Source organism: Azohydromonas lata (genome assembly GCF_034427735.1).
In the GTDB taxonomy this organism is placed as follows: domain Bacteria; phylum Pseudomonadota; class Gammaproteobacteria; order Burkholderiales; family Burkholderiaceae_C; genus Azohydromonas; species Azohydromonas lata.
Map to the genome: position 1 here is coordinate 53,670 of NZ_JAXOJX010000012.1, position 56,101 is coordinate 109,770.

General features: G+C 66.7%; 55 protein-coding genes and 2 pseudogenes (2 of these 57 only partly in view). 26 read left to right on the forward strand and 31 right to left on the reverse strand.

The features are described from left to right. Nucleotides 1–74 (reverse strand): annotated as a pseudogene (locus SM757_RS35555) (ImcF-related family protein) (its annotated part extends 142 nt beyond the left edge of the window); the annotation flags it as partial. 45 nt (nucleotides 75–119) lie between these two features. Here SM757_RS35555 and SM757_RS09775 point away from each other — a divergent pair. Next, complete coding sequence (locus SM757_RS09775) at nucleotides 120–377, forward strand: hypothetical protein (protein WP_322465295.1); 258 nt, start codon at nucleotides 120–122, stop codon at nucleotides 375–377. A 15-nt stretch (nucleotides 378–392) separates the two neighbouring features. Beyond that, the gene (locus tag SM757_RS09780) at nucleotides 393–803 is read left to right on the forward strand and encodes a DUF6931 family protein (protein WP_322465296.1); all 411 of its coding nucleotides are present in this window, start codon (nucleotides 393–395) and stop codon (nucleotides 801–803) included. A 126-nt stretch (nucleotides 804–929) separates the two neighbouring features. Here the strand turns inward: SM757_RS09780 and SM757_RS09785 are convergent, their stop codons facing one another. Beyond that, nucleotides 930–2,216 (reverse strand): PxKF domain-containing protein, encoded by a 1,287-nt coding sequence (locus SM757_RS09785; RefSeq protein ID WP_322465297.1) that lies wholly within the window; start codon nucleotides 2,214–2,216, stop codon nucleotides 930–932. Nucleotides 2,217–2,572: 356 nt separating this feature from the next. Here SM757_RS09785 and otnK point away from each other — a divergent pair, with 356 nt between their 5' ends. The 6 genes from otnK to SM757_RS09815 all read left to right on the forward strand — a co-directional run bounded on the left by otnK (nucleotide 2,573) and on the right by SM757_RS09815 (nucleotide 8,480). After that, a complete protein-coding gene (gene otnK / locus SM757_RS09790; protein WP_322465298.1) occupies nucleotides 2,573–3,859 on the forward strand; it encodes a 3-oxo-tetronate kinase in 1,287 nt (428 codons plus the stop codon). Beyond that, nucleotides 3,856–4,509 carry a class II aldolase/adducin family protein gene (locus tag SM757_RS09795; protein ID WP_322465299.1) on the forward strand — a complete coding sequence of 218 codons (654 nt, stop codon included), beginning with the start codon at nucleotides 3,856–3,858 and terminating at the stop codon, nucleotides 4,507–4,509. Before otnK ends, SM757_RS09795 begins: the two co-directional genes overlap by 4 nt. Nucleotides 4,510–4,538: 29 nt before the next feature. Next, nucleotides 4,539–5,324, forward strand: a complete 786-nt coding sequence (locus tag SM757_RS09800; protein WP_322465300.1) for a hydroxypyruvate isomerase family protein — start codon at nucleotides 4,539–4,541, stop codon at nucleotides 5,322–5,324. A gap of 102 nt (nucleotides 5,325–5,426) precedes the next feature. Continuing rightward, on the forward strand, nucleotides 5,427–6,461 hold the full coding sequence (locus SM757_RS09805) for a TRAP transporter substrate-binding protein (protein ID WP_322465301.1): 1,035 nt from the start codon (nucleotides 5,427–5,429) through the stop codon (nucleotides 6,459–6,461). A gap of 60 nt (nucleotides 6,462–6,521) precedes the next feature. After that, the gene (gene denD / locus SM757_RS09810) at nucleotides 6,522–7,490 is read left to right on the forward strand and encodes a D-erythronate dehydrogenase (protein WP_322465302.1); all 969 of its coding nucleotides are present in this window, start codon (nucleotides 6,522–6,524) and stop codon (nucleotides 7,488–7,490) included. 213 nt (nucleotides 7,491–7,703) lie between these two features. Continuing rightward, on the forward strand, nucleotides 7,704–8,480 hold the full coding sequence (locus SM757_RS09815; RefSeq protein WP_322465303.1) for a FadR/GntR family transcriptional regulator: 777 nt from the start codon (nucleotides 7,704–7,706) through the stop codon (nucleotides 8,478–8,480). A gap of 233 nt (nucleotides 8,481–8,713) precedes the next feature. Here the strand turns inward: SM757_RS09815 and SM757_RS09820 are convergent, their stop codons facing one another. The 3 genes from SM757_RS09820 to SM757_RS09830 all read right to left on the reverse strand — a co-directional run bounded on the left by SM757_RS09820 (nucleotide 8,714) and on the right by SM757_RS09830 (nucleotide 11,971). Further along, a complete protein-coding gene (locus tag SM757_RS09820) occupies nucleotides 8,714–9,817 on the reverse strand; it encodes a porin (RefSeq protein WP_322465304.1) in 1,104 nt (367 codons plus the stop codon). Nucleotides 9,818–9,978: 161 nt separating this feature from the next. Continuing rightward, a complete protein-coding gene (locus SM757_RS09825; RefSeq protein WP_322465305.1) occupies nucleotides 9,979–10,401 on the reverse strand; it encodes an AAA-type ATPase lid domain-containing protein in 423 nt (140 codons plus the stop codon). Continuing rightward, nucleotides 10,364–11,971, reverse strand: a complete 1,608-nt coding sequence (locus SM757_RS09830) for a sigma-54-dependent Fis family transcriptional regulator (RefSeq protein ID WP_322465306.1) — start codon at nucleotides 11,969–11,971, stop codon at nucleotides 10,364–10,366. Before SM757_RS09830 ends, SM757_RS09825 begins: the two co-directional genes overlap by 38 nt. A gap of 527 nt (nucleotides 11,972–12,498) precedes the next feature. Between SM757_RS09830 and SM757_RS09835 the strand changes: the two genes are divergently transcribed. Next, a complete protein-coding gene (locus tag SM757_RS09835) occupies nucleotides 12,499–13,521 on the forward strand; it encodes an NAD(+)/NADH kinase (RefSeq protein ID WP_322465307.1) in 1,023 nt (340 codons plus the stop codon). A 58-nt stretch (nucleotides 13,522–13,579) separates the two neighbouring features. Here SM757_RS09835 and SM757_RS09840 read toward each other — a convergent pair whose 3' ends face one another. The 9 genes from SM757_RS09840 to SM757_RS09880 all read right to left on the reverse strand — a co-directional run bounded on the left by SM757_RS09840 (nucleotide 13,580) and on the right by SM757_RS09880 (nucleotide 22,011). After that, the gene (locus tag SM757_RS09840; RefSeq protein ID WP_456062119.1) at nucleotides 13,580–14,326 is read right to left on the reverse strand and encodes an alpha/beta fold hydrolase; all 747 of its coding nucleotides are present in this window, start codon (nucleotides 14,324–14,326) and stop codon (nucleotides 13,580–13,582) included. Between the two features lie 49 nt (nucleotides 14,327–14,375). Continuing rightward, nucleotides 14,376–15,815, reverse strand: coding sequence for a dihydrolipoyl dehydrogenase (gene lpdA, locus SM757_RS09845; RefSeq protein WP_322465309.1), 1,440 nt, complete (start codon nucleotides 15,813–15,815; stop codon nucleotides 14,376–14,378). Between the two features lie 138 nt (nucleotides 15,816–15,953). Further along, on the reverse strand, nucleotides 15,954–17,528 hold the full coding sequence (locus SM757_RS09850; RefSeq protein ID WP_322465310.1) for a GMC family oxidoreductase: 1,575 nt from the start codon (nucleotides 17,526–17,528) through the stop codon (nucleotides 15,954–15,956). 21 nt (nucleotides 17,529–17,549) lie between these two features. Beyond that, the gene (locus SM757_RS09855) at nucleotides 17,550–18,152 is read right to left on the reverse strand and encodes a gluconate 2-dehydrogenase subunit 3 family protein (protein ID WP_322465311.1); all 603 of its coding nucleotides are present in this window, start codon (nucleotides 18,150–18,152) and stop codon (nucleotides 17,550–17,552) included. A 79-nt stretch (nucleotides 18,153–18,231) separates the two neighbouring features. After that, nucleotides 18,232–18,999 carry a lipoyl protein ligase domain-containing protein gene (locus SM757_RS09860; protein WP_322465312.1) on the reverse strand — a complete coding sequence of 256 codons (768 nt, stop codon included), beginning with the start codon at nucleotides 18,997–18,999 and terminating at the stop codon, nucleotides 18,232–18,234. Next, nucleotides 18,996–19,685, reverse strand: a complete 690-nt coding sequence (locus SM757_RS09865) for a 2-oxo acid dehydrogenase subunit E2 (protein WP_322465313.1) — start codon at nucleotides 19,683–19,685, stop codon at nucleotides 18,996–18,998. Before SM757_RS09865 ends, SM757_RS09860 begins: the two co-directional genes overlap by 4 nt. Next, nucleotides 19,682–19,936 carry a lipoyl domain-containing protein gene (locus SM757_RS09870; protein ID WP_322465314.1) on the reverse strand — a complete coding sequence of 85 codons (255 nt, stop codon included), beginning with the start codon at nucleotides 19,934–19,936 and terminating at the stop codon, nucleotides 19,682–19,684. The genes SM757_RS09865 and SM757_RS09870 overlap by 4 nt, the downstream gene beginning before the upstream one ends. Continuing rightward, entirely contained in the window at nucleotides 19,933–20,973 is a 1,041-nt protein-coding gene (locus SM757_RS09875; protein WP_322465315.1) for an alpha-ketoacid dehydrogenase subunit beta, read from the reverse strand. Before SM757_RS09875 ends, SM757_RS09870 begins: the two co-directional genes overlap by 4 nt. A 30-nt stretch (nucleotides 20,974–21,003) precedes the next feature. Then, nucleotides 21,004–22,011, reverse strand: a complete 1,008-nt coding sequence (locus SM757_RS09880) for a thiamine pyrophosphate-dependent dehydrogenase E1 component subunit alpha (RefSeq protein WP_322465316.1) — start codon at nucleotides 22,009–22,011, stop codon at nucleotides 21,004–21,006. 351 nt (nucleotides 22,012–22,362) lie between these two features. Here SM757_RS09880 and lipA point away from each other — a divergent pair. From lipA to SM757_RS09910, 6 genes and pseudogenes are all read left to right on the forward strand, one after another. Beyond that, nucleotides 22,363–23,316 (forward strand): annotated as a pseudogene (lipA, locus tag SM757_RS09885) (lipoyl synthase); the annotation flags it as partial. 205 nt (nucleotides 23,317–23,521) lie between these two features. Next, nucleotides 23,522–25,237: a methyl-accepting chemotaxis protein gene (locus SM757_RS09890; RefSeq protein ID WP_322465317.1), complete on the forward strand. Its 1,716-nt coding sequence runs from the start codon at nucleotides 23,522–23,524 to the stop codon at nucleotides 25,235–25,237. Beyond that, on the forward strand, nucleotides 25,234–26,589 hold the full coding sequence (locus SM757_RS09895) for a chemotaxis protein CheW (RefSeq protein WP_322465318.1): 1,356 nt from the start codon (nucleotides 25,234–25,236) through the stop codon (nucleotides 26,587–26,589). The genes SM757_RS09890 and SM757_RS09895 overlap by 4 nt, the downstream gene beginning before the upstream one ends. 23 nt (nucleotides 26,590–26,612) lie before the next feature. Further along, complete coding sequence (locus tag SM757_RS09900; protein WP_322465361.1) at nucleotides 26,613–27,110, forward strand: GAF domain-containing protein; 498 nt, start codon at nucleotides 26,613–26,615, stop codon at nucleotides 27,108–27,110. After that, on the forward strand, nucleotides 27,107–27,445 hold the full coding sequence (locus SM757_RS09905) for an ANTAR domain-containing protein (RefSeq protein ID WP_322465319.1): 339 nt from the start codon (nucleotides 27,107–27,109) through the stop codon (nucleotides 27,443–27,445). The genes SM757_RS09900 and SM757_RS09905 overlap by 4 nt, the downstream gene beginning before the upstream one ends. A gap of 239 nt (nucleotides 27,446–27,684) precedes the next feature. Continuing rightward, complete coding sequence (locus tag SM757_RS09910; RefSeq protein ID WP_322465320.1) at nucleotides 27,685–27,849, forward strand: hypothetical protein; 165 nt, start codon at nucleotides 27,685–27,687, stop codon at nucleotides 27,847–27,849. 16 nt (nucleotides 27,850–27,865) lie between these two features. Here the strand turns inward: SM757_RS09910 and SM757_RS09915 are convergent, their stop codons facing one another. After that, nucleotides 27,866–29,581: a hybrid sensor histidine kinase/response regulator gene (locus tag SM757_RS09915; RefSeq protein ID WP_322465321.1), complete on the reverse strand. Its 1,716-nt coding sequence runs from the start codon at nucleotides 29,579–29,581 to the stop codon at nucleotides 27,866–27,868. Continuing rightward, nucleotides 29,550–30,191, reverse strand: coding sequence for an MEDS domain-containing protein (locus SM757_RS09920; protein WP_322465322.1), 642 nt, complete (start codon nucleotides 30,189–30,191; stop codon nucleotides 29,550–29,552). Before SM757_RS09920 ends, SM757_RS09915 begins: the two co-directional genes overlap by 32 nt. Nucleotides 30,192–30,252: 61 nt before the next feature. On the opposite strand from SM757_RS09920, the gene SM757_RS09925 reads away from it, so the two are divergent. After that, on the forward strand, nucleotides 30,253–30,504 hold the full coding sequence (locus SM757_RS09925; RefSeq protein ID WP_322465323.1) for a hypothetical protein: 252 nt from the start codon (nucleotides 30,253–30,255) through the stop codon (nucleotides 30,502–30,504). Between the two features lie 191 nt (nucleotides 30,505–30,695). Here the strand turns inward: SM757_RS09925 and SM757_RS09930 are convergent, their stop codons facing one another. The 15 genes from SM757_RS09930 to SM757_RS10000 form a co-directional block, all read right to left on the reverse strand. After that, nucleotides 30,696–31,277, reverse strand: a complete 582-nt coding sequence (locus SM757_RS09930; RefSeq protein WP_322465324.1) for a YcjF family protein — start codon at nucleotides 31,275–31,277, stop codon at nucleotides 30,696–30,698. Nucleotides 31,278–31,462: 185 nt separating this feature from the next. After that, nucleotides 31,463–31,681 (reverse strand): hypothetical protein, encoded by a 219-nt coding sequence (locus SM757_RS09935; protein WP_322465325.1) that lies wholly within the window; start codon nucleotides 31,679–31,681, stop codon nucleotides 31,463–31,465. Nucleotides 31,682–31,702: 21 nt separating this feature from the next. Further along, nucleotides 31,703–33,613 (reverse strand): ABC transporter substrate-binding protein, encoded by a 1,911-nt coding sequence (locus SM757_RS09940; RefSeq protein ID WP_322465326.1) that lies wholly within the window; start codon nucleotides 33,611–33,613, stop codon nucleotides 31,703–31,705. Continuing rightward, nucleotides 33,610–34,521, reverse strand: a complete 912-nt coding sequence (locus SM757_RS09945) for a prohibitin family protein (RefSeq protein ID WP_322465327.1) — start codon at nucleotides 34,519–34,521, stop codon at nucleotides 33,610–33,612. The genes SM757_RS09940 and SM757_RS09945 overlap by 4 nt, the downstream gene beginning before the upstream one ends. Before the next feature lie 24 nt (nucleotides 34,522–34,545). After that, entirely contained in the window at nucleotides 34,546–36,174 is a 1,629-nt protein-coding gene (locus SM757_RS09950; RefSeq protein WP_322465328.1) for a cyclic peptide export ABC transporter, read from the reverse strand. Next, entirely contained in the window at nucleotides 36,171–37,838 is a 1,668-nt protein-coding gene (locus SM757_RS09955) for a cyclic peptide export ABC transporter (RefSeq protein WP_322465329.1), read from the reverse strand. Before SM757_RS09955 ends, SM757_RS09950 begins: the two co-directional genes overlap by 4 nt. A 111-nt stretch (nucleotides 37,839–37,949) precedes the next feature. Then, nucleotides 37,950–38,630, reverse strand: a complete 681-nt coding sequence (locus SM757_RS09960; RefSeq protein ID WP_322465330.1) for a 2OG-Fe dioxygenase family protein — start codon at nucleotides 38,628–38,630, stop codon at nucleotides 37,950–37,952. A 57-nt stretch (nucleotides 38,631–38,687) separates the two neighbouring features. After that, a complete protein-coding gene (locus tag SM757_RS09965; RefSeq protein WP_322465331.1) occupies nucleotides 38,688–39,671 on the reverse strand; it encodes a hypothetical protein in 984 nt (327 codons plus the stop codon). Continuing rightward, entirely contained in the window at nucleotides 39,668–40,585 is a 918-nt protein-coding gene (locus tag SM757_RS09970) for a TRM11 family methyltransferase (protein ID WP_322465332.1), read from the reverse strand. Before SM757_RS09970 ends, SM757_RS09965 begins: the two co-directional genes overlap by 4 nt. A gap of 65 nt (nucleotides 40,586–40,650) precedes the next feature. Further along, on the reverse strand, nucleotides 40,651–41,676 hold the full coding sequence (locus tag SM757_RS09975) for a radical SAM protein (RefSeq protein WP_322465333.1): 1,026 nt from the start codon (nucleotides 41,674–41,676) through the stop codon (nucleotides 40,651–40,653). A gap of 14 nt (nucleotides 41,677–41,690) precedes the next feature. Continuing rightward, nucleotides 41,691–42,725, reverse strand: coding sequence for a radical SAM protein (locus SM757_RS09980; protein ID WP_322465334.1), 1,035 nt, complete (start codon nucleotides 42,723–42,725; stop codon nucleotides 41,691–41,693). 125 nt (nucleotides 42,726–42,850) lie between these two features. Beyond that, the gene (locus SM757_RS09985) at nucleotides 42,851–43,972 is read right to left on the reverse strand and encodes a DegT/DnrJ/EryC1/StrS aminotransferase family protein (RefSeq protein WP_322465335.1); all 1,122 of its coding nucleotides are present in this window, start codon (nucleotides 43,970–43,972) and stop codon (nucleotides 42,851–42,853) included. 22 nt (nucleotides 43,973–43,994) lie between these two features. Further along, entirely contained in the window at nucleotides 43,995–45,146 is a 1,152-nt protein-coding gene (locus tag SM757_RS09990; protein WP_322465336.1) for a hypothetical protein, read from the reverse strand. A gap of 132 nt (nucleotides 45,147–45,278) precedes the next feature. Beyond that, nucleotides 45,279–45,884, reverse strand: coding sequence for a phosphoribosyltransferase family protein (locus SM757_RS09995; protein WP_322465337.1), 606 nt, complete (start codon nucleotides 45,882–45,884; stop codon nucleotides 45,279–45,281). Next, nucleotides 45,877–46,731, reverse strand: a complete 855-nt coding sequence (locus SM757_RS10000; protein WP_322465338.1) for a hypothetical protein — start codon at nucleotides 46,729–46,731, stop codon at nucleotides 45,877–45,879. Before SM757_RS10000 ends, SM757_RS09995 begins: the two co-directional genes overlap by 8 nt. A gap of 572 nt (nucleotides 46,732–47,303) precedes the next feature. Between SM757_RS10000 and SM757_RS10005 the strand changes: the two genes are divergently transcribed. The 10 genes from SM757_RS10005 to SM757_RS10050 form a co-directional block, all read left to right on the forward strand. Beyond that, complete coding sequence (locus tag SM757_RS10005; RefSeq protein WP_322465339.1) at nucleotides 47,304–47,675, forward strand: hypothetical protein; 372 nt, start codon at nucleotides 47,304–47,306, stop codon at nucleotides 47,673–47,675. 249 nt (nucleotides 47,676–47,924) lie between these two features. Further along, complete coding sequence (locus SM757_RS10010) at nucleotides 47,925–48,902, forward strand: 2Fe-2S iron-sulfur cluster-binding protein (RefSeq protein WP_322465340.1); 978 nt, start codon at nucleotides 47,925–47,927, stop codon at nucleotides 48,900–48,902. A gap of 44 nt (nucleotides 48,903–48,946) precedes the next feature. Next, complete coding sequence (gtdA, locus tag SM757_RS10015; RefSeq protein ID WP_322465341.1) at nucleotides 48,947–49,999, forward strand: gentisate 1,2-dioxygenase; 1,053 nt, start codon at nucleotides 48,947–48,949, stop codon at nucleotides 49,997–49,999. A gap of 44 nt (nucleotides 50,000–50,043) precedes the next feature. Then, complete coding sequence (locus SM757_RS10020) at nucleotides 50,044–50,739, forward strand: fumarylacetoacetate hydrolase family protein (RefSeq protein WP_322465342.1); 696 nt, start codon at nucleotides 50,044–50,046, stop codon at nucleotides 50,737–50,739. Between the two features lie 39 nt (nucleotides 50,740–50,778). Next, entirely contained in the window at nucleotides 50,779–52,101 is a 1,323-nt protein-coding gene (locus SM757_RS10025; RefSeq protein WP_322465343.1) for an aromatic ring-hydroxylating dioxygenase subunit alpha, read from the forward strand. Between the two features lie 19 nt (nucleotides 52,102–52,120). Beyond that, nucleotides 52,121–52,591 (forward strand): aromatic-ring-hydroxylating dioxygenase subunit beta, encoded by a 471-nt coding sequence (locus SM757_RS10030; protein ID WP_322465344.1) that lies wholly within the window; start codon nucleotides 52,121–52,123, stop codon nucleotides 52,589–52,591. 8 nt (nucleotides 52,592–52,599) lie between these two features. Further along, nucleotides 52,600–52,911: a non-heme iron oxygenase ferredoxin subunit gene (locus SM757_RS10035; protein ID WP_322465345.1), complete on the forward strand. Its 312-nt coding sequence runs from the start codon at nucleotides 52,600–52,602 to the stop codon at nucleotides 52,909–52,911. A gap of 89 nt (nucleotides 52,912–53,000) precedes the next feature. Then, a complete protein-coding gene (locus SM757_RS10040; protein ID WP_322465346.1) occupies nucleotides 53,001–54,167 on the forward strand; it encodes an ABC transporter substrate-binding protein in 1,167 nt (388 codons plus the stop codon). A gap of 4 nt (nucleotides 54,168–54,171) precedes the next feature. Next, on the forward strand, nucleotides 54,172–55,092 hold the full coding sequence (locus tag SM757_RS10045; RefSeq protein ID WP_322465347.1) for a branched-chain amino acid ABC transporter permease: 921 nt from the start codon (nucleotides 54,172–54,174) through the stop codon (nucleotides 55,090–55,092). A 1-nt stretch (nucleotide 55,093) separates the two neighbouring features. Beyond that, nucleotides 55,094–56,101, forward strand: partial view of a branched-chain amino acid ABC transporter permease gene (locus SM757_RS10050; RefSeq protein ID WP_322465348.1) — the 5' portion only. 18 nt of this gene lie beyond the right edge of the window; the window shows 1,008 of its 1,026 coding nt (coding positions 1–1,008); its start codon is at nucleotides 55,094–55,096; its stop codon lies beyond the right edge, outside the window.

Genomic DNA, 56,101 nt, shown 5'->3' on the forward strand with positions numbered 1-56,101 from the left:
AAGGCCGCCGCGCCCGGGCCCAGTGCCGCGCGTGGGGTGAAGTGTGGAAGGACCGCGAGGTGCGGGTGTGCCATGGCGATGACCGGCTGCACGTGGAGTAGGGCAACAGCGAGATCAAGGTGGCGGCCGGCACACACACCATCGAGGCCGCGGTGGCCATCGTGCTGCGGGTGGGCAACAACAGCATCACCATCGAGCGCCAGGGCATCCGGCTCGAAAGCCTGCAGATCGCTGCCGGCGGCAAGCTGGGCGTGGAGGTCGAGGGGCGGCAGGTGCAGGTGCAGTCGCAGACCACGCTGCACCTCAAGGGCTTGTGCACCACGGTCGATGCCCAGGCGCTAACGGCGCTCAAGGGCGCGCTGGTGCTCATCAACTGAAGCGGGAGGCCGGCCATGGACGGCACGGGCATGGGCGCGCCACAGGCTCTCCAGGGAGTGTGTTCGCTGCCGGGCTTGGCGGCGTGTCGGCCGCGGTCGGTGTGCGAGCGGGTGGAACTGTCCGTGGCCGGGCGCGCGGCCCTGGCGGCCGACCCGGCACCGAAGGGCTTCTTGGCCGCCTTGCTCGAAGCCGGCTGTCTCGACGATGCGCTGCAGTTTCTGGCACATGCGCTGCCGCGTGCGCGCGCCGTGGCCTGGGCCTGTGTCTGCGTTCGCATCTCGATGGATGTGCAACCCATCCCAGCGGCCGAGGGCTGGGCTCGCGTACCGGGCGAGCGGGTTTCACAGGAGACGCCATGGCTGCGCAGGCTGCGGCCCGCCAGGGGGCCCCAAGCGGCACGCGTCGCGGCGCTGGGTGCCGCCTGAAGCGGAGACAGCCTCACCCCACCGCAGCAGCCGCGCGTTGCGCCGGAGCCGTCCCTGGGTGCCGCCACGGTGGCAGCCGCCGTGCGCTTGGCCGCTGCCGGTGACCCGGCGCGGGCACGCACCGAGCTACCTGAAATGGAACTGTGCGGTGTGCTCGATGCCATCGGCAAAGCGCAGGACCAGCCGGCGGCACTGCCCGGCCCAGGACAGCTCGGTTTTCCAGACGTAGGTGTAGACGTCGGTGCCGCCGTCGTAGCTCAGCCGGCTGCGGTCTGCCTGCACGGTGCGCTCGACCTCGTCGGTGCGGGCACCGGGATCGCACGCCACCATGCGCGAGAGTGGATAGCCGCTGGCGAAGATGGCCAGGCCCTGGTTGCCGCCCAGGCGGAACCTCACCGGCACGCCCGCGCCGGCGCGCAGCGTGTTGACGACCGGCGGCGCGTTCACGGGCGCGAGGAAGCCGCCAAAGCGGTAGCTGCTGCGCACCGCCAGGGAGGTGAAGTGCCCGGCGCCGATGGCCATCACGTCACGCAGCCCGGCGGGGATGTCCAGCTGGCCGGCGACATCGACGCCCCAGGCCACCACGCTGCCGTCGCGCTTGAGCGCCAGCGTGTGCCCGCTGCCGGCAGCGATGGCGCGGACGTTGTTCAGCTTGGGCGCAGCGTCGCTCAGTCCGGCGACGTTGTCGTCGCCCCAGACGACTACCGTGCCGTCGCTCCTGAGTGCCACCGTGTGCGCGTAGCCGGCGGCGATGGCCACGACGCCGTGCAACCCGGCCGGCACGCTGCACTGGCCGCCCTCGTTGTTGCCCCACGCCACCACCGTGCCGTCGGTCTTGAGCGCCACGGAGTGAGCGTAGCCGCCGGCCACTGCCCTGACGTCACGCAGTCCGGCCGGCACGTTGGTCTGGCCGAACTCGTTGTAGCCCCAGGCCACCACGCTGCCGTCGCTCTTGACGGCCAAGGTGTGGAACGCCCCGGCGCCGACGGCCCTGGCGCCGCTCAAGCCCGCGGGCACATCCGTCTGGCCGTCGAAACCGGAGCCCCAGGCCACGACCGTACCGTCGCGCCCGAGCGCCACGGTGTGGCTTTCGCCTGTGGCCACCGCCACGACATCGTGCAATTCCGCTGGAACATTCGTCTGGCCGAACTGGTCGTCCCCCCAGGCCACCACCGTGCCGTCGCGCTTGATCGCCACCGTGTGACGGGAACCCCCGGCGACGGCCACGACGTCGTGCAGCCCACTCGGTGCACTGCTTTGGCCCCAGTCGTTGGCGCCCCAGCCCACGACCGTGCCGCTCACGGCGGCATGTGCTGTGCCGGTCGTCACGGCGGCCAACGGGGCGGCAATGCACGCTGCAAGCAACGCCACGCCGTGCAGCCGAGCGCGCGCATGTTTCATTGAAATGGCCATGGCTCTACTCCTTTTGTGCATAGGCGGTAGGGCAGCCGAGTCGCTTCGCGTCACAAGCGAAGGGGCGGCCCAGGGCGACACTTGCCACTGCGCGGCCTCGGTCGGACTGACAGCCGTCAATTGCGACGCCGGCCATTGAGGGGTGGTTGCACTTGAGACCGCCGGATGCCCTTCCGGTTGCGCAGTGCCGTGTCACCGAGGATTTCGCGATGAAGCGCATCCATTTCCTGGCGAAGCACGACAGCCCGGGTTAGCCCCAGGTGAAGTCATCATACGAATTTGTATGATGACTTCACCGTTTCACCACGCAGCGATGCTGTTCCTGCCCTTGCAAGGCGGGCTGCGCTGCCGACTCCATGAAGCTCGCTTGCATCGCCGACGATTTCACCGGGGCCACCGACCTGGCCAACAACCTCGTGCGTGCGGGCATGCGCGTGGTGCAGACCATTGGCGTCCCCGCCGACGCGGCGCCCGTGGACGCGGACGCGGTGGTTGTGGCGCTGAAGTCGCGCACCATCGCCGCGACCGAAGCGGTGGCCGAGTCGCTCGCGGCCCTGCGCTGGCTGCTGAGCCTGGCACCCGGGGACGCTGCGCCCCAGGTCTACTTCAAGTACTGCTCCACCTTCGACAGCACCGCCCAAGGCAACATCGGTCCGGTGAGCGAGGCCTTGATGGACGCGCTGGGGTGCGCGCTGACCATTGCCACACCCGCGTTCCCCGACAACGGCCGCTCGGTGTTCAAGGGCCATCTCTTCGTCGGCGACGTGCTGCTGAGCGAGTCGGGCATGCAGCACCACCCGCTCACGCCCATGACGGACCCCAATCTCGTGCGGGTACTGCAGTCGCAGTGCACGCGGCCGGTGGGCCTGGTGGAGTACCGCACGGTGCTGGCCGGCGCCCAGGCCATCCGCCAGCGGCTCGATGCGCTGCGTGCCGCGGGCACCGGCCTGGCCATCGTCGATGCCGTGACCAACGAGGACCTGATGCGCATCGGCGAGGCCGTGGCCGAACTGCCGCTGGTCACCGCGGGATCGGGTCTGGCGACGGGACTGCCGCCTCGTTGGGGCTTCGCGCCCAATGAGCAAGCGGCGCGGCTGCCCGCGGTGCGCGGCCGGCAAGCCATCGTCGCGGGCAGCTGCTCGGTGATGACCAATTGCCAGGTGCGCGCCTTCATCGACGCCGGCGGCGCGGCGCTGGCCATCGACCCGTTGCGCCAGGCCGATGGCGCAGACGTCGTGGGCGAGGCCCTGGCCTGGGCTCGCGAGCATCTGGCGCACGCGCCGGTGCTGATCTACTCCACCGCGGAAGCGGGCGCCGTGAAGGCGGTGCAGCAGCGGCTGGGCGCACAGCACGCCGGCGAGTTGGTCGAGCGCTGCCTGGCCGATGTGGCTTGCGGCCTGGTCGAGCTCGGCGTGGGCCAGCTCGTCGTGGCCGGTGGTGAAACCTCCGGCGCCTGTGTCCAGGCCCTGGGCATCGAGTCGCTGCAGATCGGCCCGCAAATCGACCCCGGCGTGCCGTGGTGCCATGCGCACAGCACGGTGGCGCGGGGCGGCCTGCATGTGGCGCTCAAGTCCGGCAACTTCGGTGGCGCCGACTTCTTCTCCAGGGCCTTCGGGGTGCTCGCCGCCTCGCCCGCGCGATGAACGCGCCGGACCTGCGCGACGAGGTCTGCGCCGTCGGCCGCTCGCTGTTCGAGCGCGGCTACGTGCACGGCACGGCCGGCAACATCAGCGTGCGGCTGGAGGACGGCAGCTTCCTCATCACGCCGACCGACGCCTGCCTTGGACGGCTGCAGCCGCAGCGCCTGGCCCATGTCGGCCCGGATGGGCAGCCGCTTGGCGGTGACCGCGCGAGCAAGACGCTGGCGCTGCACCGGCGCATCTACGCCGCGGACGGCCAGGCGCGCTGCGTCATCCACACCCACTCCACGCACCTCGTGGCCCTGACGCTCAAGGGCGTGTGGAGCCGCTCGGACGTCGTGCCGCCCATCACGCCGTACTACGTGATGAAGGTCGGCCATGTGCCCTTGATCCCGTACCACCGGCCCGGTGACCCCGCGGTGGCCGACCTGGTGGCGCAGGCCATCGAGGCCGGGCACGCGGCGGGCGCGCCGCTGCGCGCGGTGATGCTCGATCGGCTGGGCCCCAATGTCTGGCACGACTCGCCCGCGGCGGCCATGGCCGTGCTCGAGGAGCTTGAAGAGACGGCCCGGCTGTGGCTCATGACCGCCACGGCGCCGCTGGCGCCTGTGCAGATCGAGGAGCTTGTCCGGGCGTTCGGCGCCCGCTGGTAGCCGTCCCTTCCACCCATGCCCCGTCCACCATGCTGAAGTTCTCCGCCAACCTCTCGATCCTGTTCACCGAGCTGCCGTTTCTGGAGCGCTTCGCCGCCGCACGGCGCGCGGGCTTCTCGGCCGTCGAATGCTGGTTCCCCTACGAGCACGCCGCGGCGACGCTGCGGCAGGTCCTGGACGACAACGCGCTGACGTTGGTGGGCATCAATACCGCCGCCGGCGAAGCCGGCCAGTGGGGCCTGGCGGCGCTGCCCGGCCACGAGGCGGCCTTCGACCGCTCGGTGCGGCAGGCGCTGGACTATGCGCAGGCGCTGGGCCAGCCCTCGGTGCACGTGATGGCCGGCCTGGCGGGCCACGTGCCGGCCGCCGACGCCCAGCGCAGCTACCACGCCGGCCTGGAAAGGGCGGTGCGCCTGGCCGAGGGCAGCGGCGTGCGGCTGCTCATCGAGCCGCTCAACGGCCGCGACCGTCCGGGTTATTTCCTCAGCAGCGTCGATCAGGCCGCGGAGGTGATCGAGCGCACCGGCCTCACGAGCCTGCGCATCATGTTCGACTGCTACCACGTGCAGGTGCAGCAGGGCGACCTCATCGCGCGGCTGCGGCGTCACTTTGCCAAGGTCGGCCATATCCAGATCGCCGGCGCGCCCGCCCGCGGTGAGCCCGACCGTGGCGAAATCAACTACCCCGAGGTGCTGCGCGAGGCGGACCGGCTCGGCTGGAGCGGCTGGATCGGCGCGGAATACCGGCCCAGCGGGCCGACGGCGGAGAGCTTCGGCTGGCTCCACGAGCTGCGCCGCCTCGGCATCGCCGCATAGCGCCTGCGTTCCCTTCAGCAGCTTCTCGATTCCACCTTTGGATGTGCCCCGCACCGGGGCACGCCGTTCCCACGCCCAGCACAACCCGCACGGAGACATCCCATGAGCAGCAAGCCTTCGTTCCACCACACCCGCCGCATCCTGCTGGGGGCGATCGCCGCATGCGTGGCCGCCGGCAGCGCCCTGGCGGCGGACTACAACGAGCACAGCTTCAAGCTGGGCCACGTGATCGCCGACGACCATCCCGCCGCGCTGGGCGGCAAGCGCTGGGCCGAGCTGCTGGCGCAGCGCAGCGGCGGCAAGATCAAGGTGCGCGTGCACGGCAACGGCACGCTCGGCGGCGACACGCAGATGACCTCGGCCGTGCAGGGCGGCGTGCAGGAGCTGGGCATCATCACGTCGTCGCCGATGGCCAGCGTGGTCAAGGAGATCGGCCTGCTGGACCTGCCCTTCACCTTCAACACGGCCCAGGAGGTCGACAGCGTGCTGGCGGGCCCGGTGGGCCAGGCCATCGCGGCCAGGATGAGCGACAAGGGCATGGTAGTGCTGGGCTGGATGGAAAACGGCTTCCGCAGCATCACCAACAGCAAGCGCCCGATCACCCGGATCGAGGACCTGCAGGGCCTCAAGATCCGGGTGCTGCAGAACCCGGTCTACATCGACGCGTTCAACACGCTCGGGGCCAACGCGGTGCCGATGCCGTTCCCGGAGGTGTACCCCGCGCTGGAATCCAGGGCCGTGGACGGCCAGGAGAACCCGCTGGGCACCATCAACACCTCCAAGTTCAACGAGGTGCAGAAGTACCTGAGCATCACGCGCCACACCTACACGCCGTATGTCGTGGTGATCAGCAAGAAGGTCTGGGACAAGCTCACCCCGGACGAGCAGCAGCTCATGCGCGAGACCGCGGCCGAAGCCTCGGCCTACCAGCGCGACGTCTCGCGCAAGAGCGAGGCGCGGTTCCTGGCCGAGCTCAAGCAGCGCGGCATGCAGGTCAACGAGCTGTCGGCGGCCGAGGCCGCCCGCATGCGGGAGAAGCTTGCGCCTGTGATCAGCAAGTACTCGAAGGAGCTGGGCGGCGAGCTCGGTGCGCAGATGCTGGCCGAGATCTCCAAGGTGCGCGTCAGCGCCAAGTGAGCGGGTGCCGCCTCGCGCTGTTGCCGGCACGTCCGGTTTCCTATGGATAACCTCTGAACCATGAACGTCCTCATCACCGGCGGAGCCGGCTTCCTCGGCGCCGCGCTGGCCAGGCGGCTGGCCGCACAAGGCGTGGCCGGGCGCAGCGTCGAGCGCATCACGCTGCTGGACCGGGCTGCCCCGGCCCAACCCATCGATGACCCGCGCGTGTGCCACGTGGCGGCCGACATCAGCGACCCGGCGGCGCTGGAGCGCGCGATCGGCGAGCACACCGGCACGATCGTCCACCTGGCCGCGGTGGTGAGCGGCCAGGCCGAGGCGGACTTCGACCTCGGCATGCGCGTGAACGTCGATGCCACGCGGCTCATCCTCGAGCGCGCGCGGGCGCTGGGCACGCGGCCGCGCGTCGTGTTCACCAGCTCGGTGGCGGCCTTCGGTGGGCCGCTGCCGGCGCGGGTGGCGGACGACACGCGCGCCCTGCCGCAGAGCTCCTACGGCGTGCAGAAGGCGATTGGCGAGCTGTTGGTGGGCGACTACACGCGCAAGGGCTACATCGACGGTGTCACGCTGCGCCTGCCCACCATCTCCGTGCGCCCGGGTGCGCCGAACAAGGCCGCCTCCAGCTTCGCCAGCGGCATCATCCGTGAGCCGCTGGCGGGGCTGCCCGCGGTTTGCCCCGTCTCGACGGACGTGCGCATGTGGCTGCAGTCGCCGGACTGCGCGGTGAGCAACCTCGTGCACGCAATCTCGCTCGACGGCGCGCTGCTCGGCATCGACCGCACGGTCAACCTGCCGGGGCTCTCGGTCTCCGTGGGCGAGATGATCGGCGCGCTGCGCGAGGTGGCCGGCGCCGATGTGGCTGCACGTGTGCGCTTCGAGCGCGATCCGGTCGTGGAGCGCATCGTCACCTCCTGGCCCAGCGACTTCACCGCCGAGCGTGCCCGCACGCTGGGGTTCGTGGCCGACCGCGACTACGCGTCCATCATCCGGGCTCACCTGGCCTCCCACGGCGTGCACACGGCGGCCTGAGCAGCGCGTGCATCACCGACAATCCGGTACGGCGCATGCGGCTGGGGATGGCGCTCGCATGACGCCGATGGTCATGGGAGCGTGGTCGCAATCGGATGGAGGCGGTGTTGAACAACAGCAAACAGTTCCTGGTGCCGTCGACACGCGGGCGCGTTCCGCTGCCCGGCCGTGCCGGGCAAGGGCAGGCACAGCGACTTGGGGCCGGGAGTGGCCATGGCGACTGAGCAGGCGCAAGGCCCAGCCGCTGGCCGTCCCGGTTGCGGCACGCTGGCAGACCGTGTCACGGCGTCGCTCATGCAGCAGGTGCGCGGTGGCACGTACCCGCCGAACTCCCGGCTGCCGCCGGAGCCGGTGCTGGCACAGCAGTTCGGCGTCAGCCGGACCGTGATTCGCGAGGCCGTGTCTCGCCTGAAGTCCGAGGGCTTGGTGGAAACCCGCCAGGGCAGCGGCACCGTGGTGCTCGGCCCCCAGGCCACCCATACTTTCCGCATTGCCGCGCCCGGCGGGGACATCGAGGTCCGCGCGGTCCAGGAGGTGCGCTGTGGCCTGGAAAGCGAGATGGCGGCACTTGCCGCGGCCCGCCGCAGCGACGCGCAGAACGAGCGTATCCAGCGTGCGCTGCGACGCATTGCCGATGCGGTGGCCGATGGGGGTGACGGCGTCGCCGAGGACATGGCGTTCCACGCTGCCATCGCCCAAGCCGCCGACAACCCGCTGCTGACCTCGCTGCTGGACTTCATCGGCAGGGCACTGCGCGACGTGATTACCGTCACCCGTGCCAACGAAGCCCGGCGCGAGGATTTCGCGCGCCAGGTGGAGCTGGAGCACGCCGCCATCGCAGAGGCCATTGCCCGTCAGGATGTCGAGGGTGCCCGGACCTCAGCCCTGCGCCACATGCAAGCCTCGATCGAGCGCATCACCGTCGCGGAGGCGGAGCGCAACAAGGCGGAAAAGACCCGGCACTCGCGCTCTGGCAAGAGCGTGCGCTGAAACGGATGAGCGCCGTTGACAATTGCAGTCATCAACATACAGCGCCGAGTCAGACGGCCTTGATTGAGGCTTCGGCTTGATGGATCGGCGACGGCGCAGGATGAGCACCCTCGTTCGCCTTCAGAGCCGGTGCAGTGATGGCAGCAGGCCCGGCATGCCGCGGTGGTGCGGCATTCGGCGTGGTGGTCCAGGGCGCTTCGACCGGGGGCGAAGCCGCCATCCTCGCGATCCTGTCAAAAGGTGTGGTTGATGCCGACGTTCAAGAACGTCGTCTTCGCGCCAGGGGCGAAACTGCCGTCGGCCACGATGCTGGTCTTCAGGCTGGACTGTGACTTGGCATCGACGTAGGCGGCCTGCACGTACAAGGTCGTTCGCTTCGACAGCGCGTAGTCGTTGCTGAGCACCAGGTTGCGCGTGTGGTCCTCGGTGTTGAGTTTGTCCTTGTTGTCGTAATAGGCCAGCGTCGCTGTGTTCTGCGGGTTCCATTTCCAGTCGATGCCCGCGCCGATGGCGTCGACCTTGGACGTGCGGATCCCGTCGGCATTGCTGTTCTTGCCCTGCAACCAGTTCAGCTTCAGCGTGAACGCGCCCAACGGCACGGCACCGCCAAGGCCGGCGTGTTCGATGTTTCGGTTGCCGCTGGCCTGGTCCTTCATGGTCTGGTAGGAGGCCGACAGCATCACCGGTCCGTCGTAGGCCGCACCCACGGCATAGGCCGTGTTGCGTGAGCCATGGCCCGGCTGTTCGCCAGGCGAGTAGAGCACGCCGAAGCTTACCGGGCCAACGGTGTTGCGATACTGGATGGCATTCTTGAAAAAGATCCCCACGTCGTTGTTGCTGTTGACCGCGTCCGCACCGGCCAGGGCTTCGAGCTGGTTGTAGGCCCAGGCGTAGAGGTTGGAAAACTGCTCCTTGAAGGCACGCGGTTCGGTGTTCAGGTGCGCCAGCAACGCCGGGCCGTACTGGCGTCCGATCGTCAACGAGCCCCAGTCGCCGGACAGGCCGATATTGGCCTGACGGCGGAACAGGATCGTTCCGCTTCCGGCACTGTCGCCGCTGCCGTGCAGTGCGCCGGTGTCCATGTCGAAGTGCGACTCGAGGTTGAAAAACGCTTTCAGGCCATTGCCCAGATCTTCGGTGCCGCGCAGGCCCCATACGCTTTGGCGCAGGCCGCTGGTCTCGACGCGTGTCAGGCTGCCACCGGCGCGGGATTTCGACTGAGTCAGCACGCCGGCGTCGACGATGCCGTAAAGCTGCACCTGGGTGTCGGCCAGAGCCGGGGCAGAACATTGAGCGCAAACCGCGGCCGCAGCCAGTGCTCGCTGGATCATCTTCATGGTTGTCTCCTCAAATATGTTGGCTTGTCGCCTCCAGCGATGACGGAGGCGGGGTCGTTTGGCAGATTCCGTGCCAGTCGATTTGCCGGAGGAAGACGGCTTTTGCCTGCGACAGATGTCTCCATCAGCGACAGGCCGCGCGACACTTGTAGGCGGCCGTGCTACAGCCGGTTGGGTGCCGTGATCCCGAATCGCTTCATCTGCCGGTAGACCGTGGCCCGGCAGATGTGCAGTTCCTGCGCCGCGGCGGTGACGTTCCACTTGTGGCGCCGCAAGGCGTGCAGCAGGCGTCCGGCGTCGAGGCGCAGGTCCTGCTCCAGTCCCGTGTCGCGCTCAGGGGCGGGGAACTGCACCGTCATGCCACCGCTCCCGCGGCCAATCTCGGCGGGCAGGTCGGCCGGTGTCACCGGCGCGTCGCCCGCCAGCGCCAGTGCGTAGCGCAGCGCGTTGCGCAGCTCGCGGACGTTGCCGGGCCAGCGGTGGCTGGTGAGCAGGGCGAGAGCTTCGGCCGTCAGGCTGCCCGTGCGGCCGAGGCGGCCGGCCTCCTCAGCGAAGATGGTGTGGATGAGGAAGCGCCATGTCACGGCGCTCGCGCAGTGGCGGCAGCCGCAGGACCGCGCCGGACAGGCGGTAGTAGAGATCCTCCCGGAATTGGCCCCGCTCGATGGCCACGCGCAGGTCGCGGTGCGTGGCTGCAACGACGTTGAGCTTCACCGCGATGGGCTGATCGGCGCCCAGCGGCAGCACGTGCGACTCGGAGAGCACCCGCAGGAAGCGGGTCTGCAAATGCAGCGGCATGTCGCCGATCTCGTCCAGGAAGAGCGTGCCGCCGTCCGACTGTGCGATCAGGCCCTTCATGCCCTTGCTTCTGCCACCGGTGAAGCAGCCCGGCGTGTAGCCGAACAGCTCGCTCTCGATCAAGGTTTCCGGGATCGAGGCGCAGTTGACGGCGACGAAAGGCTTGCGAGCCCGCGCGCTGTGGTCGCGCAGCGCCTTGGCCAGCACCTCCTTGCCGGCACCCGTTTCACCTTGGATCAGCAGGCTGACCTGGCTGTCGACCAGGCGCTTGGCGTGGCTGATCAGTGTCTGCATGCCGGGGTCGTCGCCGGCCAGCCGATCCAGCGCGCCGGGGCGCACGCCCGCCGCCGGTGCCGCGGTGCGCACCGGCATGGCCGCTGCTGCGGTACCCGCCCGGGTACGCGGCGGCATCACCGCAGGAAAGAAGCGCTCGTTGTGGAAGGGATAGCGGCCCACCACTTCGCGGGCGGTGGGCGCGTTTGCGCGCGCGAGCGCCCACAGCGCGTCAAAACCCATGTCCAATAATTCCAGCAGGTTGCGGCCGAGCAGCGATGTTGGAGCCGCCTCGCCCGGCGAGGGCGCGCCGAAGCGGCGTCGCGCGCCACTGTTCGCACCGACGATCACCGCATCCTCGTCGAATGCGAACATCACCTCGCCCGCGACCTCGACCAGCCCGCAGGCCTGGCCCAGCCGCAGGATCCAGTGCCGGCCGAAGCTGCTCAGGAAGTTGGCGTCCTCGATCATTTGCGCATACATCGCCACCAGCTGGCGTACGAGGTGCTGGCTCTCGCGTGCGGAGGGTGACTGCAGCGCCGATACGTCGAGCACGCCGAGCAACTCTCCGTCCGGTGCGAACAGCGGCGCCGAGCTGCAGGTCAGCCCAATGTGGGTCGCATCGAAGTGGTCCGCATGGTGACAGGTGATGGCCTTGCGCTCGATCAGGCTGGTGCCCACGCCGCAGGTGCCGGCATTCGCCTCGCTCCAGTCCGCACCCAGGATGAGGCCGGCGGCCCTGAGTTGCGGTTCGGTCGCTGCGTTGCCGATGTAGTCCACGGTGATGCCGTCGGCATCGGTCAACAGCACCATGTAGGCCAAGTCGGCGACACGGCGGTACAGATCCTCCATGCCGGAGCGTGCCACGCGCAGGAAACCATCCATGCGCTGCTGGTGCCTGCGAACGACCTCCGAAGGCAGGATGCGCGCCCGCTTAGGCTGCGTCGGGTCCAGTCCATACTGAGAAATGCACCGCGCCCACGAGCGGTGGAACATGGATGCGGCGTCGCTGTGCGGCAGCGTGCTTGCGCCACTGCCGACGGCAATGACGTTGTCGATGTGGCGGGTCAATGCATTGGCCATGGGATGTCTCCTCGATCCGGGCGCTCTGGTGGCGGTCTGACGGTCACCGACCGGAGCGCTGCCCGTTGCTTGGCCCATCTCGATATCCCAACAGCATGCCCCCGGGTGGCGATCAGCTGCCTGCGCAATAGCGAGACCCGTGCCATGCAGCCTGCAGCGTCTCGGCGCCGGGTGGACGGCGTTCCCGCGTGGGCACGAGTGAGACATCTGTCGCCAAGCAGATGCGTCACAGGCGACACCTGTCGCAGGGAGCAGTGAGAGCCGGGTATGCGGCAGCTGTTGATGCCACAACCGTACCGCACGACGCCACCAATGTCGGCTGCGCACGCCGTGTGGCCTGGGTCAACCCAGGCAAGCACACTGCCGCGCCGGTGGCATGAATGCTGCACACCAAGCGCGCGACGCTGTTCGCGCTGCATCGCTTGCGTGGATGCCGTTGCCTGGGCCGGCAGCGATCCGCGGCAGAACCTGAAGACGACCGAGTCGCCGACGACCAGCCCGCCACCGTTTCTGAAGAAGGACACCCGTTGATCCCTGCCTCGATCGGCGTCATCGCCAACCCGTCTTCCGGGCGTGACATCCGGCGCCTGCTTGCCTGGGCATCGGTCTTCCCAACCCACGAAAAGGTCCAGACCGTGCTGCGCCTGCTCGCCCCGATGGGACGGCTGGGCGTGGCCGAGGCCTGGATGGTCCCGGACCGGGCCGGCATCGCGCAGCGCGTGCGCGAAGAGGCGGCGGACGCCGTTCGCCGTGGCGTGCCCATGCCGGCGGTGCGCCTGATCGACATGGCCGTGATCGACGGTCCTGGCGACAGCGCCGCTGCCGCCGGGTGGCTGCGCGCCCGGGGCGCTGCGCTGATCGCCGTGCTCGGCGGTGACGGCACACACCGCGCGGTCGCATCGCACTGCGGCTCGGTGCCACTGGCCACGCTGTCCACAGGCACCAACAACGCGTTTCCGGACCGACGCGAGGCGACGCTGGTGGGCATGGCCGCCGCACTGGCGGCCACCGGCCGCGTACCGGCCGAAGTCAGCCTCAGCGCCAACAAGGTGCTGCACGTGCGGGGCGCTGGTGTGGACGAGCGGGCGCTGGTCGACGTGGGCGTGTCGCGCGAGCCCTGGCTGGGAGCGCGTGCCGTCGGCGACGGCGGCACGCTGAGCGAGCTCTTCGCCAGCTTCGCCGAGCCGAAGGTGATCGGCCTGTCCTCCATTGCCGGTCTGCTGCACCCGGTGGCGCGCAGTGAACCGTGCGGCGTGCACGTGCGCTTCGGTGCGGGCCAGCGGCTGTGGGCGCCCATCCTGCCCGGTGCGCTGGAGGCCGTCTCGGTGGCGGCTGTCGAGACCATGCACCCCGGAGAGCCGGTCCGGCTGCCGGCCGGCCAGGGCACGCTGGCCCTGGATGGCGAGCGCGAGATCGAGTTCGACACCGGCGCGGGCCTGAGCGTCGAGCTGCGTCTCGACGGCCCGCGGACGCTGGCCGTGGAGGCCACGCTGGCCCACGCAGCGCGTCACGGCCTGCTGGTGGACGGCGCGGAGCCCAACGCCGGCTGATCAACGCGGCGCCGGGTGCCGGCGCTCGCGAAGCACCTTGCACCGGGCTGCTGGCGGTTCAGGCCAAGGCGGCTGCCTCGAAAAGAAAGCCCGCCAGCAGCCGTGCCAGGGCGTCGGGCTGCTCCGCCTGGACCCAATGGCCGGCGCCGGCCAGGCTGACGATCTGCGCTTGCGGGAAGTGCGCCAGGATGGCTTGTTCCCCCGCGCCATCGACATGGTCCGAAACACCGCCCTTGACGAACAGCGCCGGCATGCCGCCATGGGCCCCGGCCAGATCGTTTGGAAAGCCGCACAGCGCCTGCAGGCTGGCCAGGATGCCGGCCCAGCCGATGCGCCAGCACCAAACGCCCTGCGGGTCCGGCCGCAGGTTCTGCAGCAGCATGGCCCGCAGCGCCGGCTGCGCGATGTGCGCGGCGAGCCGGGCGTCGGCCTGCGCGCGGCTGCGCAGCGTGCGCAAGTCCAGCGCCTGGGCGGCGCGGATCAGCTCGCCGTAACGGTCCGGGTAGGCGACCGGCGCGATGTCGACCACCGCCAGGCGGCTGACACGGTCGGGCGCGCGCAGCGCCATCGCCATCGCCACCTTGCCGCCCATGCTGTGTCCCACGATGCTTGCCCGCTCGATGCCGCGCGCGTCAAGCAATGCCAGCACGTCGTCCGCCATCGCCGCGTAGTCCATGTGCGGCATGTGCGGCGAGCGGCCGTGGTTGCGCAGGTCCGCCGTCACGATTTCGCCGCGTGGAGCGAGGCGGCGCGCGATGTCGTGCCAGTGGTGCGCGGCGCCGAACAGACCGTGCAGCAGGAGCACGGGCGGGCCGTGCCCCTGGCTGCGGGCAAACAACGCGCAGGGGGCCACGTCAGCGCCCGGGCTTGCGCGGCATGAACAGGTCCGTGATGGAGCCGTCCACGATCTCGGCCGCCAGGGCCACCGACTCGGACAAGGTCGGATGCGCATGCACCGCGTGCGCCAGCTCGTCGATGCCCAGGCCCTGCTCCAGCGCCAGCACCGCCTCGGCCAGCAGCTCGCCGGCATGCACGCCCACGATGCCGGCCCCCAGCACGCGCCCCGTGCCGGGCTCGACCAGCAGCTTGGTGAAGCCGTCGTCGCGACCCGCACCCAGCGCGCGGCCGGAGGCGGCCCAGGGGAACACGCCGCGCTCGTAGGCGATGCCCTCGGCCTGGGCCTGCGTCTCGGTCAGGCCCATCCAGGCCACCTCGGGGTCGGTGTAGGCGATGCTGGGGATGGTGCGCACGTCGAAAGCGCTGTCCAGGCCGGCAATGTGCTCGGCGGCAACGCGGCCCTGGCGGCTGGCCTTGTGGGCGAGCATCGGCGCGCCGGCGATGTCGCCGATGGCATAGATGCCCGGTACGCTGGTGCGGCAGTGCCGGTCCACCGGGATGAAGCCGCGGGCATCGAGCTCCAGCCCCGCGGCGTCCACCTGGAGCGCGTGGCCGTTGGGCCGGCGCCCGATGGCCAGGAGCACGCGGTCGTAGAGCTGGGGCTCGGCCGGCGCGGCGCCGCCCTCGAAATGCACGCGCAGGCCTTCGGGGCGTGCCTCGATCGCGCGCACGCGCGTTGCGCACAGCACGGCCTCGCAGCGCTTGCGCAGCCGGGTCTCCAGTACCTTGACGAGGTCGCGGTCGGCGCCCGGCATCAGGCCATCGGCCATCTCGACCACCGACACGCGCGAGCCGAGCGCTTCGTAGACGGTGGCCATCTCCAGCCCAATGATCCCGCCACCGACAATCAGCAGGCGCTTGGGCACGTCGGCCAGGGCCAGCGCGCCGGTGGAGTCCATGAGCCGCGGATCGTCCAGGGCCAGCCCGGGGGGCACGACGGGAGCAGACCCCGCTGCCACGATGCACTGGGCAAAGCGCAGGCGGCGAGGGCCCTCGGCCGTCTCGACCAGCAATTGGGTGGGCGAGGCGAAGCGCGCCCGCCCGCGCAGCACGCCGACCTTGCGCTGGCGCGCAAGCCCGGCCAGCCCGCGCGTGAGCTTGGCGACCACCCCGTCCTTGAAGCCGCGCAGTGCGGCCAGGTCGATCTCCGGCGGTGCGAAGCGGATGCCGTGAGACTGCATCGCCTGGGCGTCCGTGATCACCTTGGCGGCATGCAGCAGGGCCTTGGACGGGATACAGCCCACGTTCAGGCAGACGCCGCCCAGGGTTGCAGCCTCATCGACGATCAGCACCTGGCGGCCCAGGTCGGCCGCGCGGAACGCGGCCGTATAGCCGCCGGGGCCGCCGCCCAGCACGACGACATCGGCGTCGGGAAGATCGACGGGTTCAGTGTGCATGTTCATGTCCATACAGTCCAAAAAATGGCTGCCGTTGCACGCGTGCGGCGACGGCAGCCAAGCCGTGCGGCCCAGCCTCGTGGGTCCGCACCAAGGAGACAAGGGGTCCCGGCCCGGGTGCGCCGGGTAGGGCGACGCTCAGAGGTCGCGGCGCTGCATCGCCTCGGCGATGTGCCCGGCCTGGCGGATCGCCAGCGCGACGATGGTCAGCGTCGGGTTCGCCGCGGAGCTGGATGTGAACTGGCTGCCGTCAGAGACGAACAGGTTCTTCACGTCGTGCGACTGGCCCCACTTGTTGACCACGCCGTCGCGCGGCTTGGCGCTCATGCGGTTCGTGCCCATGTTGTGGCTGGCGGGGTAGGCCGGCATGTCGATCACGCGGGTGGCGCCCACCGCCTCCGAGAGCTTGCGCCACTGCTGCAGGCCATGGGCCGCGAGGCGCTCGTCGTTCTCGTGGTAGGTCTTGGTCACGATGGGGACGGGCAGGCCGTACTGGTCCTTCTCGGTCGGGTGCAGCGTGATCGAGTTCTGCTCGCGTGCGAGATCCTCGCCGCAGACCCACACGCAGCTCATGTGGTCGTACATCTCCAGTGCCGACGTCACGTCGCGTCCCCAGCCGCCCGGCTTCATGAAGGCGGCGGTGTAGGGCAGGTGCAGCGCCAGGCCTTCGAGGTAGTAGCCGCCGAAGAAACCGCGCTTGGTGTCCAGCGCGACCTCGTCGGCCACCACCGCGGCGATGTCGAAGCCGCGGTACATGTAGACCGGCTTGCGGTTGATGGACACGGCCGCGGCCGTCGAATGGTTCATGTAGTTGCGGCCGACCTGGCCTGAGCTGTTGCCCAGACCATCCGGGAACATCGACGAGGCGGAGTTCAACAGCAGCCGGGCTGACTCGATGGAGTTGCCGGCAACGCACACCACGCGGGCCTTCTGCAGATGCTTGCGGCCGGACTTGTCGGCATACAGCACGCCCGTGGCCTTGCCCGACTTGTCGTGCTCGATGCGCAGCACCATGCTCTCGGGCCGCAGTTCCACGAGGCCGGTCGCGACCGCGCGCGGGATCTCGGTGTACAGCGTGGACCACTTCGCGCCGATTTTGCAGCCTTGCATGCAAAAGCCGATCTGCTGGCAGGCCGGGCGCCCGTCGTAGGGTGCCGAGTTGGAGGCCGCCGGGCGGACGATTTGCTTGTAGCCCACCGCCCGCGCTCCCGCCTCGATCACGCGGTAGTGGTTGTTGGGCGGCATCTCGGGCTGGCCGCTTGCCTTCGAGCCCGCGACACCCATCTTCTTTTCGGCCAGGTCGTAGAACGGAGCGAGCTCGTCATAGCCCAGCGGCCAGTCGAGGACGTTGGCGCCGGGCACCTCACCGTAGATGGTGCGGGTCTGGAAGTCGTGCGGGCGAAAGCGCAGCGCGACGCCGGACCAATGCACGGTCGAACCGCCGACGCCCTTGACGATCCACGCCGGCAGGTGGGGGTAGGTCTTGGTGTGGTGCCAGCCGCCGGCCGAGATGCGCTTGTCCAGCCAAGAGATCTTGTTGAACATCGCCCATTCGTCGTTCTCGAAGTCCGCCTGTGTCCAGTGCTTGCCGGCCTCCAGCACGACGCACTTGACGCCGCGCTGCGCCAGCTCGTTGGCCAGCGTCCCCCCGCCTGCGCCCGAGCCGATGATGACGACCACGCTGTCGTCGCTGAGCTTGTACTTGGGTGTCATGTTGCTTCCTGCCAGCGGGCCTCAGAGCCAGTCGATGTCGTTGAAGCCGCGGTTCACGTAGCCACCCTTTTCCCAGGACGACCCTTCATAGCCGAACAGCGGCCACAGCGCCTTGTTGTTGTAGAGGCCGGTGATGAGGTCACCCTTGACTTTCTGGAAGAAGGCACCGGGCTCGATGGCCTTGAGCAGCGCGACGCGCTCGTTTTCGCTGGGCACGTCGAGGTAGGGCTGGCCGTGCTGTCGGCGCGCACGCGTGTCGAGGTCGGCCACGCCGCCCAGCAGCAGCGTCCTGAGCGCGCGGTCGTTGGCGGCCTTGGTGTCGTAGGGCGTGACGGCCTCGGCATAGAAGCGGTCGGGCAGCTTGTCGTGCGGAAAGATGTCGCGCGCCATCTTGATCAGCGTGCGGCCCGCGGTCTCGCCCAGCGTCCCGAAGGACTTGGCGTAGACCTCGGCGGGCATCATCGTGAGCGTCGCGGGCACGACGCTCACGCCGATGGCGGCCAGGCCGCCGCTGCGCATGAAGCCACGGCGATCGAGTTGAGGTCGCTTTTCCGGATGCCGCATGGACGGCGGGTCGTTGGCCGGGGCGCCCTCGCAGGCGCGGCCGGTTGTCTCCATCTTCATTGGGAATATCCTTGCATTCATTGGTTGCAAACGCACCCTCGACGCTGGGGCGCGTACCCTGGTTGCCTGCGCCGGTGGCTCACGCCCCGGCGCAGGCCCAATCCAGGTCGCTGGGCGACGCCGGCTGGCGTGCCGTGGCGGCCGGTGGCTGCCAGGCCTGCAGCAGTGCTTGCTCGACGGCCTTGGCCAGCGCCTGCACCGGTACGTCGCGGCCGGCCGTCTCCTGCACAGAGGTCGTGCGCGCGGCCAGCGCCCGCGCATCGGCCTCGGGTCGGCCAAGCACGCGGCACAGCAGTGCCCAGGGCGGCGGCGCCAGCAGCAGCCCGCCCACGAGCAGCACGCCGGTGCGCCGGCGTACCTGGGCTAGGCCGACGAGCTTTTTCTCCTGCGCCACGACCTCCCAGGGAGAGAGCCCGCCGTAGCAGGCCCACGCCAGCGGGTCGTCGGCGCGCGATGCGGCGAGTGCCGTCGGCGCCAGCGCCGTCGCCGCGATGCCGAAGCGCCGCAGCACGCCGGCCAGCGCCTCACCGAGCCAGCGGTAGGCCGGCACGGGCCCGCCACGCACCAGCTCGTGGGCGGCCGGCAGTGCCACCGAGAGCCCCAGCATCCACGGCCCGACCAGCACGGCACCGCCGCCCGCGTCGCGCAGCAGCACCGGCAGCTCGCAGCGGTCGTCCACCGTGGCCAGCAGCCGCCGCTGCGAGCAGCCCAGCACGACGGCCGGCGCGTCGTAATGCCACAGCCGCGCCACCGGGTTGGTGGGCGGCTGCAGCAGCTGCGCCTCGTTCCAGCGCTGCTCGGCGCAGGCCACGCCGCCACCGGTCAGGATGGGGTCGCTCGCACTCACAGCTCGCGTGCCTGTTCGAGCAGGTCCGCCAGCTCGCGCAGGAACAGCGCGGCCGGATGGCCATCGATGGCGCGATGATCGAAAATCAGGCTCAACGTGGTCATCGGTGCGGGCACGACCGTTGCGCCGCGTACCACGGCCCGTTCGATCACGCGACTGACGCCCAGGATGCCCACTTGTGGCGGGTTCAGGATCGGCGTGAACCAGTCGATACCGGTCATCCCCAGGCTGGTGACGGTGAAGGTGCCGCCCTGGTAGGCACGCGGCGGCAGCTGTCCTGCGCGCGCCGCCGCGGCAAGCTCGCGTGCTTCGGCCGCCAGCTGCGTGGCCGACTTGGTGTCGGCCTCGCGCAGCACCGGCACGGCCAACCCACCGTCGACGGCCACCGCCAGGCCGACGTGCACGTCCGGGGCACGCTCGATGCCGCCCTCGCGCATCAGCGCGTTCATTGCGGGGTGGCGGCGCAGCGCCAGCGCCGCGGCGCGCACGACCAGTGCGGTCGGCGTCAGCTTCGTGCCTTGCTCCGCGACGCAGGCCTGCAGTGCCTGGCAGGCGGTCATGTCGACGTCCACGGCCATGGCCACGCGCGGCGCCTGCCAGCCCGCGCTCATGTTGCGTGCGATGCTGCCACGCAGTCCCTTGAGCGGGATCAGCGCCGGCGCCGTGGCTGCCACGGCTTCGCTCATGCCGCGCTCCTGAGCATGGCCAGCGCTTGGCCGGGCTTGAACGTGCTCTCGGCCTCAACCAGGATCTTCTCCAGTACGCCGGCCTGCGGCGCGACGATGTCGTGGTTGGCCTTGACCACCACGACGCTGGCCAGGGTCTGGCCGGCCGCGACGGTGCTGCCTTCGGCGACGAGCCATTCCTCGACCAGCGCCTCGGTGCCGGGCTCGACGTCCTGCCAGGCGTCGGCGGGAAGGGTGATTTCGATGTTCATGCGAGAGCTCCTTCAGGGCGGCGCGCGTTCATCAGCTGGCGCGCGGCGGTGGCGATGTGTTGAACCTGGGGAATGACGAACTGTTCGAGCGGGCGGCTGAACGGGATGGGCACGTCCGGCACGGCCAGGCGGCGCACCGGCGCCTTGAGCACGACGCTGTCGAGGTTCTCCGCGATCAGCGCGGCGATCTCACCCGTTAGGCCGAAGCTCAGGTAGTCTTCGTCGGCAACCAGCAGGCGGCCGGTCTTGCGCACTGACTGCAGCACCGTGGCGCGGTCCAGCGGCACCAGGGTGCGCAGGTCAACGATCTCGGCGGAGATGCCCTCGCCGGCCAGCTCGTTGGCGGCAAGCACGGCCTTCTGCACCATTTGGCTGAGCGTGACGATGGTCACGTCGCTGCCCTCGCGCACGACGCGCGCCTGGCCGAAGGGAATGGCGTAGGCCTCGGTGGGCACGTCCGTCGTGCTGCCCTCGAAGTAGGACATCCAGGGCAGCCCCATGATCCCCTTGTGGAACAGGAACATCACCGGGTTGTCGTCCCGGATGGCCTGCATCATCAGGCCCTTGGCATCGTAGGCGTTGGAGGGCACGACCACCTTCATGCCGGGCATGTGCGCGAAGGTGGACCACAGGCACTGCGAGTGCTGCGCGGCATCGTTGTAGCCGCCACCGGTGGCCGCCATCAGCACCATGGGCAGCCGGATGTTGCCGCCGGCCATGTAGGTGTTCTTGGCCATGTGGTTGTAGATCATGTCCATGCAAACGCCGAAGAAGTCGACGAACATGATCTCGGCGATGGGGCGCATGCCCTCAGCCGCGGCGCCGATCGCGGTACCGATGAATGCGGTCTCCGAGATGGGCGTGTCCATGATGCGGTCCTTGCCGAATTTTTCCAGCAGGCCGCCGGTGGCACCGAAAATGCCGCCGTACTTGCCGATGTCCTCGCCCAGAACGAAAACGTCGGGGTCGCGCGCCATCTCCTGCGCGATGGCTTCCGAAATGGCCTGCGCCATCGTGAGCTTGCGGGTCGTGGTCATTGATGTTTCCTTGCGATCGGGTCTGGACGCTCAGGCAAAGACGTGCAGCAGCGCGTCCTCGGGTTTCGGATAGGGGCTGCTGCGGCCGTACTCGAAGGCCTGCGCCACGCGCTGGCGCACGTCGGCACGCAGCGCGTTTTCGCGCGCGTCATCGAGCAGGCCCTGGCGGCGCAACTGGCCGGCGAGCCTCGCGATCGGGTCGTTCTTCTTCAGCTCGGCGACCTCGCCCTTGCGGCGGTACGCCTCGGGGTCGCCCTGGAAGTGGCCAAAGTAGCGGTCGGTCTTGACCTCCAGCAGCGTCGGCCCTTCGCCGCGGCGTGCCCGCGCAATGGCTGCGCCGGCGGCCTCGTAGACGGCCAGCGCGTCGTTGTGCTCCACCAGCACGCCCGGCATGCCGTAGGCGCTGGCGCGATCGGCGTTCCAGGCAACGGAGGTCGATTCGGACTTCTCGACCGAGATCGCGTACTTGTTGTCCTCGCAGACGAACAGCACGGGGAGCTTCCACAGCGACGCCAGGTTCAGCGACTCATGGAACGCACCCTGGTTGGTTGCGCCTTCACCGAAGAAGGCCACCGCCACGGCATCGGTACCACGCTTCTTGGCCACCAGCGCCGCTCCACAGGCCGGCGGCAGGCTGGCGCCGATGATTCCGCTGCAGCTGAACTTGTGCGCCGGGTCGAAAAGGTGCATGTGCCCGCCCTTGCCGCGGCCCAGGCCCGTGTCCTTGCCGAACATCTCGGCGGTCATCGGGTCCAGGGGCACGCCCTTGGCGATCGCGAAGTGGTGGGGCCGGTGCGAGCCGACGACGGTGTCGTCGGTTCGCAGGTGTGCACACACGCCCACGGCCACCGGCTCCTGGCCGGCGGCCAGGTGCATCTCACCGGGCACCGGCCCGCCGCCAATGTCGAAGGCTAAGCCCTTCTGAATGTGCGGCGGCAACTTGCCTTCGAGGTAGACCTTGGACATGGTCTCCTCGTACTCGCGGATCTCAACCATCTTCTCGTACATCCAGAGCATGTGCTCCGTCGTTGCGCTCATCGCCGTCTCCTTGGATGAATGGGCATTGGCCTTCGCGGCTGCGATGCCATTGCCGAGGCAAGCACTCTTTTGCACGGGCCGTGCCAGCGCTTTCGCGCCCGGTGGTTAGGACCTCATGGCAACGCGTTTCACAGGGATGGTCCGTGGGCGCGCGCCATGGGCGACGGGGGGCGTGTTTCGCCGCATGCACGACAGCTGTTGCGCGCGCCTGCGACAGCGCGACAGCTGTCGCACCACGCCGGCGTGGCCTTGGCGGGAGCGGCGCAAGGGCGGGGGCGCTAGCCGTTGGGGACTGGCCTTGCGCGGCACGGGACTTGCGCCGGCTGCCGGACTTCAACCGGAGACCGACCCATGGCAAGCCAGCCTTCCCCCTACGACCCCACCGCCAAGCAAAAGGCGCAGGCCAAGACTTCACGCATCCCCATCAAGGTGGTGCCGGCCGAAGTGCTCAAGAAGCCGGAGTGGATACGCGTGAAGGCCGGTTCGCCCACGACGCGCTTCTACGAGATCAAGCAGACGCTGCGCGAGCACAAGCTGCACACCGTGTGCGAGGAAGCCTCCTGCCCGAACATCGGCGAGTGCTTCGGCAAGGGCACGGCGACCTTCATGATCATGGGCGACAAGTGCACGCGGCGCTGCCCGTTCTGCGACGTCGGCCACGGCCGCCCGGACCCGCTGGACGTCAACGAGCCGCAGAACCTGGCGCAGACGATTGCGGCGCTCAAGCTCAAGTACGTGGTCATCACCAGCGTGGACCGCGACGACCTGCGCGACGGCGGCGCCGGCCACTTTGTGGAGTGCATCCGCAAGACGCGCGAGCTGTCGCCTTCAACGCAGATCGAGGTGCTGACGCCCGACTTCCGCGGCCGCCTGGACAAGGCGCTGGACATCCTGAAGGAAGCGCCGCCGGACGTGATGAACCACAACCTGGAGACCGTGCCGCGCCTGTACAAGGAAGCGCGCCCGGGCGCCGACTACCAGTTCAGCCTCACGCTGCTGCAGCGCTTCAAGGAAGCCGTCCCTGGCGTGCCGACCAAGAGCGGCCTCATGGTCGGCCTGGGCGAGACGGACGAGGAAATCCTGGAAGTCATGCGTGACATGCGCGCGCACGGCATCGACATGCTGACCTTGGGCCAGTACCTCGCGCCCAGCGGCCACCACCTGCCGGTGCGCCGCTACGTGCACCCGGACACCTTCAAGATGTTCGAGGACGAGGCCTACAAGATGGGTTTCACCCACGCCGCCGTGGGCGCGATGGTGCGTTCCAGCTACCACGCGGACCAGCAGGCCAGCGATGCGGGTGTCGGACCCAGGAGTGGCGCGATCGTGCGCGCAAGGCGAAGCTTGATCGACGGTGCGTCCCGAGGTCATGAGGGTGTCGAATCTCAAGGCGTGGAACGGCGTGTCCCTCAAAAAATTGGTCAAGGACGGGATTGATTGACGAAGGCCTAAACAGAGGCTTGTCTGGTCCGATAAGGGTGGGGTACTGCCCATGCCTTGGAGACCTGCCTTGCTTGCGAACCTGCCCCGTGCCGCCGCCGCTGACATTGCCCGTCAAGCGGGATTGCTGGCCGCTCTTGATCAAGTGCAGGCCGTCGTCGAGTTTGACCTTGAAGGTCACGTGATACGTGCCAACGATTTATTCCTTTCTTGCATGGGGTACAGCGCGGATGAAGTCATAGGCCAGCACCACCAGATTTTTTGCACCCCGGAATTCGCGCAAAGCGATGCCTACAACGCGCTCTGGAAACGGCTGGGCGCCGGACAAGCGGACTCCGGCGTTTACATGAGGCTGGACAAGCGAGGACGAGCAGTCTGGCTGCAGGCCTCGTACAACCCGATTTTTGATGAATCTGGACGCCCAGCCGGCGTGGTCAAGTTGGCGACAAACGTCACTGACGTGCGTCGCATGCAGCTCGACTTCGAGGGCAAGATGGCCGCCATCGACAAGGTGATGGCCGTGATCGAGTTCGACCTTGAAGGGCGGGTGCTCTGCGCCAACGGAAACTTCCTGTCCGCGCTGGGCTATACGCTGCAGGAGATTGTCGGCCAGCATCACCGCCTCTTTTGCGATGCCGGCCACAGCCGCTCGCACGAGTACCAATTGTTCTGGCAGCGCCTTTCACGCGGCGAGCCGGACGCTGGCCGCTACCGGCGCGTTTCCAAGTCGGGAGAGGACGTGTGGATTCAGGCGTCCTACAACCCTGTCTTTGACGTCAACGGCAAGCCGGTCAAGGTCGTCAAGTTCGCCACGGACATCACCGACGAGATGCAGCGAGCGGCAGAGGCCCAGGGCAAGTTCGACGCGATCAACCGCTCGCAAGCTGTCATCGAGTTCGACCTGCAAGGCAACGTGCTCAGCGCCAACAGCAACTTCCTGCGCACGCTGGGATACACGCTGGATGAAATCCGCGGGCAGCATCACGCGATGTTCTGCAACCCCGATGAGGTGCGCACGCAGGCTTACCGTGATTTCTGGGCCGACTTGGCCGAGGGGCAGTTCAAGTCCGGGCGCTTTCGCCGTGTCGGCAAGCACAACGCCGAGGTGTGGATTCAGGCAACTTACAACCCGATCCTGGGCAACGACGGCAAGCCCTACAAGGTCGTGAAGTTCGCCATGGACATCGGCGCGCAAGTCGAGCGCGAGCGTCAGATATCCGCCAAGGTATCGGGCATTTCCCGGCTGCTGCAGGACATGAGCGAGTCGATCAGCAGCGTGGCGCGAACCACCGAGCGCACTGCCGAGCTGGCAGGCCAGATGCAGGATCAGGCCGCAGAGGGAAGTCAACTGCTGCAACGCTCCCGAGAAGCCATCGTCGAGCTGCGGCAGTCCTCCGATGCCGTGCACGAAATCATCGACACGATCAGCGAGATCGCCAGCCAGACCCATCTGTTGGCCTTCAACGCCGCCATCGAGGCCGCTCGCGCCGGGGCGCATGGCATGGGCTTTTCCGTCGTGGCCGATGAGGTTCGCAAGCTTGCGGAAAAGTCGGCAACTTCTGCACGCGAGATCACCAAGCTGCTCAGCCAGAACGGGGCGCGCGTTGCTGAAGGTGGGCGGTTGTCCGAGGAAGTGGACGCGGCATTCCGTCGCATCCAGCAGCAGGTGGACACCACCACGCGTTCCATTGCCGACATCCATGCCGCGATGAGCCAACAAGCCTCGTCCACGACTGACGTGGCCGGACTGCTGCAGGCCCTGCAGCATGAGGCGGTGCGGGCATGAGCGGACATGGCCGCTATGCGCGGTTGCGCATCGGCGACCAGGAGTTGGCCGTGGCAAGCGACGCCGTGGCCCAAGCTGTCTCGGTGGAAGCGTCCCGACCGTTGCCCCGGCGCAGCGGTGCGCTGGCCAGCACCTGCGCCACCCCATGGGGCATGGTGCCGCTGCTGGACTTGGCCCTGTGGCTGAATATGGGGCACGCCACGACGCCCGGACACCAGGCACTGCTGTTGCACAGCGCCGGCAAGGCCGTCGCCGTGCGGGTCAGCTCCCTGCACGGTGTTGCCGCCGCGGCTTCGGTGTCCCGGCTTCATCACGATGATGACCCAAGCGAGCTGTTCCAGTCTTGCGTGCGCTGGGCGGACGCAGGCACCGCAGCACTGCTGGAGGTCAAGCGTCTGATGGACCTGACGCAGGTCTGGTGCGAAGACAACGGGCTGTCCTGGGGGATGGTGACCCAGGACAGCGATGTGAGCCCGGTACAGCGTCAGCCCCATGCCATCTTGAACGCGGGTGGCTTGCGCTGGGCCATCCCGGCGCAGCATCTGCTGGAAGTCGCGCCAGCGACGGCGCTGGAGCTTGTGCTGCCGCCAGGCTCGCACGCGCGCGGCATTGGCTCCTGGCGCGCGCGCAAAATGCCTGTGCTTGACCTTGCTGCGTTGCGGGACGAGCAGGACCGCACGATGGGCGCCAAACTTTGGGCGGTAGTGTGCAGCGGCCAGCTCAGCGCAGCCGTCCTGGTCAACGAGGCCCGGCAGCTGCTCCAGCTGGCAGTGCCACCTCACGCCGATCAGTTTGAACCAGCCATGGCACCCGACGGCAGCGAAGTGCTGCGGGTGGACGTTGAACGGCTGCTGCGTGCCCTGCCGGAAGCCGAGATCAGCCGAGGCAGTCGCGCTGATCATTCCCGGATGGCGTCTGTGGCCTCGTGCCCGCATGCATCAGGCGCGGTGTCCTACTTGCTGTTCGAAGCGGACACGACCTACGCCACGCCTGTTGACCGTGTCGTTCACGTTGTCGCGCTCCAGCCAGCCACCATTGTGCAATTGATGCGTGGCGACGCCAGGCTGTCCTTTCGCGGGCAAAGTCTGCCCTTGGTCTTGCTTCCCGCGTATAGCTGCCGAGAGGCTGTCAATGCCCCACAGGTGGCGATCGTGGTAGCCATGCCAGACGGTGGACTGGCCGCCATCGCAGTGCACCGGGTGACCGCCTGGGCGCAGGGAGCCGCCGTACAGCTGGGTGCCATGCGGGCCGCCGCTTTTGGTGAGTTCCAAACAATCACCGTGACGCGGGCGGGCCAGCGCACAACGCACATGGTGATTGATCTCGACCAGGTCGCCTACATGCTGGCCTGACTTCATCCTTGACTGTGTTGTCGATGACTCCTGCACCGATTCCCGCTGAAGAACATGAACGGCTCGCCGCGCTGCGCGCGCTGCTGATCCTGGATACGCCACCGGAAGAACGCTTTGACCGGGTGGTGAGGTTTGCGGCCAACGAATTTGACTGCCCCATCGCGCTCGTGAGCCTGATCGACGAAAACCGGCAATGGTTCAAGGCCCGTGTAGGCCTGGATGTCTGCGAGACCGGGCGCGACATCTCTTTCTGCGGCCATGCCGTGGTCGGCGATTCGATTTTCGTGATCGAGAACGCCAGTGCCGATGAGCGATTCGCGGACAACCCGCTGGTGACGGGCGCACCGTTCATCCGCTTCTACGCTGGAGCGCCACTGGCTGCCGCAGACGGCCATCGGGTCGGCACCCTGTGTCTGATCGACACGAAGCCGCGGCAACTGGATGCAACGGACCTGGCGATCCTGGCATCGCTGCGAGACCTCGTTGCGGAGGAACTGCTTTTGCCCGGAGCCGGCCAATGACGGCGCTGATGCCCACCGTGTTGTTGTTCGAGCCGCATTTCGTGCTCCGGCGAACCGTGGCCGCTGCGGCGCGCCAACTCGGCATCGCCGAAGTCCACGAGGCCGCCACGCTCCACGCTGCCGACAGGCTGGCCCAGTTGCAACGCTACGACTTTGTCATCGTCGCACTCGACGGTGCCCCGGTAGCGGACATCGAGGCTTTCGCCAAGCGCTGCAACGCTGGGCGTGTCATTGGGATGCAAGCACCCGGCTTGCCGGTGAGCTGTGCCGGTGTATCGGACACGCTCCACAAGCCATTGAAGGTGAAAAGCCTGCTGAGTTACTTGATGGCATGACAAATTGACGTCGTAGGCAACTGTGCCGGGGCTGATCCTGGTCATTCACCCAGCAATGCACATTGCCAATGCAATTCCAACCTCCTCCGGACGATTGGGCACATCTGGATGGGCGCCACGCGCCAAGCCGGGGTTGTCGCACGCGCTTGCCAAACGGCCGGGGATGGAGGCAAGCTGAGCTTCGTGAAGGTTGGTCTGAAGCGGTCGGCATGGTGCAGACATGAGATGCCGGCCTCGACGTGCCGGTGCTCCTCGATGGCCGCGTCGCCTACTCGTTGGGCGTGGGACTGACCACGGAGAAGTTCGACGCCCTGTTCACGGCCCAGCGTCTTCCGCCCAACTGGATTGTCGGCATCGTCGACGAAGCGGGCAAGCTTTCGAATCCGCGCGCAGCGCGCCGGTAATACCCGCCTGAACTGATCACGGTAGTTCGCGTCGATGGTCGCCTGTGGGTACTGGACGCTGCCCGGGAGGACACGGCGCCTCGATGGCGGCAATCAGCATGGCCGTATGGACAGGTTTCACGAAGTGGGACTCAAACCCGGCAGCGGCTGCGCGCGCACGATCCTTCGGCTGACCGTACCCCGTCAAGGCAATGAGCCTGGGCTTGTCACTGATGCCGCTGACTTGCCGCAGCTCGTGCGCGAGCTCGTAGCCGTCCATGACCGGCAAGCCGATGTCGAGTACGGCCACGTCGGGATCGAAGCCGGCAGACAACTTCAGTGCTTCAACAGGGTCCGGTGCCGTAACCACTTCGAAGCCGTGCGCGACCAGTGCATCGTGCATCATTTGCATGGCATCGGCGTTGTCGTCGACGAGCAACAGGCGCAGCCTGCGACCGCCTTGCGGTGCCTCCATGACCGGGCTGTCTGCCGGCAGCGGCAACGCGACGTTCCTGTGCAGCGGCAGCCTCACGGTGAAGGTCGATCCACGACCGGTTCCATCGCTGTGTGCCGTCACCGAGCCCTGGTGCAAGTCCACGAGGTTCTTGACGATGGCCAGCCCGATACCCAGACCACCCCCCGAGCGCTCGATGGTGGTGGTGCCCTGCTCGAACAGGTTGAACACGAGCGGCAGCAGCTTCGGCTCGATCCCGATGCCGTCGTCCTGTATGGCAACCTCCACGGCGTGCGTGCTGCAGGTCAGCCGGACCTCGATATGGCCGCCGGCATCGGTGTACTTGGCGGCGTTGGTGAGCAGGTTGACGAACACCTGTCGCAACCGTGCAGGGTCGCCCATGACCATGGCTGGCGTCTGCGCGGCCTGCAGTATCAGCTGGTGCCGGCGCTGTTCTACCAAGGGGCTTACGCCCTCGAAAGCCTCGGCCAGCACGGTTTGCATCTCCACCGCTTGCGGCTGCAGCTCCACGCGCCCTCGCGTGATGCGGGTGACATCCATCAAATCGTCAACCAGGCGCGTCAGGTGGTTGACCTGGCGCTCGATGATTTCCTGTTCCCGCGAGGGCGGCTGATCGCTGCGCCGGCGCATCAGCTGCAAGGCCGTGACGATGGGCGCCAACGGGTTTCTGAGCTCGTGTCCAAGCATGGCCAGGAACTCGTCCTTGGCGCGGCTGGCCTGCTCGCGTTCATGGTTCAGCCGCGCGGTGTGCAACCCGGTCGTGGCCAGCGATACCGCGGCGCGCAGGAAGGCACTGTGGGCCAGCGACGGAAAACTCTCGTCACGCGAGGCAAACCAGATGCTGCCGCCTCGCGACCCCGAGCCCAGGTACAGCCGGATCACGCGCAGCGGCCCCAGCGGGGTGTCCTGCAGCATCGACTTGTCCATGTGGTGCGCCATGCCATTGCAAGCCTGCACGAAAGGCGCCCACGCAGAAACCTGTGCATTGTCCAAGGTGCGCCCGTTCACTCGCAGCACTCTCGTGGGCGGTTGCGAAGGCAGGATGGAAACCTGCACGCAGGACACCGTGAGCGGCACGATGCGCTCGACCGCCTGGGTCATGAGCTCCAGGATGGTTTCACCGCCCCTGCCTGCCCACAGCGCCGGCAGGGCCAGCAGGCCCATCAGGTCGCGCAGCGCCTCCTGGGTCGGTGCAGGTTCGCCGCCGTGCTCACGAGCGTTCGAGCGGCCACGCTGCTGCCCGCCTTCAGGCGGCAGCGGATGGGGCGGGCTGCTCACGGGCACGAAGTTCCCGCAGCATCTGGGCGGGAGGGGTGTAGAACGGATTCTCCTGCATAACGCCGCCGATGATCGTCAGCGGATGGGTGCGAAGCAGGTCCATCATCATGGCGCCGCTGAGCTTGGACACGTCGTACACGCACACGGCCGGCTGGCGGTTGCGCGATAGCACGTCGTTGACCTCGACTTCGTACTCGATGAGCTTCTCGGGCGTGGCAGCGCCCCCATGAAGCGCCCAGGCCATGTTGCCCATGATCCGCAACCGTCTGTAAGCTCCATCGGGGACCGAGGCGGTCATCGCATCCAGTGCGGCCAGCATGCGGTCCTTGTCGAAAACGCCTTGCTCGTCCAGGTAGGCCTTGCGCCAGGGGAGGATTTCAAGCAGCCCGCAGGCCTCGCACCGGGAAGCGTCGATTCCGGCAGCCGACAGCCGCGCACGGTGTTCGTCCATCAGGCAAGGGTCGACGATATGGACGTTTTTCTCGCCTTGCTGCACCCCTTCCGCGAAGAAGGGCGTGAGCACGTCGTACTCCTCGTCACGGCTGTTGAAGAACGCGCAGACATGGAAATACTCCAATGCCGTTCCGGCGATGGAGAGTTGATCGCTCACGGCAGTCCTTCCAAAAGCAGCAGTGTGCCTCAAGGAGAATGCGCAGCCTGGGACAGGGGCAGTGCCTGTACAGGTCGCTGCTGCAAAGAGGCTGCTGCCGGGCCGAGTGGGTCACCAGGGGCGCCGGGGGTTCGGCAGCTGCATTCTGGCGCAGCCCATCCTGCTGCCTACGTTGCGGGCAGCGGTGGCGAGCATCGCGTACTTCTATCGCCAGGAGATCTACCGCTACGCCCGTGAGATCGCACCGCAGCCCGACGTGGTGGTGCTCAGCGGCCTCTCGGGCCAGCAACTGCTCAATACCCGGCGGACCTAGTCCGGGAACCTCCTTGCTCACGTGACTGTCCTGCAAGGCAAATTCGGCTGCTATCGCACCGATTTGCACGGGAAGTTCAACAACCCTTCATGAGGTGCGCCGGCACGGCGCCGGCGCCGCGTCTGGCATGCATGGCGGCGGCACCGGCGGGCTGAGCCCGTCAGCGAACGGCGCTCAGGGTGCAAGCCGCATCAGACGGTTTGGGCGGTTTGGTCGGTGTTGGTGGTCGACTTGGGCTTGAACGACTTGACGACCTGGGCGCCTTCCTTGATTTTGGCCTTGAACAGTTCCTTGAACTGCACCGGATCAAAGTCGCTCAAGGAGCCGCCCCCTTCGAAATGCTGAATGAAGACCCGGCCGGTGGCGTAGGTCACCGCTGCGGCCGTGGCCGACAGCCCGGCCGCGCCGGCCACCGAGCCCAGCATCGGCACGGTCTTGGCCAGGCTGGTCAGTGTCGCCATGGCGACCACGGTGCCGGCGGCGCCGGCCAGCGACGTCAGCAGCGAGCGCACCAGCTTTTCCTTGAAGGGCACGTCGTAAAGCTTGCACAGCTCGTGCATCAGATCGACTTGGATGCCCATGATGGCCGCCAAATCCAGCAGCGGCACCGGCACCAGGCTGACGCCGGTGGCGGCAATGACATGGTTCTTGACGGTGTTGTCGGCCAGCAGCAGCCGGTCCGAGCGCACTACGTCCGAAACCAGTACGGGGTCCGAGGTGACGCGGGCCTCGGCAGACGTGGCCTCGGTGTTGGGGTGATCGATTGTGCTCATGAGAGCGTTCTCCATGGTTTGGGAAGGCTTGACGGGGGAGGGCGTGGGTCCTGTACGGGCGCCGGTGGTACGTCACCGACGACAACCGCTGGCAGGCCGGCGCGAAGGGTTGACGCTGAATCCAGGCGATAGGCTGTCCTTTCGTGGCAGGAGGAAAGACGTGCCCGTGGCGAGGCGGCCCGCCGTTACGGCGCTGAGGAAGGTGGCGCCACGCGCTGCGGCTTGCCGCGGCGCGCCGGCGCTTCGCCGGCCAGCACGAACAGCAGGCCCAGCAACGGCGACATCAGCAGCGACGCCCATAAGTACCCCCAGAAGCCCCATTTGTGATGGCGACCGAACGCAGCCACCAGCATGCAGGCCAGGGCGTACAGCACGGGAAAGTCGAGCGGATGCGGAGCGAACATGGCGTGTACCTCAAGCAGGGGTCAGGGTGGCGACGGCACGGTGGTCGCCGGTGCAGGCGATGCGCTGCCTGGCCCGGGCAGCACCGGACCTGCCGTCGGCGGGGAAATCTCATCGTGGAACAGCGCCAGCAGCACTGGGCTGCTCTGCAGGCCCAACGCGCTCAGGCGCTGCGGATCGGCTTTGACGACGGGCAAGTTGGCCAGGCCGTGCACGAGCGTGTCGGCCGCCTGGCGCAGCAGCATGCGCTCGGCGGCCTGCGTCGCCACGCCGAAGTCGCCCTGCTGGCCTGCCTCGTTCACATACACCGCCAGCCCGGCAGGCATGACCCGGTTGCCCGTGGCGCTCAGCGCGAAGACCGGCAGCGGTACGGCCCGCAGCCTGGCCGCCAGGGCCGCAGCATCCTCGCCGCGCAGCTCGTCGAAGTGCGCCAGCATCAGCGCCTGGACCCGCGCTTGTTGCGCCAGCGTCTTCAGGCAGCGCTCCAGGTCGCCGTCGAGCGAGCCGCCGTGCACCACGCAGGTTTCGACGCTCAGGCCCCGGCTCTGGCCCAGGCGCTTGATCTGCGCGAGGGCCGGCGCTGGCGCCTGTGCACCGCGCACGCCCACCAGCACGCCCAGACGCTGCACCGGCAGCAGGCGGTGCGCCAGATCGAACTGCAGCGCGGCCAGCTCCTGCAACGAAAGTTGCGCCTGGAACGACTGGCTGAAGCCGGCCGGCAGCGGCTCGGCGCCCAGCCGCGCCTCGGCCTCGGCGCGTTCGAGCTGGTAGCGCAGGTGCAGGCCGGGCAGCGGCTGCCACCGTCCGTTGACGAGTTGCTGGAACTCGTAGTGCCTGGCGCGCGGCTCGCCGCGGGCATCGAAGGCGTGCAGCCCCGTCACGCCCAGCCAGTACGGCATGAAGTGCAGCGCCGACATCACGGCCGAGGTGCGGGTCGTGCGCGCCGACTCGATCGCACGCGCCAGCAGCAGCATCGCGTCATAGCCCTGCGCGGCGTTGTGGTCGGGCTCGCGGCCATGGACGGCGCGAAAGCGCTGCACGAAGGCGGCATTGGGTCCGCCAAGACGGCTGCTGCGGTACAGCACGGGCACGATGGTCTGGTTGCCGGCATCGCCGGCGGCCCGGCGGAAGTCGGCTGAATCCAGCGCATCGATGCCGATGAGAGGCGTGTGCACGCCCAGCTCGCGCAGCTGCCGTGCCATGCGCGCGCCCGGCTCGGTGCCGGCCGACAGGAACACCGCGTCAAAGGGCTTGGCCTGCAGCTGCGTCACCAGGCTGCGGTAGTCCTCGTCGCTGGCGACGAAGGAGCTGCGATGGGTGATGCGCACGCCGCGCGCCGCGGCCGCGTCCTCGAACAGCAGAGCCGTCTCGCGGCTGTAGTCGTCGCGGGCACTGAGCACGGCCACCTGCGTGTAACCCAGCATCGCCGTCAGGCTGGCGAGCTGGTCGGCCATGACCTGGCTGCTCGGCGCCATGCGAAAGACGTACCGGAAATCGTGGCCGGTGAGGCTCTTCTTCGTCGCGAAAGGCGGCATGAACACGACCCGGGCCGCCTCGTAGACCAACGAAGCCGGCACCGCGGCGTCGGCACTGCGGTGGCCGAGCACCGCCACGACGCGCTCGTCCATAGCCAGACGGTGCGCCAGCCGGCTCTCGGCCTGCGCATCGGCGCTGCCCTGCTCGACGCGCAAGCTCACGCGCCGGCCGAGCAGCCGCCCGGGGCGCGCGTTGAGCTGCTCGACCGCCAGCTCGATGCCCTTGACGTAGTCGGGCTGCTGCGGATCGGCTACGGCGGCGACGACGATGTCGGCGCCGCCGTCGCGGGCATGCCTGTCGCGGGCCGCGGCCATGCGCGCATAGTCCTCGCCCGACCACTGGGTGCAGGCGAACAGCGCCACCGCCACGGCCGGCAGCATCGCCATCAGGCGCTTCATGGCGCGACGTTGAACATGAGCTTGCCGTCGGCAACGGCGCCGCTGCCCATGATCACGGTCTTGGCGTTGTTCGACTTGGCCAGCTCGCGCATGGCCTCGATGTGCTCGCGCTGCAGCACCGGTTCGCTCAGGCTTTTTGCGAGGATGCTGTTGTGCTGCTTGAGCCCCTCGGCCTCGATGGCCAGGCGCTCGGCCTCCTGGCGCGCGGTCTGCAGGCGGAACTCGTACGACTTGGACAACTCCTCCTGCGCGAGCTTGTCCTCGATGGCGCTCCTGATCTTGTCCGGCATCTGGATGCTGCGGATGATGATGTCGTCGATGTGCACGAAGTTGCGTCCGACCTCGTCGAGCGTGGCGAGGATGGCGCGGGTGAGCAGCCCGTCCTTGTTGGTGTAGACGTCCTGCGCGACGTACTGGCCCAGGTGCTTGCGCATCACCGACTCGACCTGCGGGATGACCACGCGCGTGGTGTAGTCCGGCCCTATGCGCTGGTGCAGCAGGCCCAGCATTTCCGCCTCGGGCTGGTAGCGGATGGCCAGCGACAGCCTCACGCTCATGCCCTTGGCGGTGAGCACGTCGAACTCGTGCTGGATGAGCTGCTTGCGCACCTCGTACAGGTGCATCTCGTTGAGCGGGCTGATCAGGTAGAAGCCTTCGCCGTAGACGTGGTCGACCTCGGTGCCGGAGAAGAGCCGGAACAGCACGCCGTTTTGCCCCGGCGGGATCACCACGACGATGCGGTTCCACAGGAACACCACCAGCAGGATGAACAGCAAGTTGGCGACAACGAAGACGGGGGCATGCTCGTGCAGCCAGGCCGCGAAGCGCTGGCGGCGCGTCAGCGGCCTGTGCACCGCGGCGGGCGTGCCGGGCATGTCGTCGTCGAACCATTCCGAAGGGCGGGTCATGGGGCGCGTGTTCCTGCTCTGGGGTCAGGCGACGATGCGGCCATCCTGCAGGCGGATGAGCCGGTCGGCGCAATCGAAGAAGGCGTCGTCATGCGAGACGACGATGACGGTGGTGCCGCGCGCGCGCAGCTCGGGCAGCAGCTCGCGGTAGAAGCGGCGCCGGAATTCAGGGTCCTGGTCGGACGCGACCTCGTCGAGGATGCAGATGGGCTTGTTGCGCAGCACCGCGACGATGAAGGCCAGGCGCTTGCGCTGCTCCGTCGACAGCGCGGTGTGCGTGAAGCGCCCGTCGGCGTAGCGGGTCTTGCGCTCCAGGCCCATGACCTGCAGCCAGCGCTGCACCTCGGCCGCATCGACTTCTTCTAGGCCGTGCAGCCGCTCGAAGAGGTGAAAGTCGGTGAAGACGATGGAGAACAGCTCGCGGTAGGCGTCGCGCGTGCAGGCCTCGACGCGTTGGCCGTCGAGCCGGACTTCACCCTGCAGCGGCGCGTACAGCCCGGTCAGGAGCTTGAGCAGCGTGGACTTGCCCGCGCCGTTGCCGCCGACGATGAAGACCAGCTCGCCGCGGCGGATTTCCAGCTCGTGCGGCCCCGAGACGAAGGTCACCTCGCCGGCCGCGTCGGTGTAGTGGAAGCTCGCGCCATGCAAGCCGATGCGCTCGAAGACCCGCGGCTCGGCGGATGCGGGCAGCGCCTCCTGCGCGGCGCGGCCGTGGCAGGCCGCCTCGATCTCGGCTTCGAGCGCGTAGAGCTCCGCGACGGCCGCCTCTGCGCGCGCGAGCATCGGCAGCGTGGTGGCGAACATCGTCAGCGGGCCCATCTGGAACAGCACCGTCGAGAGCGCCTGCTCGATGGTGTCGCGGTGCGTGGGCCAGAACTCCGGCAGCACGAACACCAGCACCAGCAGCAGCACGTAGAAAATGCCGCTGGAGAACTGCAGGTCATCGACGCTGCGGTGGTTGACCTGGTGGCGTGGGGCATAAGCCTGGCGCGCCTTGGCGACCAGGTCGGCCTGGATCGCTTCGCTGCGCGCGCGGTTGAGCTTGACTTCCTTGAAGCCGTGCACCAGATGGCCGAACAGGCCGAAGAACTCGCCTTCGCGCTCGGTCGAGGCGCGGGTCTGCCCGGTGGCGCGGTGGTAGTTGCGGATGAGCTTGGGGAGCGTGGCCGCGAAGACGAGCGTCACCAGGCCGAAGGTGGCCGGGCTCTTCCAGGCCATGAACAAGCTGCTCACGGCGAAAAGCGCGAGCGACTTCAGACCGAACAGGACATGGGTCATCGCCTCCGCGATCAGCCGCGTGTCCTGCCTCAGCGGCGTGAAGCGGCCGCTGTCGGCGTGGCGCTCGACGTAGCCCAGATCGGCCTGCAGCAGGCGGCACGACAGCCGCGCCTTGACCCGCTGCAGTGCCTGCTCCGAAGCGGCATAGCCCCCGCGCAGAGCCCGGCGCAGGCCACCCAGGTACAGCGCCATCGCCGCCACGTAGAGCACCAGCAGCGCGCTGCGCATGGGCGTGAACTGCGCCGACTCCGCCCCCAGGTTGGCCAGCGCCACGACCATGCCCGTACCCACGCCGGACAGCGCCATGGCCATCAGCACCGGCTTCAGCGGCCGGTCCGACTCGCGACGGTAGAACTCCAGCAGCTGGCTCTTCACGCCGGAGCCTCCGTGCCCGCCGCAGGCAGCATCCCCGCCGCTTGCCGGGTGTCGGCCACGATACGCCCGGCATCGAGCCTGAGCAGGCGGTCGGCGCAGTGGAAATAGGCATCGTCGTGCGAAACGACCAGCAGCGTGCGTCCCTGCGCCTTGAGGGCGGGCAGCAGCTCCTCGTAGAAGCGGCGCCGGAACGCCGGGTCCTGGTCGGCGGCGAGCTCGTCGAACACGCAGATCGGGCGCTGCTCCAGCACCGCGACGAGGAAAGCCAGCCGCTTGCGCTGACCCGTCGAGAGATCGGTATGCGTCAGGCGCCCGCCCTCGCAGCGGGTCTTGGCCGCCAGGCCCAGGCGCTCGATCCAGGCGTTGACCATGGCGTCATCCACGCCCTCGGGCAGCCCGTAGAGGCGGGGAAACAGGTGGAAGTCGGCAAAGACGGCCGAGAACAGGCTGCGGTAGGCCTCCAGCGTGCGGGGCTCGACCGGCACGCCGTCAAGCAGCAGCCGCCCGCGCTGCGCCGCACGCAATCCCGTCACCAGCTTGAGCAGCGTGGACTTGCCCGCACCGTTGGCGCCCACGACATAGACCGTCTCCCCCGCAACCAGCGTCAGCTCGTGCGGGCCGCTGGTGAACGGCGCCGTGCCGTCGGCGTCGAGGTAGCGCAGGCTCACCCGCTCCAGCCGGATCTCGCGGAACTGCCGCAGCGGCGGCACCGCGCGGCGATGGTGCGGCTCGATGGTTGCGTCCAGCCGCGCCTCCAGCGCGTAGAAATGCCCGATGTCGGCCTCAATGGCGCCCAGCGCGGCCAAGCCCTGCACCAGCGTGCTGACCGGCCCCAGGATGTACAGGATGGTCGCCACCAACTGCTGGGTGGTCTGGCTGCCCTGGGGCAGCACGGCCGGCAGCACGAACACCACCGCCGTCAGCAGCAGCAGCAGCGCCACGCCGCCGAAAAGCTGGTCGAAGATGACGGAGCGGTGGGCATCGAGCTTGAGGGCGCGCGACTCCTCGATGCTCTGCGCCAGATGCGCACGCATGCGCTGGCGCTCGCGCCGGCTCAGCCGCAGCTCCTTGGCGCCGTACACCACGTCGTCGAGCGCCCGCTGGAATTCGATCTCCTTGGCGTGCGCCCGCTCCATGGTCTCGCCGACGGCCGACTGGCGCACGATGCGCATGAGCACGAAGCTGCCCATGCTCAGCACGACCGCCAGGCACGCCAGCGGTGAGAGCCAGGCCAGGTACACCGTCGTGAAGGCCAGGACGACCACCGACTGCAGCGTCGTGACCACCTGGGAGCCTGACTGCGCGATGACCTGGGTGTCCTGGGTCAGTGCCGCGAAGCCGGGCAGCCCGCCCGCCTGCTCGATGAACCCCAGCGGGGCGCGGCGCACCTTGTCCGTGATGCGCAGGCGCAGCCGCTCCACCGTGCGCTCGACGGCCCCCATCGCCTGCAGCATCGCGCGGCGCTGGGTGTAGAAGTGCAGCGCGAAGGTGGCCAGGTAGGCGGCGAAGAGCCGCCCCTGGCCCGCGTGCTCGCCGGATGCCGCCGCCAGGTTGAGCAGCGCAAGCATCAAGGCATTGCCGCCGCCCGCCAGTAGCGACATCGTCACGATGCGCGCCTTCGGCACACCGGCTTCCTGCGTCAGGAAACGCCACAGCTGCTGCACCAGCGGCCTCTCAGATCCGAACCGCGATGCTCGGGGCCGCCCCGGCGAGCCCGCTGCGGCCTCGGCCAGGGAAGCGATCACGCAGCAGCACGGCGCCCGCGCCTCCCGCCGTCATTGCAGGCCGGCTGCGGCCGCCTCCACCTCCACCAGTTCCGAAGGACGGGCGGTGGGTGTCGAAAATATCAGGATGTCGCGATAGCCCTGCCGCTGCAGATCGATGCAATATGTGGGTGTGGCGTGATGGAAATAGGCCTCATCGTTTACGAGCAAAAACTCTCCCGGCGACAGCGTCTTTTCGAACAGCACGCTCGTCGTGTCCGCGAGTATTTGCGATACCCCGCCGCCAATGTTGTGGCGTGATACACACAAGATGCCGAGATAATCCATACCATCCTGGTGTGGGCCTTCCGTCACTGGCAGGCTCTCCTGCTGCCCAATACTCGTAATGCGGTGGGCCTGGACCAGAATTTCGCATCGCGGATCGATTTTGCACCGGTCGGCGTATGTCAGGATCGCTTTGCACAAGGCCGGGTTCAAGTGATGCTCCGGGATTTCTGGGTAGTCACGGATAATTTTTCCGCCTGGCGCGGTGAAATTCTTGCTCGACAGTATTTGCAGCGGCTCGTGTGCCTGCTTGCGGACGCTGCCATTCTCGATGCGCACGCGCATGATGCTCTTGCGCCTGAAGCCGGCCTTCAGGTACGGGTCCACGGTCAGCTCTTCGAACAACGGGCGCAAGCTCAGCAGGTCATGGTCGTCGAACAGGCTTTCGATGCTGTATCTCAACTTCATCCCTCCATCGTCTATGAATTGTTTTGCGCCGGTCAGGACCGCGCAGGGCCGCGAACTTCACTGCGCCAGTGTGTTGATGAAAAAAGCAAGATCCCTGGGGCCGTTGAACCGCTTGCCATCGTTCCAGTCGGAAAAGCACTCCCGCCAGAAATCCAGCAGCTCGGCCGGCATGGATGAAAACTGGTATGTCAGCTTCGTCAGCGAATCGCCCGCATAAATCTTGTCGTCCTGGCTCGATCGGTACATCCGGCCGTCCCCGCGCAGGTTGGGAAAAGGGCAGAAGTAAATGCCTGCCGTCGCCGCGCTGCCCTGGCCCAGAAGCTCGGCATCGACCCGCCGCGCGCACTGGACGACCTGGGCTTGCTGCAGGTCTTCAAAATAGACGAGCTGGCTGAAATTCCGACCGTATATCGAGGACAGTACCGATGCGCAGTTGAAGGCCACGCATTCGACCGTCGCGGCAATTTGGCCGGCGGTGCCCAGCGGCTGCGCCCCGGGGTTGCGTGCAATCTCGTACAGATTGACCAAGCTGTCCCGCGGCACATGGTCCGAAATGACCGAGCATGCGTGTGCGACGGCCGGCTCGTGCCTGAACGATGCCGTGTTGCACACGTGGTAGTCGTCCAGTTGCAGGTGCCTCGCGATTTTCCCGGCCACTTTCAATACCTGCTGGTGGACGTCGTCCCAATCGGTGGCCAGCGACGGAAACTTCAGCTTTTCGCCATGGACACCGACAAACAGGATGGCCGTGGCGCGGGCGAGCTTGGCGGTCGCCATCAGGCTGTGGATTTTTGCCAAGCATTCCAGTGTCAGGCTGGGGATGCAGTCGGCAATGCACACGCCGCTGCAGAGCACCGCGCCGGGCGCGATGCCCTGCAGGTTGTGCGTGCCGCAAAACAGCCCGGTGCGAAACACGGGCGAGTCGGCCAGCCGGGTTTGCCAGAGCCCGGGCGCGCCATCGTCGAAGCCGAAGCGCGCGCGCAGCGCATCGCGGTCGAGTTGATACCACTGCTCGATCAGTCGCAGTCCGAGGCTGTTCATGGCGCCTTCCCGGCGGCGGCCTTGACCGAATACAGGTAGGGCTGGTTGCCGTAGACCGCCTCGTCCAGGGGCAGGCCGAGGCGGTGCGCCGCATCGAGCAGCTGGCGCCGCTGTTCCCGCTGGCCGGGCGAAACGGCAAACACGAGCACCCCCGCGTCGTCCAGCGCGTCGCAGCATGTTTTCAACCAGCCGGTCAGCGCGCGCTGGTAGGCGGCTTCGTCGGCGAGCAGCGCCCGGTCGTCGGCCGGATCTGCGCGGTGGCCCAGGAGCGCGATCAAGGGCGCGCTTGACCGTGCGAACGAGCAGCCGTTGAAGTAGGGCGGATCGAAAAAGCACAAGTGCGCGCCCATGCCGCTGTCGATGCGGGCAATGTCGCCGGTACGGTAAGCGAGACGGCGTTCCAGCGCGTGCGCATGCGGCTCCAGCCCGGCCACGAAACTCGCCGTCCGGGCGCGGACGCTCCGGTACATGGCCTGGTAATGCGCCGCCGCTGCCGGAATGCACGCTCCGTCGGCGAGCAGCCTGCTCGCGCAATAGAGCAGGGCATGGATAGAGGCGGCGTCGCACCCGAACATGTCCGACCGGCAGATCGACCCGATGATGGACTGCGCGTCGTCCCGGCCCAGCGCATCGGCCGTGATCTCGATGTTCTTGAAATAGTCCGCGCGGCCCTTGAACATCTGCACGAACACTTCCGTCAGCGGGTTGGCGTCCGATGCGAATACCTCGTAGCCGTCGAGCGCCGCCACCAGGGACATCACTGCGGAGCCGCAAAACGGATCCAGCACGCGCCCTCCCGGCGGGCAAAACCGAGCCAGCACCGCACTGATCCAGCCGCAGTCGTCGTCCGCGGCGGGGTAGAACGTGATGTCGCTGTAACGCTGCAGCAATTCGGCTGTCGTGTGATCGGTCATGGCATGTCACGGTGGCGGCGACGCCCGGCCCGAGGCCCTGGCTTCGCCGGATCGGGTGGCCGGCGTCAGAACCAGGCCGGCAGCGTGCCGGCATTGCTGTCGGCGCCGACGTTTTCCAGGTGCTTGTTCAACTTGATGTTCGTTGGCTCGCAGCGGTCGCAACGGTGCAAGGCTTGGCATGAGAAACCGTCGCGGGTTTGCCGGAACGCCGGGGCGTCCCACACCTGCCGGAACGGCTTGCCGAGAATGTCGCCAACGATCATTTCATCGAATCCCGAATACATCAGGTCGTTGCAGCCCGTGAGCTTTCCATTGACTGCATCGATGAAGGCGACGTGCGACACGACATGGCAGCGCTGGAGCCCGCCGGTGAGCTCTGCCGGCTTGGCGCCCCGGACTGCGGTAGCGAAGAAATCCATCGGGTCGGAAATGTTCAAGCTGAGCCCGAGGTTTTCGCGTTCAATCCGTCCCAGAATGTGTTCGATCTCCCGGATCGCCGCGTCGATCTGCGGCGGGCCCATCCTGATCGGCAGCTCTCCATGTATGGGGATCAGGTTCCAGTATTTGATCCCATGCTCGTGCAAGAAGGGCAGAAAATCGCGCAGGTGGTCGTAATTTTCTGACGACACCACCGTATTGACCATGAACTGCACCGCGTGCGGGCCCTGTGCCGATTTTTGGTTGATCGTCTTGATGCCGGCGGAAGCGGTTTCCAGCAGCCGTTGGGTCTGCCGCACACGGTTGTGTATCTCGGGGCGAGGCGAGTCGATGGAGCAGATGATCTTGCCCACATGGGCGTCCACCAGCTCCTGGCTGAATTTTTTCAGATAAGCGCCGTTCGTGATGAACGAAAAGGCCATCCGCTTGTCGGCGATGAAGGCCAGCAAGGGTCGCAACTGTCTGTACATCAGCGTCTCGCCGCCGGTGAATCGCACTTCGTTGACGCCGAGCCCTTCAAACTCGTCGATCAGGCTTTTCACATAATCCAGGTGTGCCTCGTCGCGGCTCTGCTGGTACGAGGTGCACATCACGCAGCGAGCATTGCATTTCTGCAGCAGCCGGATATAGACGATGGAGGGATGGTCTGTCACCGCAAACTCCCGCCTTACGCGTTGGGTGCGTGCAGCATGTCGCCGCAGGACGGCATGGACGCAAGGGCGCTGCCGCTGTTCTTGCAGCAGCGCGAGCACACGGCATAAAGATTGTCGTGGACCTTGTCCAGGAAGGCCTTGCGCATCGGCGAGAAATAGATATCCGTCAGCGAACGCTCCTTCAGGTTCCCGAACGGGATGCCCAGGCAGGGCGTGACGTTGCCGTAGGGGTCGATGCGCACCGAGTGGTCTACCTGGCTGCAGCTGTGGTTGGCAAAATAAGTCCGGTTCGTGTAGTACTCAACAATCCTGGCGTCGGGTACATGGGGCAGCAACTGCACCTTGCCCGACAGTGCCGTCAATTGCTGCCGAAGCGTGTCCAGCAGCGAAGCATCGACCTGTGAGGTGGAGAACTGGTGCTTGTTCAGCACCGTGAAATCCCGTTCGACGTCTGCAAAGCTTTCGAGCTGTGTCTGCTGGTCGAGGAACCACAGGTGCTGCAGTTGCAGGTCCAGCCCCGCCTGCACGCACCAATCGTAAAGCCTGCTCAAGTGCGGAATGTTCAGGCTGTTGATGGTGCAATTGATTTTGAAACGCGTGTCCGGGGCGGCCTGTGCCCTGAGCCTCGCGATGTTTGCGACAGATTTCCTGAATGCCGACTCGTGACCCCGTACCCGGTCATGTATTTCTTCCGGGCCGTCGAGCGAAATGGTGATCGATTGCGGCGGATATTTTTCCAGCAACGCGAACTGGTCTTCAGTGATGCGGATGGCGTTGGTGAGCAGATGGACCCGCCGCGCGCTCGAAAGCATTTCGTAAACCGTCGCGAAATGCTGCCCAAACATCGCTTCGCCACCAGTGAGCGTGACGCGCGTCCGGGCTGGAAAACGCAGGATATCTTCGGCGACCTTGATCGACTGCTCGCGGTCCAGATAGTGCTGCTTGACTCTGTAGGTGTCGGAAAGCTCGGTGAACGGACACATCACGCAGTGCAAGCCGCAGTGGTACGTCAACTCCCAGGTGATACCGACTTCTTCCATCTCTGCCATGTGGAGGCTCATGATCTTGGGCTGTTGTCAATCCGGTCATCAAAAATTCGCTAGCCCTGGCGTGGAACCCGCAGGGGCCCGCAAGCCGGGCTGCCTGCATGGTGTACAGGCAGGGCGGGCGGGTTTCAGCTTCGGTCGGAAGCTGGCGCCAGCAGGCCGCTGAGTTCGTTCACGAGCGACGCGGCCTGTTCCGCTTGCAGACGGGGTCCGGTGTGAAAGTTGATGACGCGTGGCAGGCACTGGTCGGCAACGGGGCAGCTGCGGTCCATCTCGTCGACCGTCTGCTGGAACAGCGCAAAGCTGTGCACACCGCAATAGCTCATCTCGAAGGGGACGCCGCGGTCCCTGAGTTGCCGCGCCAATTCGTCGGGCGGCAAACGAAAGCCGGGCGGGATCATGACCGGGAATTTCACCCAACTGCAGCGAGCAGTGGCCTCGGGTATGGGCCGGGAAAAATCCGTTTCCGCGAAAAATGCCCTGTAGGCGTCCGCAATCGCGCGCCTTTGCTCCAGAAAATATTCGAGCTGCTCGAACTGTGCGACGCCGTAGGCCGCGTTGAATTCGGACAGCCGGAAGTTGAAGCCCTGCACGTGATGGTCGTTCCATGCCAACAGGCCGTGGTTGCGGATGAGGCGAACCTTCCTGGCGATCTCGGCGTCATTGGTGATGACCATGCCTCCCTCGCCGGCGCTGACCACCTTGGATGGACTCAAGCTGAAGGCCCCCGCGGCGCCCAGCGTACCCACGTGACGAGCGCCGTCGAAACAGCCAAGGCCCTGCGCGGCATCCTCAATGACCCGTTCACGCGGAAACCCGGGATGCATCGTCGCGGGCATGCCGTACAAATGCACCGGCACATAGTATTTGGCGCCGCGTTCCAATGCCCGCTCCAGGCTCGACACGCTGGGCTGAAGGGTCCGCTTGTCGATATCGAGAAAATGCGGCTTCGCGCCCGCCAGCACGATGGCGTTGACAGTGCCGACAAAGGTGTGCGTGGTGACGGCCACCAGGTCGCCCGGCTGGACGCCGGCCGCCACCAATGCGGACTGGATCGCTGCGCTGCCCGAGTTGACGGCCACCGCGTATTCGGCACCCGTGTACCGGCAAAAGCACTCCTCCAGCTTCTGGACGAACGGGCCACTGGGAAAGCCGGACAGCAGGCGGCTCTTCACGACGGCATTCAGATAGCGCTCTTCGTTGTTTTCCGGCGCCGCGGGCATGCGGGCGGCTTCTTGTTGAAGCGTCATTGCGATATTCCCACGATGTCGATCAGGCGAATGCAAAGGCTTGCTTGACGTTATCCGTCACCTGCCTGGCGCCATCGAATCCGCCCACGCACCTGTCGATGTTCGCGCGCTGGTCGCGGATGGCGGCCTCACGCGACTTGCCGTCGAGCAGCAGGCTGCACACGCGGTCCACTGCCGAGGCGGCGACAAACGCATAGTCGGGCGAGGTCAGCAGCGACCTTGCACGGCCTTGGAGGCAGACGGTCGCAGCCTGCGGCTCCTGCGGCAGGCCTTCGATTCCAAAATCGACCAAGGCGTAGCGGCTGGACGGATCGAGGATTTTGCGGTTCAAGTGGTGCGCGTAATGCTGGTCCGGCAACAGGACATAAGGCGTGCCGTGGTAGACGCTTTCGAGTGCGGTAGTCAGGCCTGGAGGTGCCAGCAGAAGACTGCATTGCCGGATCTTCTCGTTCATTTGCTGGTGATCGAGCGAGCAGACGTTGAAGCGCTGTTGGATGTGCGGCGCAATCAGTTCGCGAACCGCGGGGTTGACCACGATATCGATCCTCAGGTCACCGCCGGACCGTTCTTGAATGCGCTCGCAGACGCCGATCACGATATGGGCGTAATCGAGTGACGAGGCCGCATCCGCAAAGGCCGAGAGCTGCCCGGACAGGGAAACCAGCAAATCGCAGCCTTCGTTTGCGACGTGCTCACCGTACTGCGGCACGATGGCGCCGATTTCGTGCAGGTTCGGGATCGCGATGGTGTTGTCGAGATGGCTGTAGCGCTGGATGAAGCAGGCATCGGCCAGGTAATGGGCCAGCGCCTGCGCATCGTGCATGGGCAGGCTGGCTGCCAATTCGTAGGCCTTGGACGGCTTGTCGAGCAGCTCGCGCTTGAGCCGCTCCAGCGCCTGCAGCCCCAGGGCCGGACGCCACAGGAAGGGCAGGCTGTCGACGTAGAACGTCGTTTTGCGCTGGGCATATCCCGCGAAAATCAGCGACGGCTCCATGACGCTCAGGATCGCGTCGCATGCCTGGAACAGCCTGTGGTGCCGTTGAATCTGCTTCACGTCCAGCGCCACGACGTCGGCGAACAGGCCCGGGTTCATGTCCACGGCCGTCCTGGCGGTGCCGCTGCCGAGGAAGGTCAGCTCGAAATTCCCGTCCCGCAACTGGTCGATGATGCTCAACAGTTTTCCAGCAGGTCCGTAGCCAAATGGCTCAGCGGATAGCAACAGTTTGGGGCGCTGCATGTCGTATGCCTATTTCTTGGCTTATGAAAGGAATGCGGGGACCAGGGGTGTCCGGCGGAGGATGTGGTTTCAGAACATGGAGACGACTGCCGAGCGCTCGCCCGCCAGCGCCAGTTTGACGACGCTCTTGACCTTGTGGCCGGTTTTGCTTTCAACGTATTCGGCGCCGCCGTACTCGATTTTTTCGGCCAAGCACACAACGTCCATGATGGTTGCGCCGGCGGCTTCGACCGCCTTGATAAGCCCCACCAACGTACCGCCCGTGCTCAGCATGTCATCGACGATAATGACCTTGTCCCCCGGATCGACACCGTTGAGGAACAAATTGCCCGAGTGATATTCGCAGTCGAAAGCGACGGTCACCTGGCCTTCCAGACCGTTCGGATACCAGCGGGCCATGCCAAAGGGCAGGCCTGACTTCAGCGATACCGCGGCAACCAATATGGCCCCTTTTTCTTCCTCGCCGACGATCTTCGTTGACACGTCGAATTCGCCAATGTCGATGACCGCCTGCGCGGCGCTGGACAGCACTTCTGGGCGGGTGGCCGGGACCTGCTCGGTCAACGCGTTGAGAATGAATTTCTTGTCGCCAATAGGCACCAGCGGACAACCGTCGAATGCGTCGCGAAGCAGGGAATTTTCTGCACTTCGAAGAAGCCGGGAATCGTCAGCCATGGTGAATTCCGGCGCCGGTTTCGCGCTTGTATTTTGCAACGAGGTGGCTGGCGACGTCCTGCTTACAGTCGCTGCAAGCGGCGTGGCCGCTGTAGCAGTGATCGAGTTTGTCACTGGAAAAGGTTCCCGGTCCGTGTTCGTCATAATGGAACAGCATGCGATAGCTTTCGCACGTTGAAATCCGGTGGCTGGCTTCGCTGCTCGTACCGGTTCGGAGCTTGCGGACGGCATTGGAAAATATTTCCTCGTCGTCAGGGCAACCCAGTTCGAGATGGCGGTCCTCGGGATTTTCAAGGACGATGAAGCCGATGTCGTTCACAGCGGCCTTGGGCAATGACCGCGTCAGCGTCTGGATGATTTCCACATGGGACCGGTACAGGACAAGCAACGCCGTTTGCCCTGCCAGGTAATCCATGACGAAAGCGACCAGCATCAGATGCCAGGATGGCGGCTGAGATGCGCCCGCCTTTGACAGCAGGGTCCACTTGATCGCATCCGCCGCGCGCAACACGGCGTCCGTCGGGAGTATTTCAGCGAGCACGCGGCACTCGAAGTGCTTTTGCAGCATATGCAGGGCAGGGACGTTCAAATTCTGCCGATGCGGTGTCACGATGCTCAAGGGCCGCATGCCGGCATTCCGGAACAGCTCATTGATCGCAAAGAAGTTCAATATTTCCAGCGTCAGTGCCTGTTCCATGCGGTACGGCAGGAGGAATACCTTGACGGCTTTTCCAGCATCGGCTTGGTCCAGTATCTTGCTGGCGCCGGCTTGGCCCGCGATCAACTTGACGTCGGCAAGACGCTCCCCGGCGCACGACCAAAGCCTTTTGTTGACTGGCAATAGCATGTCATGTGGTCCAATTTCTTGCGGACACGGCGTCGAATGCAAGCACCACAGGATGCTTGTTTGGACATTGCGCCGCATGGGCACTTATGGCCCCTAATGCGTCATGGCGTGAATGGATCGGCGAGCCGAGCACTCCATCGAGTGCTTGAAGCAAGGACCGCAGCGGCATGGCGGCCCGCCGTCGCTCACCCACACTTGCGTCGAGGCTTACTCAGCTGGCGTGCACTTTCCCAGTCCAGACAGCGAACCTGGATGTCACACCTGTTGTGTCAAATTGTTTGTTTCAACAAGAATCATCATATTACATTAGAAGCAACTTGACTCAAATAAAGCACAAGTCTGTGTTCCGAGCGGCCGCTTACGGCGCGCCGCTTGGCCAGGCCGGCCTGTTGATGCCGCCGAGCGGAGCGCAACCCCATGTGTTTTCGACTGGAGCCGCCAGGCCCGCGAGCGGGCGGCGGTGATGGCCGCGCAAATCAAGTGGGGCCTCTTTCAGCCGTGCTCAATCAGCGCCAGACCGCGGCCGCGCTGCATCATCGCCGTGCGAGCCAACATGCACCTGGGCCAGGACGGTGCGCTTCCTCGACTGGCACGACGGGCGCATGCGCAGCTGCAAGGCCGTGGCCATGTGTGATCACCAGGTGACGCTGCACGAGAGCGACGCGCGGCGCGAATGGAAGCTGCCCTATGCCGCCATCGAACCGCCACCGGCCGGGGCCCAGCCGACCGCTTCCACCGCAGCGCTGCCCACGCCGGCGGCGCCGTCACAGCCGGGCCAAGAAGACTTCCGCTGCGGCGAGAAGGTGTCGTTCGAGGATCGCTACATGCAGACCCAGATCGGCACCCTAGTGAGCATCAACCAACGCGCTGCGACGGTGGAAACCGCGGACGGCCCGGGCTGGCGAGTGCCGTTTCGCCTGCTGTGCCACGTCGTCGATATCTAACCTCGGCGGTCTCTGCCCGTAGGGTGCAGGCGCCTCGCTTACCAACCCCAGGCTCTCGCCACTTTGGACACTCGTTTCTCGACCCGCATTGGCCTGAAGACGATCAGCAGGTTCAGATCGATTTCTTCGAGATCCACTGCGCAATCTCCATCAATCTGAGTGATGTGATGTATTCAGCCGATTCTATTGGCTGAAGGGCGCTGTACAGGGAGGATTCCGTCCATCGCTTCGTGCCGCCACATCTCAGCCATGGAAGTTTTCGTCCAACCCCTGCAGCGCGTGCTTGATGTCAAGCCTGGTGCCAACCTGTTGGAAGTGCTGCGCGAGCACCAGGTGCCGATGTCCTACAGCTGCATGGCCGGCCGCTGCGGCACCTGCCGCTGCCGCGTCGTCGAAGGCGAGGTGCTTGACGGTGGCGCCGAGATGCAGCGCCCGCTGGCGCTGGACCGCACGGTGCTGGCCTGCCAGACGTTCATCACCGAGCCCTGCACCATCGAGATTCCCGAGCCTGACGAGGTCGTGGTGCATCCAGCCAAGGTGCTCAAGGCCAGCGTCGTGGCCGTGGAAGACATGACGCACGACATCAAGCGCCTGCGCCTCAAGCCCAACAAGCCGCTGGAGTTCTCGCCGGGGCAGTACGCACAGTTGCAGTTCACGTCCGAGCACGTGCGCCCGTACTCGATGGCGGGGACGGCCGCTGATGGTGAGCTGGAATTCCACGTGCGCCTCGTGCCGGACGGGCGCGTCACGGGCTACATCGCCGACACGCTCAAGGTCGGCGACAGCGTGCGCGTGAGCGGCCCGCTGGGCTCGGCCTACCTGCGCACCAAGCACACCGGTCGGATGTTGTGCGTGGCCGGCGGCACGGGGCTGGCGCCCATCCTCTCCATCGTGCGCGGCGCGATCGCGGCCGGCATGGACAACCCCATTCATCTCTACTTTGGCGTGCGTTCGCCCCGCGACGTCTACGGGCTGGAGTGGCTCAAGGACCTGCAGCGTCGGCACGACAACCTGCACCTCAACGTGGTCGTGACCTCCGGCAGCGGCGACGCGCTGCGCCGTGGCCTGGTCACGCAAGCGATCGAGCAGGACTGGCCGGACCTCTCGGGCTGGCGCGCCTATCTCTGTGGTGCACCGCCCATGGTCGAGGCCACCACGCTGCTGGCACGCCGGCGTGGCATCGACGAGACGCAGATCTACGCCGATGCCTTCTACGCCAGTACTTGAGACAAGGGCCTTGCCAGCCAGACGATCAAATTGAAGGAGACAGCATGGATTCCCGCCATCTCAGCCCAGAGGCACAGCAGCAGCGCAACGCCTACTACAAACGCATCGGACAACACGGCTTGACGCCGCTGTGGGAGGTGCTGGGTGCGCTGGTGCCCAAGGAACCGCGTCCCGTGGCACAGCCCGCGCACTGGCGCTATGCCGACGTGCGCGCACAGGTCATGGAAGCCGGAGAACTGATCTCTGCTGCCGAAGCCGAGCGGCGCGTGCTGATCTTGGAAAACCCAGCCCTGCGCGGCCAGTCATGCATCACCAATGCGCTGTACGCCGGATTGCAGTTGATCATGCCCGGCGAGGTGGCGCCTGCGCATCGCCACAGCCAGTCGGCGCTGCGCCTGGTCCTTGACGGGCAGGGTGCGTACACGGCCGTGGACGGCGAGCGCACGACCATGAAGCGCGGCGACTTCATCATCACGCCGGCCTGGACCTGGCACGATCACGGCAACCTCGGCAGCGAGCCCGTGGCGTGGCTCGACGGCCTGGACATTCCGCTGGTTCGCTTCTTCGAAGCCGGTTTTGCCGAGAAAGCTGATGCCGAGTACCAGGAGGTCCAGCGTCCGGAAGGCCATGCGCTGGCGTCCTACGGGGCCAACATGGTGCCGGTGGACTTCCAGCAGCAGCCGCAGCAGCCCACGCGCGTGTTTGTTTACCCCTGGCAGCGCACTTGCGAAGCCCTGCAAGCCATCTCGCAAGGCAGCACCGCCGACGCTCACCTCGGCGTCAAGCAGCGCTTCATTAACCCCGCCACCGGCGCCTCCCCAATGCCCACCATCGGCGCCTTCGCGCAGCAGCTGCCCGCGGGCTTCGAGACGGCTCCCTACCGCTGCACCGACGGCACGGTCTACGTCTGCCTGGAAGGCCAAGGCCAGGCACAGGTGGGGGCGCAGTGCTTTGACTTCGCCGAGAACGACGTCTTTGTCGTGCCGTCATGGCAGACGCTGCAGTTGCGCGCGGGCAGCCGTGACACCCGGCTCTTCAGCTACTCCGACCGCCCGGTCCAGCAGGCGCTGGGCCTGTGGCGCGAGCAGCGGCTGTAAGCCTTCTCCATCCCCGATCCCACACCGCTTTCCCAGGAGACACCATGTCCTACGCCGTGCCCGCTCCCGAGCAGGTGACGCTCACCGTCGCTGGCCGCGACGAGCGATTCCCCGTCAACCGCATCTTCTGCGTGGGCCGCAACTACGCTGCGCACGCGCGCGAGATGGGCAAGGACCCGGACCGTGAGCCACCGTTCTTTTTCATGAAACCCGCCGACGCCGCGGTAGACGCTTCGCAGCCAGTGACCATTCCATATCCGCCCCGGACGGCCAATTTCCACCACGAGGTCGAGCTTGTCATCGCCATCGGAAAGGGCGGCAGCGACATCCCGGTGGAGCAGGCGCTGGAGCATGTGTGGGGCTACGCGGTCGGTCTGGACATGACGCGGCGCGACCTGCAGCTTGAAGCCCGCGACAAGGGCCGCCCCTGGGAATTCGGCAAATCCTTCGCGCTGTCGGCACCCATTGGTGCCATCCACTGCGCCCAGGACATGGGCCATCCGGACAAGGCTGCCATCGCCATCACGGTCAACGGCCAATCACGCCAGTCCTCCGACATCGAGAAGCTGATCTGGTCGGTGAGCGAGTGCGTGGCCTACTTGTCGCAGTACGAGTCCCTCAAGCCTGGCGACCTGATCATGACCGGCACGCCGGAGGGCGTCGGCGCGGTACAGCGCGGCGACGTGATGCGCGGCAGCGTGGCGGGCTTGGGCGAGATCGTCGTCACCGTCGCAGCCTGAAGAACATCCAGACGGGCACAAGTACCCCAGGAGACAAGCATGAGCGCACAAGCCACCATCTTTCCCTCCGAGCCGAAGTGGGAGCTCGAGGGCACCAGCCGCATCCCCTTCCTGACTTACACCAGCGAAGAGCTCTACAAGCGCGAGCTGGAGCATTTCTTCTACAAGGGCCACTGGTGCTACGTCGGCCTGGAGGCCGAGGTGCCCAACCCAGGCGACTTCAAGCGCACGGTGGTGGGCGAGCGCTCGGTGATCATGACGCGCGACGCCGACGGCCAGATCAACGTGGTGGAGAACGTGTGCGCGCACCGCGGCATGCGTTTCTGTCGCGAGCGCCACGGCAACAAGAAGGGCTTCACCTGCCCCTATCACCAGTGGAGCTACACCTTGAAGGGTGACCTGCAGGGCGTGCCCTTCCGCCGCGGCGTCAAGCAGGCCGACGGCAGTTTCCAAGGCGGCATGCCGACGGACTTCAAGCCCGCGGAGCACGGCCTCACGAAACTGAAGGTAGCCACGCGCGGCGGCGTGGTGTTCGCTTCGTTCGACCATGAGGTCGAGTCGCTGGACGATTACCTCGGTCCCGAGATCGGCCAGTACTTCGATCGCCTTTTCAACGGCCGCAAGCTCACCATCCTGGGCTACAACCGCCAGCGCATCCCGGGCAACTGGAAGCTGATGCAGGAGAACATCAAGGACCCCTACCACCCGGGCCTGCTGCACACCTGGTTCGTCACCTTCGGGCTCTGGCGGGCGGACAACAAGTCCGAGCTGGTGATGGATGCGAAGCACCGCCACGCCGCCATGATCTCCACCCGCGGCACCGGCGGCGAGGCCGGCCAGGTGACCAGCGTCTCCAGCTTCAAGCAGACCATGCAGCTCAACGACCCGAGCTTCCTGGACATCGTGCAGGAGCCGTGGTGGGACGGCCCGACGGCGGTGATGACCACCATCTTCCCCAGCGTGATCCTGCAGCAGCAGGTCAACAGCGTCTCCACGCGGCACATCCAACCCAACGGCCACGGCAGCTTCGACTTCGTTTGGACGCATTTCGGCTTCGAGGACGACAGCGAGGAGATGACGCAGCGCCGCCTGCGCCAGGCCAACCTGTTCGGCCCGGCCGGCTTCGTCTCGGCCGATGACGGTGAAGTCATCGAGTTCTCGCAGCAGGCTTTCGAGAGCAAGCCCTTCCATCGCGCGCTGGCGGAGCTCGGCGGCCGCGAAGTGAACGAGCACACGCCGCACATGGTCACGGAAACGCTGATCCGCGGCATGTACGAGTACTGGCGCCAAGTCATGGAAGCTCCCGACGTGCCGGCTGCCGCTGGCGCTGCTGCCCGGGACTGCGGCCACGGCACAGCCTGATAACGACAAGGAGACGAGGATGGACTTCCAGGCCTACCACGAACTCACGCAGCTCTACGCCGACTACGCCTCGGCGGTGGACTCCGGAAACTGGGACTTGTGGCCCGAGTTCTTCACCGAGCAGTGCAGCTACCGGCTGCAGCCGCGCGAGAACCATGAGCGGGGCTTCCCGCTGGCGACACTGAGCTTCACCAGCAAGGGCATGCTCAAGGACCGCGTTTACGGCATCCGCGAGACGCTGTTCCACGACCCGTACTACCAGCGCCACGTCGTGGGCGCGCCCGTGATCCGCAGGGCCGAAGGCGAGCGCTTCGAGTGCGAGGCCAACTATGCGGTGTTCCGCACCAAACTCTCCGAAGTTTCCACGGTCTTCAACGTCGGGCGCTACATCGACACGGTGGTGCGCACGCCTGACGGGCTCAAGTTCGCCTCGCGTCTCGTGGTCTACGACAGCGAGATGATTCCCAACTCCATCATCTACCCCCTTTGAGGCCCGCCATGAGCCAGTGGATCGATGCAGTGGCGGCCGACGAGGTGCCGCAGGACGACGTGATTGGCGTGCAGGTGCAGGGACTCGACATCGCGCTCTACGGCGTGAACGGGGAAATCTATGCCACCGACAACCTGTGCACACACGGCCATGCCCGGTTGTGCGACGGTTTCCTGGAAGGACACGAGATCGAGTGTCCGCTGCACCAGGGCAAGATCGACGTGCGCAATGGCCAGCCTACCTGCCAGCCCATCACCGAGCCGGTCAGGACCTATCCGGTCATGATTGAAGGCGGCCGCGTCTTCCTGCAGATCGATTAGGCCGTTCACGCGGCGCCTTTCCTCGACAGCCTCATGTCCGCAATCAGACGGGCAGAGGCAACCCTTGCCTATTCATCAAGGAGACAAGCATGAACTCAACGTTCGTGCGCTGCGCGGTGTTGACTGCACTGGGCACCAGCGCGATGGCCGCAAGTGCGGCCACCATCGGCTTGATGGCCCCCATGTCCGGTCCGCAAGCCATCGTGGGCCAGGACCAGGCCGATGGCTTCATGCTTGCCGTCGAGCAGCTCGGCGGCAAGCTTGGTGGCCAGCCGGTGACGGTCCTGCGCGAAGACGATCAGCTCAAGCCCGAGATCGGGGTGCAGATCGTGCGCAAGTTCATCGACAAGGACAAGGTCGATGCCATCGTGGGGCTGAGCTTTTCCAACGTGTTGATGGCCAGCGTGCCGCGTCTCGCCGAAGCGGGCACGGTGGCACTTGCCACCAATGCCGGCCCCTCTCCGCTGGCTGGTGCCGGCTGCAAGCCCAACGTCTTCTCGATGGCCTGGCAGAACGATGGCGCCGCTGAAGCGATGGGCAAGTTTGCGCAGGACCGCGGTATCAAGCGGGTGTACCTGATGGCACCGAACTATCAAGCCGGCAAGGACATGCTTGCCGGCTTCAAGCGCTTCTACAAGGGCCAGGTGGTGGAAGAGGCCTACACACAGATCAACCAGCCCGACTATTCGGCCGAGCTGGCGCAGCTGCAGGCAGCCAAGCCAGAGGCCGTGTTCGTCTTCTATCCCGGCGGCATGGGCGTGAACTTCGTCAAGCAGATGAGCCAGGCAGGCTTGCTGCCTGGCACGCCGCTGTACTCGGTCTTCACCGTGGACGGCACGACGCTGCCCTCGCTGCGCGACAGCGCGGCCGGCACCATTTCCGGCGCCATGTGGGATGCCGCGCTCGACACCCCGGAAAACAAGAAGTTCGTTGCCGCTTTCGAGACCAAGTACAAGCGCACGCCCAGCGAGTACGCCGCCACAGCCTTCGATGCGGCCCAGGTCCTTGATGTGGCGCTGCGCAAGGTGGGCGGCAACACCAGCGACAAGAAGGCCTTTGCCCAGGCCGTCAGAGCTGCCGGCAGCGAGTTCAAGTCAGTGCGCGGACCGTTCAAGTTCAACACCAACAACATGCCGGTACAGAACTATTACGCGTTCGATGCGAAGAAGGAGGGCGGCAAGCTGGTGGTGCGGCAGGTGGGTACGCCGCTGACACTGCATGCCGACGCCTACGTCGCCCAGTGCGCTCCGAGGTGATGCCATGAGCTCCACCCTCGTTCTTGCACAACTGCTCAACGGCCTGCAGTACGGCGTGCTGCTGTTTCTGCTGGCCGCGGGTCTGACGCTGGTGTTCGGGATCATGAGCTTCGTCAACCTGGCCCATGGCTCGCTCTACATGATGGGCGCCTATGCCGCAGCGGTGGCCTACGCCCACACCGAGTCGTTCGGCTTGTCGGTACTGGCGGCGATGCTGGTGGCACTGCTGCTGGGCCTGGTGCTGGAGGTGGTGGCGGTATCGCGGCTGTACCAGCGCGACCACCTGAACCACGTGCTGGCCACGTTCGGCCTGGTGCTCTTCTTCAACGAGCTCGTGCGTGTCATCTGGGGACCGCAGCCAGTCTTCGTGCAGGTGCCCGAAGCACTCTCGGGCACGGTGAACCTCTTGGGCTTTACCTATCCCGCATACCGCTTCCTCATCATCGCCGTCGGACTGGCGGTGGCAGTCGGCTGCTGGCTGCTGATCAACAAGACGCGCATGGGCATGCTCATCCGTGCCGGCTCGTTCAACCCGAAGATGGTGGCAGCGCTGGGTGTGAACATCCAGCTGCTCAACGCGCTGCTGTTTGCGGTGGGCGCCATGCTGGCGGGCCTGGCCGGTGCCATGGCGGGTCCCATCCTGTCGGTGCAGTCCGGCATGGGCGAGCCCGTGCTCATCACCACGCTGGTGGTGATCGTCATCGGCGGCATCGGCTCGATCAACGGCGCCTTCTATGCCGCGCTGATCGTGGGCATCGTCGACACGCTGGGCCGCGTCTTCTTGCCGATGTGGTTGCGCCAAGTCGCCGAGCGCTCCTTTGCGGACGCCGCAGGCCCGGCGCTGGCGTCGATGCTGGTGTACCTGCTCATGGCCGTGGTGCTGGCCTGGCGGCCCCAAGGTCTGTTCCCCGCCAAGCGAGGCTGACATGACGACTTTCAATCCCACAATGCGCCTGGGCACGCTGGTGCCGCTGCTGGTGTTCGCTGCGCTGGCCATGCTGCCCTTTGTGGCCAGCGCTCTGGACCAGTCCTTCTACGTCGCGCTCTTTGCCCGCATCATCATCTATGCCATCGCGGCCAGCGCCCTGAACCTGGCGCTGGGCTACGGCGGCCTGGTGAGCTTTGGCCACGCCTTGTTCCTGGGCCTGGGCAGCTACGCCGTGGGCATTCCCGCTTTCCACGAGGTGAGCAGCGGGTGGGTGCACCTGGCGCTCACGCTGCTGGCGTGCGGCGTGGTCGGGTACGTGACGGGCCTGATCAGCCTGCGCACGTCGGGCATCGCCTTCATCATGATCACGCTGGCCTTTGCGCAGATGGGCTACTTCCTTTTCGTGAGCCTCAAGCAGTACGGCGGCGACGATGGCCTGTCTGTCACGCTGACCAGCCGGATCGGACCCTTGGACCTGGGCGACTCCGTGACGGTCTACTTCGTGGCGCTGGCGGTGCTTGCCGCTGTGACCTGGTGGCTGGCCCGGCTTCGCAACGCACCGTTCGGCATGGCATTGAGGGGTGCGCGGCAGAACCCGCGCCGGGTGCACGCAGTGGGCCTGCCCGTCATCCGCTACCAGCTCACCGCCTACGTCATCTCGGCCATGCTGTGCGGATTGGCCGGGATGCTGTTGGCCAATCTCAACGCCTTCGCATCGCCCAGCACGCTGGCCTGGGCCATTTCGGGGGAACTGATCGTCATGGTCGTCATTGGCGGCATGGGTACGGTGTTCGGGCCGCTGCTCGGAGCCCTGGCGTTCCTGGGCCTGGAAGAGGTCATCAAGAGCTTCACCGAACACTGGATGCTCGTTTTTGGCCCGCTGATCCTGCTCATCGCGCTGATGCGCAACAAGGGTCTCGTGGGCTTGCTGCAGTCACTGGAGCGGCGGCGGCCTGTGGCCGAGAACGGCAATTCGCCCGTGGCCGCACCGCGAGTGCGCCCGGCC

Excerpts from the sequence above, each read along its gene's own strand:
- SM757_RS09780 (WP_322465296.1), top strand. The coding sequence starts at position 393 with ATGGACGGCACGGGCATGGGCGCGCCACAGGCTCTCCAGGGAGTGTGT.
- SM757_RS09785 (WP_322465297.1), bottom strand. The coding sequence starts at position 2,216 with ATGGCCATTTCAATGAAACATGCGCGCGCTCGGCTGCACGGCGTGGCG.
- otnK (WP_322465298.1), top strand. The coding sequence starts at position 2,573 with ATGAAGCTCGCTTGCATCGCCGACGATTTCACCGGGGCCACCGACCTG.
- SM757_RS09795 (WP_322465299.1), top strand. The coding sequence starts at position 3,856 with ATGAACGCGCCGGACCTGCGCGACGAGGTCTGCGCCGTCGGCCGCTCG.
- SM757_RS09800 (WP_322465300.1), top strand. The coding sequence starts at position 4,539 with ATGCTGAAGTTCTCCGCCAACCTCTCGATCCTGTTCACCGAGCTGCCG.
- SM757_RS09805 (WP_322465301.1), top strand. The coding sequence starts at position 5,427 with ATGAGCAGCAAGCCTTCGTTCCACCACACCCGCCGCATCCTGCTGGGG.
- denD (WP_322465302.1), top strand. The coding sequence starts at position 6,522 with ATGAACGTCCTCATCACCGGCGGAGCCGGCTTCCTCGGCGCCGCGCTG.
- SM757_RS09815 (WP_322465303.1), top strand. The coding sequence starts at position 7,704 with ATGGCGACTGAGCAGGCGCAAGGCCCAGCCGCTGGCCGTCCCGGTTGC.
- SM757_RS09820 (WP_322465304.1), bottom strand. The coding sequence starts at position 9,817 with ATGAAGATGATCCAGCGAGCACTGGCTGCGGCCGCGGTTTGCGCTCAA.
- SM757_RS09830 (WP_322465306.1), bottom strand. The coding sequence starts at position 11,971 with ATGGCCAATGCATTGACCCGCCACATCGACAACGTCATTGCCGTCGGC.
- lpdA (WP_322465309.1), bottom strand. The coding sequence starts at position 15,815 with ATGCACACTGAACCCGTCGATCTTCCCGACGCCGATGTCGTCGTGCTG.
- SM757_RS09850 (WP_322465310.1), bottom strand. The coding sequence starts at position 17,528 with ATGACACCCAAGTACAAGCTCAGCGACGACAGCGTGGTCGTCATCATC.
- SM757_RS09855 (WP_322465311.1), bottom strand. The coding sequence starts at position 18,152 with ATGAAGATGGAGACAACCGGCCGCGCCTGCGAGGGCGCCCCGGCCAAC.
- SM757_RS09865 (WP_322465313.1), bottom strand. The coding sequence starts at position 19,685 with ATGAGCGAAGCCGTGGCAGCCACGGCGCCGGCGCTGATCCCGCTCAAG.
- SM757_RS09870 (WP_322465314.1), bottom strand. The coding sequence starts at position 19,936 with ATGAACATCGAAATCACCCTTCCCGCCGACGCCTGGCAGGACGTCGAG.
- SM757_RS09875 (WP_322465315.1), bottom strand. The coding sequence starts at position 20,973 with ATGACCACGACCCGCAAGCTCACGATGGCGCAGGCCATTTCGGAAGCC.
- SM757_RS09880 (WP_322465316.1), bottom strand. The coding sequence starts at position 22,011 with ATGAGCGCAACGACGGAGCACATGCTCTGGATGTACGAGAAGATGGTT.
- SM757_RS09895 (WP_322465318.1), top strand. The coding sequence starts at position 25,234 with ATGAGCGGACATGGCCGCTATGCGCGGTTGCGCATCGGCGACCAGGAG.
- SM757_RS09900 (WP_322465361.1), top strand. The coding sequence starts at position 26,613 with ATGACTCCTGCACCGATTCCCGCTGAAGAACATGAACGGCTCGCCGCG.
- SM757_RS09905 (WP_322465319.1), top strand. The coding sequence starts at position 27,107 with ATGACGGCGCTGATGCCCACCGTGTTGTTGTTCGAGCCGCATTTCGTG.
- SM757_RS09930 (WP_322465324.1), bottom strand. The coding sequence starts at position 31,277 with ATGAGCACAATCGATCACCCCAACACCGAGGCCACGTCTGCCGAGGCC.
- SM757_RS09935 (WP_322465325.1), bottom strand. The coding sequence starts at position 31,681 with ATGTTCGCTCCGCATCCGCTCGACTTTCCCGTGCTGTACGCCCTGGCC.
- SM757_RS09940 (WP_322465326.1), bottom strand. The coding sequence starts at position 33,613 with ATGAAGCGCCTGATGGCGATGCTGCCGGCCGTGGCGGTGGCGCTGTTC.
- SM757_RS09945 (WP_322465327.1), bottom strand. The coding sequence starts at position 34,521 with ATGACCCGCCCTTCGGAATGGTTCGACGACGACATGCCCGGCACGCCC.
- SM757_RS09960 (WP_322465330.1), bottom strand. The coding sequence starts at position 38,630 with ATGAAGTTGAGATACAGCATCGAAAGCCTGTTCGACGACCATGACCTG.
- SM757_RS09965 (WP_322465331.1), bottom strand. The coding sequence starts at position 39,671 with ATGAACAGCCTCGGACTGCGACTGATCGAGCAGTGGTATCAACTCGAC.
- SM757_RS09970 (WP_322465332.1), bottom strand. The coding sequence starts at position 40,585 with ATGACCGATCACACGACAGCCGAATTGCTGCAGCGTTACAGCGACATC.
- SM757_RS09980 (WP_322465334.1), bottom strand. The coding sequence starts at position 42,725 with ATGGCAGAGATGGAAGAAGTCGGTATCACCTGGGAGTTGACGTACCAC.
- SM757_RS09985 (WP_322465335.1), bottom strand. The coding sequence starts at position 43,972 with ATGACGCTTCAACAAGAAGCCGCCCGCATGCCCGCGGCGCCGGAAAAC.
- SM757_RS09995 (WP_322465337.1), bottom strand. The coding sequence starts at position 45,884 with ATGGCTGACGATTCCCGGCTTCTTCGAAGTGCAGAAAATTCCCTGCTT.
- SM757_RS10000 (WP_322465338.1), bottom strand. The coding sequence starts at position 46,731 with ATGCTATTGCCAGTCAACAAAAGGCTTTGGTCGTGCGCCGGGGAGCGT.
- SM757_RS10010 (WP_322465340.1), top strand. The coding sequence starts at position 47,925 with ATGGAAGTTTTCGTCCAACCCCTGCAGCGCGTGCTTGATGTCAAGCCT.
- gtdA (WP_322465341.1), top strand. The coding sequence starts at position 48,947 with ATGGATTCCCGCCATCTCAGCCCAGAGGCACAGCAGCAGCGCAACGCC.
- SM757_RS10020 (WP_322465342.1), top strand. The coding sequence starts at position 50,044 with ATGTCCTACGCCGTGCCCGCTCCCGAGCAGGTGACGCTCACCGTCGCT.
- SM757_RS10025 (WP_322465343.1), top strand. The coding sequence starts at position 50,779 with ATGAGCGCACAAGCCACCATCTTTCCCTCCGAGCCGAAGTGGGAGCTC.
- SM757_RS10030 (WP_322465344.1), top strand. The coding sequence starts at position 52,121 with ATGGACTTCCAGGCCTACCACGAACTCACGCAGCTCTACGCCGACTAC.
- SM757_RS10035 (WP_322465345.1), top strand. The coding sequence starts at position 52,600 with ATGAGCCAGTGGATCGATGCAGTGGCGGCCGACGAGGTGCCGCAGGAC.
- SM757_RS10040 (WP_322465346.1), top strand. The coding sequence starts at position 53,001 with ATGAACTCAACGTTCGTGCGCTGCGCGGTGTTGACTGCACTGGGCACC.
- SM757_RS10045 (WP_322465347.1), top strand. The coding sequence starts at position 54,172 with ATGAGCTCCACCCTCGTTCTTGCACAACTGCTCAACGGCCTGCAGTAC.